Here is a 57,671-nt window from a genome sequence, read left to right as displayed (position 1 = left end):
CCACCTTTCGGACGCTATTCTCGTCGGCATCAATACAGTACTGATGGATAATCCAAAGCTGACAACAAGAATGGAAGGGCAGGGTTCCCATCCCGTTCGGATTGTCATGGATACACATTTGAGGATTCCTCCATCGTCGCAGTTAATTCAAAACGGCGAGGCGCCTACATGGATCTTTACTCTGGAGAACGATCAAAAGAAGAAAGACTTGCTCGAAGAACAGGATCATGTGGAAGTCATTCGAATGGAAGGCTCGACTATTGCCGTCGATGATGTGCTTCGCTATCTTGGAAAGAAGCGGATTACTTCCCTTCTGGTAGAAGGCGGGGCGACTATAGCGGATGCTTTCGTCCGTGCCGGGAAAGTAGATGAAACAGTAACCTATATCGCACCGAAGCTGATCGGCGGCAGAGAGGCGCTGACCCCTGTCGGAGGCAAAGGGATCCAGCAATTGAAGAACGTCCAGTCGTTTGAAGTGATCTTGACGGAAATACTGGGAGACGATGTCAAAGTCGTATCTGTGAAAAAAGGAGAGTAGAAACAATGTTTACAGGAATCGTTGAAGAAATAGGAACGATGAAATCCGTAAAGAATAAGACGGAAGCGTTGGAAGTGACGGTCGAAGCAGATGTGGTAGTAAAAGATGTCCAGCTTGGAGACAGTATCTCGGTAAACGGCGTCTGCCTTACTGTGGCAGGCTTTACGGATAAAACGGTAACCTTCGATGTCATGCCGGAAACCTACCGAGCGACGAATATTCACGAATTAAAACAGGGGAGTCCGGTGAATCTCGAGCGGGCCATGGCTGCCGGCGGGCGATTCGGCGGCCATCTAGTTTCCGGACACATTGATGGAACGGGCACCATCGTTTCCAAGAAGCCGGAGTCGAATGCTGTTTATTATGAGATTGAACTTCCGGACGAACTCATTCATTATTTCGTATATAAAGGATCGATTGCAGTCGATGGTACATCTTTGACGGTCTTCGGTGTCTCAGAGAACAAGGTGACGATATCCTTGATTCCTCATACGGTCGAGCATACAGTTCTCGGCGGGAAGGACCGCGGGGACCGAGTGAATATAGAATGTGACATGATCGGTAAGTACGTAGCCCATTTTCTAGGGGCAGAAAAGAAGCATGAACAAGCGGCTGGTATGTCGCAACAATTTCTTAAAGATAACGGATTTGCATAAGGGGTGAAAACTATGTTTGATTCCATAGAAAAAGCATTGGAAGATTTGAAAGCGGGGAAAGTCGTCATCGTTTGTGACGACGAGGACCGTGAAAATGAAGGAGACTTTATCGGAATTGCAGAACATGCGACTCCTGAGATGATCAATTTCATGATCAAATACGGTCGGGGTCTCGTCTGTGCTCCGGTGACGGAAGCGTTGGCTTCTGATCTCGAGTTGATGCCGATGGTCGATAGTAATTCCGACCCGAACCAGACGGCGTTCACGGTAAGCATCGACCATACCTCCACAACGACCGGGATTTCTGCAGAAGAGCGGGCCCGGACTGTCAGGGAGATGTTGAATCCGGAGGCAACAGCAGCTGACTTTCAACGTCCAGGCCACATTTTTCCTTTGATTGCTAAAGAAGGCGGTGTCCTGAGAAGGGCAGGCCATACGGAAGCAGCGGTGGATTTGGCTCGGCTGGCCGGAGCAAAGCCTGCCGGCGTTATTTGTGAAATCATTAAAGATGATGGAACGATGGCGCGTGTCCCCGATCTGCGGGAGATGGCCGACGAATTTAATATCCCGATGATTACGATTGCAGATTTGATCCAGTACCGCCATAAGAAAGAAAACCACGTCAAGCGTGAGGTGGAGGTGAAGATGCCTACGGAATACGGAGATTTCCGGGCTGTTGCCTTCACGAACGATATTGATAATAAAGACCACATCGCACTTGTCAAAGGAGATATCGATCCAAACGAACCGACGCTTGTCCGTGTGCACTCTGAGTGTCTGACTGGAGATGTCTTCGGATCCTATCGCTGTGACTGTGGTCCACAGCTCCACAATGCATTGAGACAGATTTCTGAAAACGGAAGCGGTGTCCTGCTTTATATGAGGCAGGAAGGGCGCGGAATCGGACTTTTGAATAAGCTGCATGCTTATAAGCTTCAGGAAGAAGGCTTGGATACGGTCGAAGCGAATGAGAAACTCGGTTTCGGACCGGATCTTCGTGACTATGGCGTGGGTGCTCAAATATTAAAGGATCTTGGCATCACTAAATTGAGATTGCTGACGAATAATCCTAAGAAGATCTCCGGCCTCGGCGGCTTCGGACTTGAAGTTGTAGAAAGAGTCCCGATTCAGATGCCGTCCCGCAAAGAGAACGAGCGGTACTTGAAGACGAAACAATCCAAGATGGGTCATTTATTTCACTATTAGAAAGGGAGATGGAACATGGTTAAAACAATAGAAGGAAACTTAGTAGGAACTGGTTTGAAAGTGGGAATCGTCGTAGGGCGGTTTAACGATTTCATTACAGGTAAACTGTACGAAGGAGCAGTCGATGCGTTCAAACGTCACGGTGTAGAACTGAATGATGTGGAAGTCGCCTACGTACCGGGTGCTTTTGAAATTCCTCTTGTAGCCTCCAAGATGGCGAATTCAGGGAAATATGATGCAGTCGTCACCCTTGGTGCTGTCATCCGCGGATCTACTCCGCACTTCGATTATGTATGTAACGAAGCAGCAAAAGGAGTTTCCCAGGCATCGAACCAGAGCGGTATCCCGGTGATCTTCGGTGTCATTACAACAGACACAATTGAGCAGGCAATCGAGCGTGCGGGTACGAAAGCTGGTAACAAAGGTTGGGAAGCAGCCACTGCGGCGATCGAGATGGCTACATTGATGAAGCATTTCGAGTGATTTAATACACCAAGAGCTGTTCAGTTCCATCTGAGCGGCTCTTTTTTTATACGTCCGGTTTATGGCTTTTATTAAAAAGGAAAGGATAATAGAGAAGGAGTGGAAGAGAACAATGACAAAGAGAGCGGTCTGGTTCCGCAGAGACTTACGATTACAGGACAATACAGCATTAGCGAAGGCTTTGGAGCATACAAAGGACGGGGATGAACTTCTCCTGTTCTTTCATATACACCCGGCTTTAAATGAATCATTTACAGCAAGGCATGATTATTTCTTCCAAACCCTTGCATCTTTCGTTGAAAAAGCAGAAGATGCCGGGGCGCCGGTTCATTTTATTACAGGGGATACAGAAGATGCATTTGAAAATTTAATCGAAACTGCCGGGATCGATATGGTTTATTTTAACCGAGACGAAACAGGGTTCGGCTATGAGAGAGATAAGCAGGTCGAGAAATACGTAACGTCTCTGGATGTCGACGTCTATCATTACTTGGACCACCATATTCATGGTGCCGATGAAGTGAAGAAGCAGGATGGCGGTTTTTACAAAGTTTTCACTCCTTATCTGAAGAAGTGGAAGCAGCTTCCGAAACCGGCGGTGCAGAAAGTCGATGATGAGTTACTGAAGAAAGCTGCCGTCGATGAGCGTGCCTCGTTCAAGGAAGGGGAATCCGCGTATGCTGATTTGCTCGAAAAAATCAAAGCAGATTTCGGCGGTGTCGGGGAAGCAGATGCGTGGGCACGTCTGGAACAATTCCTTGATGCGGATATTTACGATTATGACGAGCGCCGTGATTTCCCTGCGGTCGATGGGACAAGTCTGATGTCCAGGTATTTGAGGACCGGTGCCATTTCTGTACGCAGTGTCTATCATCAGATCCATGACCAGGTCGACTTCCGTAAGAAAACGGAAGGAGTGGAAACGTATATATCCGAGCTTGCCTGGCGTGATTTTTATAATATGATTTATCACTTCTATCCGAATGCACATGATGAAGAAGTAGTAGAAAAGTATCAAGGGATTCCCTGGAATAATGACGAAGACGTATTGGAGCGTTGGAAAGAAGGAAGGACCGGATTTCCTATCATTGATGCGGCGATGAGGCAGTTGAACGAGAGCGGCTGGATGCACAACCGGCTCCGTATGGCGGTTGCGTCATTTTTGACGAAGGATTTGCTGATGGATTGGCGGAAAGGCGAACGTTATTTCCAGGAAAAACTCGTCGATTATGATCCCGCCTCCAACATCGGGGGATGGCAGTGGGCGGCTTCAACCGGAACGGATCCGGTCCCATATTTCCGCGTATTCAACCCGACCCGGCAGTCCGAAAGGTTCGATCCACATGGGCGGTTTATTAAAGAATGGCTGCCGGAGCTGCGGGACGTCCCGAAGAAGTATATCCACGAACCAGCGAAGATGCCGGAGAACGAACAAGAGAAAGCGAAGTGTATGATCGGGGAGGATTATCCGGAACCGATGGTTGATCATAAACGAATGCGTGAGAGAGCGATTCAATTATTCAAAGATAAATCATAACAGTCTTAGAGGAGGTATATAGATGAGTTTTCAGAGGAAACTGGAAAAATACGCAGATATTGCTTTAAAGAAAGGTGTTCATTTACAGCAGGGACAGGGGCTGATCATCAACGCCCCCATCGAAGCAGCTGATTTCGTGCGCACCATCGGGGCGAAAGCATACGGTAGAGGAGCTAAGGACGTCCACATGGAGTGGAGCGACGAAATGTTGAATTACATGAAGCTTAAGAATGCCCCGATGGAAGTGCTGGAACATTTTCCGGAATGGAAAGCAGAAGGGCTGAGGCAGATGGTGGCAGACGGCTACGCTCTTCTCAGCATTTATGGGCCGGACCCCGACCTTCTTAAGGATGTGGACTCGGAACGCGTGGCGAAAGCGAATAAAGCGAGTGCAGAAGCGTTGACCGAGTATCGGGACTACGTTATGAATGACAAAACCACCTGGTCTGTCATCGCTTATCCACAGAAAGCGTGGGCAAAGAAAGTGTTCCCTGACGATTCAGCCGACAAAGCGCAGGAAAAGCTGTGGGAGCAGATCTTCCATATTACGAGAATCGATCAGGAAGACGCTGTACAGGCATGGGAAGACCATAATGACAGGCTTCGAAAAATCCGTGAATTCCTGAATGGAAAGCAGTACAAGAAACTCCACTACAAGGGACCCGGCACGGACCTGTCCATCGAACTTGTGCAGGATCATATTTGGCACGGGGGATCAGCTGTTTCTGAAGGAGGGGTTGAATTCAACCCGAATATCCCGACAGAAGAAGTGTTTACCATGCCTCATAAAAACGGAGTGCAGGGGACGGTGACAAGCACCAAGCCTCTTAATTACGGTGGGAATCTGATTGATAATTTCACACTGACTTTCCAGAATGGTATGGTGGTCGACTTCTCTGCAGAGTCGGGAGAAGAGACGCTGAAGCATTTATTGGAAATGGATAATGGGGCGAAACGGTTAGGGGAAGTTGCTCTCGTACCTCATGAGTCTCCGATCTCCCAGTCCGGACATATATTCTTTAACACACTTTATGATGAGAATGCCTCCTGCCACTTAGCACTTGGAAAGGCTTATCCGACGAACGTAGCAGGCGGATCCGGCTTTACGAAAGAGCAGATGGATCATCATGGTGTTAATGACAGTCTCATTCACGAGGACTTCATGATGGGTTCCGGGGCGCTGGATATTGATGGAGAAACCCATGATGGAAGTTATGAACCTATCTTCCGCAAAGGAGCATGGGCCATTCCCCTGGAAGATTAATCAAGGAAAGACACCCCGTCGGACGGGGTGTCCTCTTTCTTTTTTGACGGATCATTTACAAACACTTTCCATCCTTGACATTCGTATTACAGTTCATTTAAATTGCGATGAATACCGCTTGGATTGTTCATAAATGTGGTAACAATAGGGTAGAGATAAATTACTGAGACAACTTTTTCTATTCATAAAGAAGGGTGAGACCACATGAAGCGTGATGCTTTTTTTGACAATGCAAAGTTGGTGTTGATTTTCCTTGTCGTTTTCGGACATTTGATACAGCCGTTCACCGGCGATTCCAGACCTATGTACACCCTTTATACATGGATCTATACGTTCCATATGCCTGCATTCATTTTCCTTGCTGGATTCTTTGCGAAAGGCTCCGGCGAGAAGGACTATATTATGAACTTAGCGAAGAAGCTGATTCTTCCTTACTTGATATTCCAACTCGTTTATACCGGGTATTACTTCTTCATCGGTAAAGAGTCTGAATTGACCGGTATTTTCTACCCGCACTGGTCCCTGTGGTTCTTGTTCAGCTTGTTCTGCTGGCATATTCTCCTTTACTGGTTCAAGAAGGTACCGCCGATTCTCGGGGTGGCGATTGCCGTCCAAATCGGAGTGGTGGTTGGATACTTTACGGATATCGGTCACCATTTCAGCTTGTCACGAACATTCGTATTCTTCCCGTTCTTCCTTGCTGGTTACTGGTTGACGAAAGATCATGTGAAGCAGTGGAGAACGCGAAGGGTAAGAGAAATCAGCCTTGTGATTATGGCCTCTGTCGCTGTATTGATTGCGATGTTTCCGGAGATCAGTTCCGGATGGCTGCTAGGTTCTAAGTCATATGAGGTACTCGGCAGTCCGGAAATGGGCGGTATCGTCCGTTTGGGAATCTATGTTCTAGCCGGAATTATGATGGTCAGTGTTCTTTCCTGGATACCGGGAAAAGAATTCCGTCTCACTTATTTGGGCGGAAAGACCCTGTATGTCTACTTGCTCCATGGCTTCTTCATCCAGTTTTTCCGTCAGGCCGGCTGGTTTAAGGTCGATAACGTATTCGACGTGCTCGGCCTCGCGATTATTGCGGCAGCTATCGTATATCTACTGTCCAGCAGCATAATCAGGACGTTGACCCAGCCGCTGATCGAAGGACGCTTCCAACTGATTAAGAAATGGTGGAGCCGTATGGTAAATAAAGATTCCACCTTCCAATCTTAATGATTGAAATGCCTGGACTTGCGAATAATAGGAAAGATATTTGCAAGGAGGGGTACAGATATGACGAAAAAAATCCTGATGATTGTAACGAATGCCGATCGTATGGATGGGAACGAAACGGGACTCTGGTTATCTGAATTCGTCGAGCCCGCCACCGCATTCATGGAGGAAGGCTGGGAAGTAACCGCAGCCAGCCCTCAGGGTGGACGGCCTCCCATTGATCCGAACAGCTATAGTAACGAACTTCCCCGGTTCTGGGACGGTGTGATGGAACCCATCCATGATACGGTTCCGCTGGGCGCTGTGGATCCTACGAAATACAGTGCTATCTTCTTATGCGGTGGACACGGGACGATGATTGATTTTCCTGCTAATGAGCATTTAGAGGAACTGCTTCGGCATTTTCTAACCGAAGGGAAAGTTATCGCCTCTGTCTGCCACGGGCCGGCCGGATTTATCGGAGTGAAAGACCACAACGATCAGTTGCTCCTGGAAGGTCGGAAAGTGACCGGATTCACAAATGAAGAAGAAGAGAAGACGGGGCTTGCTTCTGTCGTGCCGTTTTCTCTGGAAGACCGCATGAATGAATCCGGTGCCGTGTTTGATAAGGGGGAGGACTACAGCGATCATGTCGTTGTCGATCTTCCGTTTATCACCGGGCAGAATCCTCAATCCAGCTTAAGTACAGCCCAAAAGATTATAGAGGAATTGAAAACCCGCTGAGTGTGATCTCAGCGGGTTTTTTAAGTACATGCATGTATGAAAAAAACCGCCGAGAGAGAATTCTCGGCGGGAGTTAGGATTTTAGAACAGGAAATGTGCAATTAGTGTAATGATCGGAAGTGTAATGATGGTACGTTCAAGGAAGATAATGAACAAGTCCTTCATATTGACCGGCACCTTCGATCCGAGCAGCAGCCCACCGACCTCAGACATGTAGATCAACTGAGTTACGGAAAGTGCAGCAATGATGAATCGTGTCATTTCACTTTCGATGGAAGAACCGATAATGGCAGGCAGGAACATATCGGCAAATCCGACGAGAATGGTTTCTGATGCTTCTTTCGCATAAGGAACCTGCATGAGCTCAAGTAATGGGATAAACGGTGTTCCAATCCATGCAAAGAATGGAGTGAATTCGGCTACCACTAGAGCCAGCGTCCCTAGAGCCATGACAATCGGGGCGACACCCATCCACATGTCCAGGATGTTCTGCGCTCCCTGTTTGAAGAAGTTGGCGAGGCTTGTAGACTTGCTTCCTCTTTCTACGGCTTTGGCATAGCCGTAAGTGAACAGATTGTGGTGTTCGGGTACTTCTTCGTTCTGGTCTGCTGGTTCCTCTGTAACATAGGTGTCCGCTTTGCGTGAGAGCGGAGGAATACGCGGCATGATTAAAGCAGCGATAAATCCAGCAGCGACGACGGTCAAATAGAATGGTATGAACATATCTCCCAGCCCTACTTCTTTAATGACCACAAGGCTGAAGGTGATGGATACGACAGAGAAGGTCGTCCCGATGACGGCAGCTTCCCGTTTAGTATAATAGCCTTCTTCGTATTGTTTACTTGTCAAAAGGACACCGATGGTTCCATCTCCGAGCCAGGATGCGAGGGAGTCAATCGAAGATCTTCCCGGCAAACGGAACAACGGCCGCATAATCTTCTGCAGCACGACGCCGAACATTTCGAGCAGGCCGTAGTTCAATAAAAGCGGCAGGAACAAGCCTGCGAACAGAAACACGGCAAATAAGACGTGGAGCAGGGAATCGAGCAGCATGCCTCCGGTATTCTCAGAGGTGATGGCCTCCGGACCGATTTGGAAGTACACCATAATGGCGAAAATCATTCCTAAAACACGAGTAAATGCCCAAACGGGTGACACATTAAATAATGATTGGAAGAACGGTTTATCCTCCAATGCATTTGGTCCTGCCAGCTTCGTCAAAATCGTGCCGATGGCAGTTATCGTAATAATGATCGTCATGATCAAGGATAAGTAATCAGCTAAACCTGTCTCGACCCATCCAGCCAGTATGGCGATAGGAATCGTAATCGCGCCGTCTTCGCCGGAGATCGGGAACATAAAAAGAAAAATACCGATCAGGGACGGAATGATGAAGCGCAGGTGTGAAGTAAGCTTAAAGTCTCTAGCTTTCATCCGGAATCTCTCCTGTCGTTCAGTGTTGTTTTATTTATAAGCATTTGAGAATAATTATACAGCATTATCTATTCTATTACGTTTTGGGGCAAAAACCAATAGGAAATTTGTAGAGGATCGTCCTTGTATGTTTATCTATTGGGGAAATGAGGAATTTCTGCTAATACTACAGACTTTAATTAGAAAAAGGGGGATTATTGTGAAAGAATTCGTTGTTCCCAAAGTTGTCGTGAGCCGCTGTTTGGAATTTGATGAAGTGAGGTACAACGGAGCGGTCATTCCGGATAAAGCAGTCCAGCGGATGGCTCCGTATGTAGAGTTCGTGCCGGTTTGTCCGGAAGTGGAAATCGGGCTTGGAGTGCCCAGGGAGACGATCCGTATTGTCGGAGGAGAGAAGGAAAGACTCGTTCAGCCGAAAACAGGAGAAGATTTGACGACAGGAATGAATGCTTTTACGGAATCTTTTCTGAATAGTATCGGCAGTGAGGTGGACGGGTTTTTATTGAAGAATCGTTCTCCGACATGCGGTATGCAGGATGTGAAAGTCTACTACGATATAGACCATCCGCAAGTGTCTGGGAAGTCGTCCGGTTTCTTTGCGAGGGGAGTCCTAAAGAGGTATCCTGGTCTTGCCCTGGAGGAAGAAGGACGCTTGAAGAATTTCACATTAAGGCATCATTACTTTACGAAATTGTTCACGCTGGCCTCTTTCCGGAAGATGAAAGCACACGGGCAGATGAAGGACCTTCAGAAATTTCATTCTTCCAATAAGTACTTGTTCATGGCTTATCATCCCGGGACGTTGAAAAAGATGGGGAGAGTGGTTGCCAATCATGATCATCTGTCTATACAAGGTGTGTTCCATGAATATGAACCGCTGCTTTATGAATTGATGGCAGAGCCGGCAAAAGCTGCGTCACATATTAATGTTTGTCAGCATATCGCCGGGTATTTCAAGAAGGAGCTTTCGGCAGAAGAGAAAGAGGACTTCCAGACGCTGCTCAAACGATACAAAGAAGAGAAGGTGCCGTTGAGTGCGGTGCTGAGCGTATTGAATACATGGACGGTCCGCTTCCGCAGCGGGTATTTAAAAGACCAGACGTATTTTGAGCCGTATCCATCTGATCTCTTGGAAATATCGGATTCAGGAAAGGGCAGGGCCTATTCCTGAATCACCCCGCATAGTGTTTTAATATTCTGTCGACCTGTCCACCGTAGCTCTCCCCGAATATATTCAAATGTACGAGCAGGTAGAAGAGTTGATAGATCGGTTTGGTATCATGGTAGTGTGGCGGAAGGTCAGCAACCTCCCTGTAATGGTGGAGGAATTCAGAAGGGAATCCACCGAACAATTCCGTCATGGCAAGATCAAAGCACGGGTCTCCATACAGGACGGAAGGATCGATCAGGCAGGGAGAGCCGTTTTCATCCGCCATCCAGTTTCCTCCCCAGAGATCACCGTGCAGAAGCGAAGCCTACGGATGTGCTGGAACCCAGCGGTCAAGGTAGGCAATCAGCTGCTCGAGCCGGCTGCGGCGCTGCCCTGTGATTCTTCCGTTTGATATGCCATATTGCAATTGGCTCTTTAACCGGAAATCCGCATAGTAATCCGTCCAGGCAGAGCACCAATCGTTGGGCTGGTCGAGCTGGCCGACAAAGGTCGGTTCACCGAATCCGTAAGCTTCTCCTGTCTGCTTATGCATTTGGGCAATCTGTCTTCCGAGCTCGGAGGCCGGCTTCAGCTTTCCGGAATGAATCCATTCCATAGCAAGAGCTCCTGGTTCTCCGTTCTCCGGTTCATCAAAATAATACACTTCGGGCACCCGTATCGAACGACTTTCCCGGATCCGCTTTAATCCTTCCGCTTCTACTCGGAAGAAGTGAGAGGGGACCTGTTGATTAAGCTTAAAGAAGTAGTCCTGCTTCTCCGTTTCTACAAAGAGGGCTTCGTTAATATCGCCGCCGCTTACTGTATCAATCGTCATGATGGGAGCGTCATCATCCAATTTCCTTAAGATGTCACCCACGAGTTCCTTCATTCGTTCCCCTCCTGAAACATCATTTTTTAGTGAATGGTTTGCGTTACTGGTTTTGTCGCTTTTTGATAAGCCCGTATCGTATGGATATCCCGGAACCCAAACTGTTCATAAAGCCTGGCTGCTTGTCTGTTATTCGTCCGTACAGAGATAGTGACTACGTCGAGTTCCAGTGCGTAGAAAGCATATTGGAGCGCGTGTTCCATCAAAGCAGTCCCGATTCCGTTCTCACGGTATTCGCGCCCGACGTTGACGAAGCATATTTCCCCTTCCTGTTCTTCGGCAATGGTTTCAAAGTATGTGTACCCTGCAATGGTTCCATCGGCTGCATACCCCCATAAATGATTGCCGTCCTTTTCTGATAAGCGCAGCATCTCTTCTGTCGTATAGTAGGAGGCCGAAGGGTGAAGTTTATCCAGTGCGGTGTAGTCATCGCGAAGAATTTCAACGATCGCTCCGTCCTGTTTGTCGGAAGGGTAATAACTGGATTTGTGCAAAGCCAGAGTGCGTTCTACGTTATAGAGATCGAAGGCGTGTTTCTCCGCAAAATCGACAAGTGCTTCGTTCGCCTCAAAACAAGCTAGTTTTACAATGTCAAAGTGAAGCTGAACAGTAAGAGAAGCTTTGTCCCACAATTTCTCAATGACCAGCTCCTGCTGATGAAGAGCGAACGGACCGAGAAGTCGGCACAGCTTCTGTTCGAAAAAAGGCAGAATCCCAAGGAATCCTATGATTTCATCCCCGTCCCAAGCCACATAAGCGAGCGGTTCCTGAAATTGTGTCAATGTCCATATTTGTTCGAAAATTTCGTTCGCATCGGATGCCATCCAAGCAACATAGTGATGGTCCTGTTCATTCATCCGATGGAGCCAACCGGCGACTTTATGTAGTTCTCTTACTTCCAGTTCCCGAATCTGCATGCTTGCTCCTCCTCCTGTATATAAACAAATTCTTACACATCACCCGTCTTTTTTGCAACTGTGACACTGGTCTTGTCTTTCATCTTTCTTCCATATATGGATGATTGATTCAACAGAGATGGGGGAATGATAAAGTACATAAGAACGGGGGGATGGAACTTGTGGAGCGTATGAAGTACATATCCATATACAGGATTACCGTCATCGTTTGGATGTCCATGAAATTCCTGATTCGCATCTACTGGTTCGAGAAGCGTCACAGGATATGGGATCAGGATACGAAGCGTAAATGGGAAGAAATGCTATCAGATCAGGCAGAAGAATATAGAAGAAAAGCGGTGCATCTTGGTGGGCTTCTGATAAAATTCGGGCAGTTTTTGAGTTCCAGAGGAGATTTGCTTCCTTCTTCTTTCATTAAGGAGCTGGAAGGACTTGTGGACAGGGTGGAGCCCGTTCCATTCTACCGATCCAAAGAAACGATAGAAGAAGACTGGAACGCATCGGTCGATACACATCTGTCTACAATAGAAGAAACACCGGTCGCATCTGCTTCCATAGGGGAAGTGTATAAGGCGTACTTAAAAGACGGCACTCCTGTGGCGGTCAAGGTACAGCGCTATAGAGTGAAAGATACGTTCCGGATGGATTTCCGTGCCTTGAAGATCGTTTTCTGGATGTTGAATAAGTTTACGGTCTATGGGAAGAAAGCCGATTTACCAGCCCTGTACAGGGAGGTCGTCCGAGTCATCAGCAATGAGCTTGATTTTACAATGGAGTTGGAGAATGGCCGTCATTTCAAGAAAAGGTTTGGAGACTTTCCATCTGTCTATATTCCGGAATATTACAGCGATCTTTCGACTAAACGCGTACTTGTGATGGAATGGGTGGAAGGAACGAAGATCACGGACCTTTCGTTCATAAAGAAAAATGGAATAGACCGGGAACAGATTGCTCATACGCTCTTTGATTTAAGTATCGCCCAGTTTCTTGATGCAGGCATGTTTCATTCCGATCCTCATCCAGGGAATCTGATGCTGAAAGCAGATGGAACGGTCGTTGTCATCGACTTCGGTATGGTTGGTGAAATCAAACAGGAAGATGCTGATGCGCTGAGGACGATGGTGCAGGGATTTATTTTGGATGATTACGACAGAGTAATTGAGGCGTTGCAGGAGATGGACTTTCTTCTCCCTAATGCAGATACCGAGCGGGTGAAGAAGCTGCTTAAGCAGACGACAGAGATGTATTTAGACGGGAACTTTGACAAGTTGGATGCGCATATGATGAATGATATGCTTTCTGATTTACAGCAATTTGTCAAAGATCAGCCGATTCAGCTTCCAGCTGACTATGCATTTTTAGGTCGGGCGACTTCTATTATCATTGGTGTCCTCAGTGCCGTTTATCCGAACATCGACTTGATTCAATGGGGGAGACCTGTCATCAAACAGTGGGTGTCGGGCGACGGATCGAATGCCTCTTTGTACACAGAAGTCATTAAGGAAACCGTTCGTCCTCTGTTATCGTTCCCACGTGCGCTGATCGAGTACTTGGAGGATGGCGACAAAGAAAGAGAATGGAAGAGCTATCATCAAAGAAATCGCCTGTTCCATCAGCTTTATTTGGTTTACACGGCTTTTTCGTTTCTTATATTCGTGTCAGGGGTAGCTGCCCTGTATTACACACTTGTTGTCCCTGTTCTTCCGAGCGTGTGGATCAGCGGCGTCTTTATGGGAGTCGGGTTGCTTGGATTTTTCATTTGTTCCATTAAACATGTCCGGATGTTGAAGGGCATTCATCATAATAGGAGGGATGAACAATGAGCGATTTATTGAAGAAAGGATTCCATTTCGGAATCGGTGCAGCAATCAGTGGGAAAGAGATGTTCGAAAAGATGGTGAACGAAATGGTGAAGCGGGGAGAAATCAGTCCGACTCAGGCGAAATCCATGGTTAATAATTGGATTGCCAAGGGAGAAACGAAAGATAAAGAATGGAATGATCAAGCGAAAGCAAGAATGCAGGATCAATTCAAAGAACTAGGATTTGTTTCGCGGGAAGAATATGAAAAGCTCGAAGCCCGCATTCAAAGGCTGGAAAACCTCCATTTGGATAATAAATGAAACGAGATGCCTGCTCCGGGGAAAGGAGCGGGCATCTCGTTATTTCTGGGAAAGGGAAGCTGTGCTATGATGCAGTCACAAGTAGAAAAGGAGGATGATCGGGATGGACAAGATCAATTGTTTTAAGTGCAGGCATTTCCGAACGACATGGAATCCGGCCTTTCCCAGATCTTGCAGCGCCTATGAGTTTAAAACGAAGGAATTGCCTTCCGCGTATATACTCCGTACAACCGGGAGCAGCTGCATGCAGTTCCAAGAGAAAAAGACGCCTAAGAAAGAGAACAAAGCGCGGCAGGCTTCCAGAATTGATCTGCGCCTGTAAATAATGAGAAATTTCAGAAATCTAGAGGAATTGCCGATGTTTTGTGGTATGCTGATGAATATTTCGACATGCAGAAAAGAAAGATAATAAGGTTCATCCGTTGCAAAAACAGAAGGGGTTGGTTGGAAAATGGTGAGAGAGAAATGGGGCTCAAAGCTCGGGTTTATGCTCGCGGCAATGGGCTCGGCTGTCGGGTTAGGTAATATATGGAGATTTTCTTATGTAGCAGGTAATAACGGTGGGGGAGCTTTCCTGATCCTCTACTTAGCTTGTGTACTGTTGATTGGTGTTCCGTTGCTGTTAACAGAAGTGAGTATCGGCAGAAAGGCGCAAAGTGATGTTGTCGGCTCCTTCCGGAAGCTCGCTCCAGGTACGCCGTGGTTCGTTACGGGCTTTTTCGGAATCGCCAGTGCATTTTTAATTCTTGGATTTTATGCGGTTGTTGCCGGATGGGCGATTTTTTACTTCTGGATGTACGTGAACGGATCGTACTTTACCCAGCCGGATATTGGGTATGATGGTGCGTTTGGTCAATTTATCAGCAATCCTTGGCAGCCAATTTTATGGACGGCCTTATTCATGATGATTACGATCGTGATCGTTCTTGGAGGAGTAAAGAAAGGCATTGAAGGAGCGAACAAAATTTTTATGCCGCTTCTGGCAATCATTCTGATTATTCTTGCTTTCTTCAGTCTTTCTCTGGACGGAGCCATGGAAGGAGTGAAGTTTCTCTTCCAGCCGGACTGGTCGGCATTCAGGGATCCTTCCATTTATTTCGCTGCTCTCGGACAGGCTTTCTTCTCCCTGAGCCTGGGAATGGGCGGGATGCTGACATACGGAAGCTACTTGTCTAAAGAAAATAAACTGCCGGGAGCTATTGTCGGCATTGGTTTGATGGATACCTTCTTTGCGGTCATTGCAGGGTTGGTGATCTTTCCGGCCGTATTCGCCTTTGCCATTGATCCGAGCTCCGGACCGCCTCTGGTCTTCATTACGCTTCCTAGTATTTTCGAACAAATGCCGTTTGGCGGGATGATCGGAATCATATTCTTCCTGGCTCTCATCCTTGCTTCCTTATCTTCTTCCGTGTCTATCCTGGAAGTACCGACTGCCTACTTCATGCGTGCATTCGGCTGGAGTCGCTTTGCGACGAGTATCGTGATGGGATCCATCATGTTCATCCTTGGAATTGCGGTATCCTTAGGATTTGGAATCTGGTCAGGCATCACGCCGATCGGAGATTTGAATATTCTTGACTCCATGGATTACGTAGCCTCTAATATTCTTCTTCCGCTGGGCGGCCTTTCCATGGCGCTCCTTGTCGGTTGGTATTATAGGAAAGCGGACGCTCTGGAATCAACGGATTTGACTGGATCATCCATCGGAGGTTTGTGGTATATCATTGTGAAATTCATAGCGCCGATCATCATCATCCTGATCTTCTTGTATCAGATCGGCATTATACAGTTTTGAAACAACCCCCGATGCATAATCGGGGGTTGCTCTATGTTCTTCTGCTTTAGGCGGGAAGCTATTCTTACAAATTATTGAAACCTTTCATAGATGGAAAGACAGGGATGTTACAGGCGTGTTAAACTACGACAGAGGATCTTTTTTAGAAAAAGGAGTTTGAATATATGGCCATCACGAATCAAACAGTGCTTAAGAAAATGTCGAATGAAATACAGGAAGCAATGCTTCAGTATGGGGACGAGCAAAAAGTACGCGAGCATGTCCGCTCGATCCGCCTGCTGGCCGATTTGTTATTGGAAGAGGAGCCGGTAAGAACGGAAGCACCTGTCCAGGAGCCGACGGCAGAAGAAGTCCGTCGTATGATGGGGGTCGATGCACCAAGCCGTCCGGATCAACAAAAGAAAGTCGATCACGGGGAGGCGAACGGGCCCTCGATTTTTGATTTCTAAGAAGGGATGAATGGAATGAAAATCTTTTTGGTATTAGCGATTATTAATGGTTTTTTATCCGTGGCACTTGGAGCATTCGGAGCCCACGGATTGGAAGGGAAAGTTTCGGAGAAGGGCTTGGAACAGTGGGGGAAAGCAGTCGATTATCAAATGTTCCATACGATGGCATTGTTTGTTACCGCTCTGTTAATGAGCAAAATCCAGACGGGTGCGATGACAGGGGCCGGTTGGTTTTTCTTCATTGGAATTATCCTGTTCTCCGGAAGCCTCTATATTTATGCGCCGACCGGGATTAAGACATTTGCAATGATTACACCGCTCGGCGGGCTGTCATTCCTGATCGGCTGGATTCTGCTCGGGTATGCAGTCATCAAACATGTTTAAAAATAGAGAAGAGTCGTAAACAGAAAAATTATTACAGCACAGGTAAAGTGGATGATCATATTCACTTTCTGCTCGCGTGCTTTGTCAATGAGTGCTTCAAATGCGATGCTGGCGGCAAGAACATAGAACATCAAGAGGAGGATCCAGCGGTGCTCCAGCTGAAACAGTCCGACTACAATGAGTACGACGACAAGTGCCAGCGCACCAAGCTGAGCTCTCTGGTAGCTTTCATATGGGGACTTCATAGCCTCACCCTTTTCGCTTAATAGTTAAAAACTCGCTACGAATAGCGAGTTTTTTTTGATTGGTTCTGTCATCGGGGGTTGTATTGAGCGAATCCGGCGGAAGAGCCTCCGAATGGAAGGTTATAGTTTATTTCTTCATCAAAGGTGATGTAATCCAGATAAATCGTCAATAGTAAGTATCTCTTGCCTGTTTGTGGATCGCTGAGAATAATGTGATCCCGTCCAGCAGCTTCTATGATTCCTTTGAATACCTTAGCATTCCATTGATCGTTGTTCTCGAATGTCATGTAAACAGTCGCCTCTTTGCCGGCGTTCAAACGGAGAATATTCTCGATATAGGATTCTTCCGACGGCAGCATGTTCGGTGGGTTGATACTGCCTGAATATGTCCCGGGCTGGACCTGCGGAGGCTGCATTCCTCCCTGCCCCTGTTGAGGGTAATAATACATGTACGGATTCTGCCCGTAGAACGGGGCTTGACCCTGACCGTACATCGGTGCACCTTGCCCTGATTGAGGTTTATTCTGTGCCATTTAAACCACTCCTTCATGGATTTAATATACGCTTGGACAGTCAGCCCTTGTCGGTGAATAGAAGCAATGGGACTTATATCTTCCAGTGTTCCATTGACCGTACCACTGAGCAGGGCAGTCTCCTTGAGGTCGGAAGAACCATAAGGAGTTGGTTGCAGGATGGAACCGCTCCCCGCGGATGGTTCGGCGGGCCAGTCGGATATCCTTCTCCCTGGCTCTTTGGTAGAAATAACCCTTTTGGGTGGCTTCAAAGCCGCCCGGGCTCTGGTACACCATGTCCCGGATTGAATCGATATTTGTGAAGTCGATGCAGTCGCCGCGGACACGGTTGACCCCTGTATTTCCCACCATCAGCATGCCTAATTGTCCGTCCCCCTCGGCTTCAGCCCTCATTAATCTCGCCAGTAACTTAACGTCCGCTTCTGTAAAGGGAATGACGGCCATGCTGTCACCTCACTTCAAATAAGGCATGTTTGCATGTTCTTTAACACTATATGACCAGCCCTGAAAAATAATGATGACTTTTCCATGTGGGCCTGGAGAGGGGTTAGAGGTTAGTGGAGAAGGGCATAAAAAATCCGAACCCACCCTTACAAAAGGGAAGGTTCGGATATATCGTTCATTTTTCAATCAAACTTCCAAAAACTGATCAAGCGCTTCAGGCTTGAGGATGTTACCGATATAGAAGGAACCGAAATCGCCGTAACGGGAAGTCACTTCATCAAACCGCATCTGATAGACGAGTTTTTTGAATTGAAGCACGTCGTGTGCGAAGAGGGTGACGCCCCACTCCCAGTCATCAAAGCCGATGGAGCCCGTGATGATCTGACGGATTTTCCCTGCATATTGACGGCCTGTCATCCCGTGTGCGTACATGAGCTTGGCGCGCTCGTCTTTTTCGAGTACGTACCAATTATCGTTGCCCTGACGGCGCTTGTCCATCGGGTAGAAGCAAATGTGGTTCCACTTAGGGAGGGTCGGTTTCAAGCGTGCTTGAATTTCAGGATCTTCTTCGTTGGTATTCCCCATATAATTGGAAAGCTCAACGACCGAAACGTAGGAATAGGCTGGTTTTGTGAATTCAGCCAGCTTCGATTTATTAAAGGCTGTTTCTATCTCATTCAATTCTTCCATTGTCGGTCGCAGGATCATCATCATAAAGTCCGCTTTTTGGCCGACGATCGTATATAAGGCATGGCTGCCTTCTTTGTTCTGCTCGGTGTTTTCCCATTTGGTGATCAATTCCTGGAATTCGCGGGCAGCCTGTTCCCGTTCTTCGGTGGATGCGTACTTCCACGCTGTCCAGTCGATGGAACGGAAATCATGCAAGCAATACCAGCCATCCATTGTAACTACTGCTTCAGGCATGGGATCAATCGCTCCTTTATAGTAGGGTGTGTGGTGTTTACTTCCTTTCTCAATATAACATAGATGAAAGGTGCGAGATAACGAAACGGTGGATGCTCACGGAATTGTCAAGGTTGCGTATCAATAAGTGACAAATAGGGTAAAGTTATAAAATGAAATCGCTTCAAAAGGAAATTTTCTCTCGTACCACTTTCATTTAAACACAAAAGGTCTTATCATATATAACAGAATGAAAATTGGAGGGACAAACATGAGTAACCTATTTGATACTCTGAAAGCTAAAATTGACGGTAAAGGCATGAAAATCGTATTCCCTGAAGCAATGGACGAACGTATTCTTACAGCAGTAAGCCAGCTTGGTGCAGACGGCCTAGTGAAACCTGTACTAGTCGGAAATAAGGATAAAGTAGAACAGAAGGCTTCTGAAATCAATGTAAATATTGACGGAGCAGAAATTCTTGATCCTTCTGACTACCCGGAATATGATGAAATGGTTGCTAGCTTCGTCGAGCGCCGTAAAGGAAAAGCGACAGAAGAGAAAGCTCGTGAAATCCTGCAGGACGAGAATTACTTCGGAACTATGCTCGTGTACATGGGCAAAGCTCACGGCCTGGTCAGCGGTGCGGCTCATTCTACGGCAGACACAGTACGACCTGCCCTGCAGATCATCAAGACAAAACCAGGAATTAAGAAGACTTCCGGTGTGTTCGTAATGGTAAGGGAAGAAGAGAAGTATGTGTTCGCTGATTGCGCGATCAACATTACGCCGGACAGTCAGGACCTTGCAGAGATCGCCCTTGCGAGTGCTGAAACAGCGAAACTCTTCGATATCGACCCTAAGGTAGCGATGTTGAGCTTCTCTACGAAAGGATCTGCAAAATCTCCGGAAACGGAAAAAGTATCCGAAGCGCTTCAAATTGCTAAAGAGCAGAACAGTGAGTTGGTTATTGATGGGGAATTCCAATTCGACGCAGCCTTCGTTCCATCTGTAGCCGAGAAGAAAGCTCCGGATTCTCCACTGAAAGGCGAAGCGAATACGTTCGTATTCCCAAGCCTTGAAGCGGGTAACATTGGATACAAGATTGCTCAGCGTCTTGGTAACTTTGATGCAGTAGGTCCAATTCTACAAGGATTGAATCAACCAGTTAACGACCTTTCCCGTGGTTGTAATTCAGATGATGTCTACAAACTGGCAATCATTACTGCCGCTCAATCTGTATAATAGAAACAAACAACGACAAAGCCGGCCATCGTGCCGGCTTTTTTTGTTGGAGTATTTAGCGAGGTGGCACTTTCCACTAGGAAGGAGATGTCCTCTTTGCAATGTCATCGGGGAAGTCGATGGAAACGATCCATGTGCACCTTGGCTTTGGCAATTTCGCTCTCTTGTGCTTATATGTAATTAGAAAGGAAGAGGAAGGCGGAAGGTATTCATGGACTCGAATAACGAATTAACTTATAAACAATCAGTAAGTAAAAGACACAAGGCCATGGGAATTGGACTTGGAATACTCTCTTGTTTAGGGGGTGCTTTTTTTCTTTACATAACCTTGGGGGTATCCAGAGCGAGTCACTGGTCCATCGGGCTGATTCCGCTTTACCCGGCCCTTCTGTTCCTGCTGCTAGGAGTGGGGATGTTCCGTAACAAGCAGGTAAGCTATACATCTGTCAAAAGAATTACAAAGGAAGGGTTTTATCACTATTTTCTTGTTCCGGAGCAAGAGAAGGAGACGGAACAGCTGATTCCCTATAAGAAAATGACCGCCTTATATTTGGGAAGAGTAGTGGAAATGGTGATGCGGCAGGATCGTCTGACCAAATTTTTTGCTCATCCGCTTCTGGTGTTCCGCTGGGAGGAGGACGGAGTCAGTCATTACCGTGGTGTGGTACTTAAACAGAAGGAGTGGCCGACTGCTCTTCGTCACCTTCCGGCAGGGCTTCCGGTTTACAGCACACCTTATGACCTCACCCAGTATCCCGATGATACTTTGGGTGATCCCTTGGCAGATGCCGAACACTACAGGGACAGCGGAGAACGGTTTCCATATCCGTTTGAACTAGGGTATGTGAAGCAGAAAGAGTTGCCCAAGTACATTCCGGACGAGGTTGCAGAAAAGAAAAAGCGCTGTACGCGTCTGCGGGAGATGATGGCGGGGCGTCTCCTGGGGGGATGGCTGGTGTTGAACTTCCTGCTCGCCGTATTATGGATGCCCTCGTGGAAAGTGGTTGATGAACTGTTCGTCGGCCCGTGGCCTGTGGTGCTTATCATCTTGACGATGATACTTGTCGGTGCTGTCTATGCCCGCTTACCTCTTGAATGGAGGAACATGCTGCTTGTCGGTCGGCATATGCTGTTTGTCATCGCCGTGTACGGGGGAGGCGGGTACCTTGGCTATTTACTGTTTTCAGAAACGCCCCGTCATCTGGACGCTGTCGTCAATCATTCCCTGCTTTCATTCTGGTCGATCCCTGCCGCGTTCCTCCTAAGTAAGTTCTTATATCTTCTTGGTATATTGATGTATGCGGCTCTCCTTCATTCGGGTTTCTTCAAAGGAAAAACGAAACCGCGCCGTAATATCGATATGGAATGAAACCAATCTATCTATTCCATCGTAGGACAAGAAACAAGGAAAGATTTGAGGGAAGGTGGAAGACATGCAGGAAGAACTGACGTTTAAAAGCGAGATAAATCGCGCATCCAAAGCACTTATGTACATCATGGGTGGGATTTTCGCTCTGTTGGGAACGGCATTATTGAGTATATCTATTTGGGTGTCGAGGCACAGTCACTGGGTTGCCGGGCTGCTCAGCATCTTCGCCGGCAGTATCTGCTTGTTGGTCGGCATAGGAATGCTTCGGGACAAACAGAAAAGGTACACATCGATAAAAAAGGTGACAAAGGAAGGCTTCTATGAGTATTTCCATCTCCCGGAACGAGAAGAAACGATCGAGAAGACCATTCCTTTTGCAGAGATTACAGCTCTATACGCAGGGAGGGCAATCAGGAATATATACAGGCAGGAAGCCCCGTCCCGCAGTATAGCTTATCCCGTACTTGTATTGAGCTGGGAAGAGGAGGGGCAGCAGCAATTCAGGGGAATGGGACTTACACCGGAAGAGTGGAAGGTTGCATGTAAGATCCTTCCTGAGGGTATTCCTGTTTATGAAACAGAATACGAGCTGACTCATTATCCGGATTATGCGCTGGGGGTTGTGTTGGACTCCACCCGTCCCTATGGTGAAACCGAAAGAGGGCTCGCTTTTCCCCATAAACTCGGGGTAGTGAAGCATGGAGACGTTCCTGTTTTCATTCCAGAAGAAAAGAGGCAGGAGCAGCGTAAAAAAGAGGAAGCTTGGAAAAAGATCGGGGAGCGCGTATTCAACAGCTGGCTGCTGATCAGTTTCCTGCTCTCCTTGTTCTGGATGCCGTTCTGGGAGGTATCCGGCGCCGTCTTTGCAGGGCCGTGGTCGTATGGGTTCACCGTTGTCACGATGCTCATCCTGGGTGTTTTCCGATATGCCAAGACTCCGTTCGCCTTTCGCAATTTCCTCATGGTTGGACGGGACATGCTCCTTGTCCTTGCGTCATTCATGGCGGGAGGGCTTCTCGGTTATCTTCTATTTTCAGAAACACCAAGATATTTGGATGCAGCGGTTAATCACGCCTTCGTAGGTTTTCTCTCTGTGCCTGTGGCTTTCCTCCTGAGCAAGTTTCTTTATTTCATCGGTATTGTCTTTTCTATGATGTTCGACTTTGCGGGTATGACCAGAAAGAAGAAATGAAAAAAAGCGTTCGAAACCTATCAAGTAAGGTTTTCGAGCGCTTTTTCATTCCGTTTGACCATTTGATCGAAGCGTTTATTGAACCATTCGATTTCCACGCCTTCGAGGGGATTGGTCGTCATGGAACCGGATAGTTCGTACAGTTTGTAGAGAATTCGGTCTCTTACATCGGATACGGTAAGTTCGGTGCCGAGCAATTCGTTCAAGGATGCCATGACGGAGGGATCGATGTCTGGATAAGTGAATCTTGTTTGTTCTCCGCGTTTCCCGATGTTGTAGAATTCCTTCAGCAGGGAGGCTCTTTCCCGACCGCTTCCACTGACGTCCAAGTAAATTTGGACGGCAGAACCGTTCTTAACCCTTCGCTGGGAAATACCGGCAAACTTCTTGCCGTCAATACTCAAGTCGTACGTACCCGGGCAGTAGGACCGGGTAATTTCATAGGCTTCAATGCGGTCGGTTAAATCCGCAAACAAGAATTGAATGAAGGAAACCATTGCTTCATATCCTTCGTGAATGTTGACCTCTTTGGAATCAGGGAAGATGAGGGAAAGGTTCAAAACCCCGTCATCCAGGACCACAGCCAGACCGCCGGAATTACGGACGATCACTTTATAGCCGTTCTCTTTCAAATAGGCGATTCCTTCCTCGATGTAAGGAAGCCGGGCATCAGGGATTCCCAGTACGACCGTGTCGTGATGGACCCACAGCCGTGCGGCAGTCGGACTCCTCCGTTCACCGACAGAAATGGACAGTGCGTCATCGGTTGCGAAAGACTGAAGGGCCGAAAAGGTGGGGCCGAGATTGCTTTGGTCAATAAAGCGATATGCTTTTGTTTTTAATAATGGATGGATGTTAGTCATTGTAGTTCCGTACTCCTTTTTTGCATTCTATTCTATTATAGCAAAAGATGAGTGTTGCATGAATCAGCTGGGAAAGGTAAAATCTGCGGAGGATGAAAAAATAATATTGGAATTTAATGTATGTATTCAGGTTTTTTTGTCGGATTTTAAGGTATATAATAGAGGAAAATGTCGTTTAGAAAGGACAAGCAGATGGCCTATCGTGATGAGAAACTAAGCGAAGAAAAAGTGTTCAAAGATCCTGTCCACCGTTATGTTCACGTACGGGACAGGGTGGTTTGGGATTTGATCGGAACCGCCGAATTTCAAAGACTGCGGCGTATCAAGCAGCTTGGGACGTCATATTTAACGTTCCACGGAGCAGAGCACAGCCGCTTCAATCATTCGCTCGGAGTCTATGAAATTGTAAGGAGAATTATAGATAACTTCAAAGATCGGCCGAACTGGGACGACCAGGAACGGCTTCTCTGTCTTTGTGCTGCGCTGCTTCATGACCTCGGACACGGTCCCTTCTCCCATTCGTTCGAGAAAGTCTTCAAGCTCGATCATGAGGCATTCACCCAGGCAATTCTTCTTGGCGATACAGAAGTAAACGAGGTCCTCAGCCGTGTAGAGAAAGGGTTCCCGAAAAAAGTTGCGGATGTCATTAACAAAACATATAAGAATAAGCTGGTCGTCAGCTTGATTTCGAGTCAGATCGATGCCGATCGTATGGATTATCTGCAGCGTGACGCTTACTTCACAGGCGTCAGCTACGGCCACTTCGACATGGAACGGATCTTAAGGGTCATGCGTCCGATGGAAGATCAGGTCGTTGTGAAGGAAAGCGGTATGCATGCTGTCGAAGACTATATTATGAGCAGATACCAAATGTACTGGCAGGTATATTTCCATCCGGTGACGAGGAGTGCGGAAGTCATCTTATCGAAAATCCTTCACAGAGCGAAAGAGCTTTACGAGAGTGACTATACCTTCCGGCTGTCCCCAGTCCATTTCCTTTCTTTTTTTGCAGGGAAACCGACATTAGCAGAGTACTTGGCTCTGGATGAACCTGTGACACTTTTCTATTTTCAGACGTGGATGGAAGAGGAGGACCCGGTCCTTCGTGATCTATGCCAGCGGTTCGTCAACCGCAGACTCTTCAAGTATGTCGAGTTCAACCCTAATTCCCAGATGAACGAATGGATGGAGCTGTATAAGCTGTTCCAGAAGGCAGGACTGAATCCTGACTATTATTTGGTTGTAGATTCAAGCTCGGACCTTCCTTATGACTTCTATCGTCCAGGAGAAGAAGGGGAACGTCTGCCTATTCATCTCCTGCAGCCGAACGATGAATTGAAGGAGCTTTCCCGTCTGTCGGATATTGTGGAGTCTATTTCAGGGAAGAAGCGGACCGACCATAAGCTTTATTTCCCGATGGATCTACTGCGTGATATGTCGAATCGAAGTAAGACGAAGAAGCGGATTATGGAAATTTTGTATGGATAAGGAGTGAGCTTCCATGTTGGAAAACCATGCGAAGTTGATGCAGTTCTTTTCTAGTACCGATGAAATCGTCGGAAGGAAGAAGCTGCAGAAGATGATCTATATTTTGAAGAAATGTGACATTCCTTTCGAAGAGCGGTACCAGTTCCATTTTTACGGACCGTATTCGGAAGAGTTGACGCTGCGTGTAGAAGAGATGTGCAATCTGGGATTTATCAGGGAAACGAGGGAAGAGAAAAAGAATTACTATCAATACCGCTATCAATTGACGGACAGCGGCAGGCAATTCCTCACCCACTATGAAATGAACCTGCCGCCGCTTCACGCACAGATTGCAGAAATGAACGGACGGAGCTCCCGGTTTTTAGAGCTGGTTTCGACGATGCTTTTCTTTGAAGATCTACCGAAGGATGAAATAGCGGAGAAGGTGTTCACAGTAAAAAGCGCTCAAAAGTATACGGAAGAAGATATAGCTGACGCTTGGAAATTTATTGAAAAATTACGCGCTATTCATTAAACTGGGACTATAGGATCCGGTTGATTATCCTGATTTTTTTCCGACAGCGGAAAGGTGTACCACGTGAGTATGCCTTTTCTTTTTTTATCTATATGTCTGATTATTTAGAAAAAAGGTGGGATTGAGTTGTGAAATTAGTGAAGTTCATTGGTTATTATGTGCTGGGGCTGATCGGGATTGTATTGATCAGCGCTTCGCCGGCGCTGTTTTATGAGGGGGCTTTCTTTGATTTGCGCAGCTACGGTCTGCAGTTGCGGGATCTTATTATGAGTCTTGGTCATCCAACTGAATGGACATATTGGTTCAAAGGTCAGCAGGTGCCGATGCTTGATTATATATGGGAGCCGTATCGTTATTCCATGCTTCTCTTCTTTGGAGGCATTCTGCTTGGTGTCGCCCTTGCTTTTTTCGGTGCGTTCTTTACCTTATTCCTGCCGAAATGGATCCGGACCGTAGTCGATCGTATCGTCGGCCTTCTGGAGGCTGTCCCGGATCTTCTGCTCGCTTTTTCTTTACAGCTCTTCATCGTTTGGTTCTTCAAACAGACCGGATGGCTGATAGCCCCGTTCACTTCGCTTGGAGAGGATAAGATTTATCTGCTTCCGATCATCGCCATTGCGGTGCTTCCGATGGTCATGATGTACAGGATTCTTCTGCTGTTAATGGAGGAAGAGATGGCAAAGCCTTATGTGCAGCTGGCGCTGGGGAAGGGATTGACGAAATGGAACATCCTTTCCGTTCATGTGGTGCGCAACATCGTTTCCAGTGCCTTTTCCCATTCAAAAATCATCGTCTGGGGAGCGCTTTCCAGTCTATTGATCATTGAATACATATTTAACATCAACGGAATCACAACGGTGTTCATAGACGATTTCCGGCCCATTGTTTCTGCTTTTGTCCTTTTTCTTTTGTTCACTCCATTTTATTTACTGTATCAGGGAACGGAGTCTTTCCTGATCAAGGATGGACGGCGCTTGGAAGAAGAGAATTTGCACATGAATTCCTTTATGGGCACAGGAAAACGTACGGGAGGAGTGCGGTTCTCCTTCATCTGGAGAGAAATACTCGCCCACTTTAGGAATGTCAAATTCCTGACCGGCTTCCTGATCATCGTCTCGACGGTTATCGTAAGCATCGTCTATACAATGACTGCCGATCCCCTCGTCGATCAGTACTTTCAAATATACGATGAGAATGATCGACTGGTGAGCGGTGCGCCCCATACACCGGAGTACGTTTTTCTTGGGACGGACGTCCTTGGATTCAGCGTATTTGATCAATTGCTTGTCGGGGCGAAATACACGATCCTTTTTGCATTGGCTATCGCTTTCCTGCGCATCTTTATCGGCTTTATTCTGGCAGTCCCGTATACGTTCTTTCTGCCGTCGAAATGGCAGCAGGGTATCGAGAAGCTGGTGGACGGCATGCACTTCCTGCCGATGACGGTCATCGCCTACCTGCTTCTCCGGCCGGTGTTATGGATGCCGGAGGGAGGGTTTGTGACGACGGAAACCGAGCGGATCCTGTACCAGGCTCTGATCCTTACTCTGCTGGCTGCTCCGCTTGTCGTAACGCTGTTCGGAAAGGAAATGAAAGGGATCATGAAAGAAGAGTTTGTTGTCAGTACCAAAGTACTTGGAGGCAGTTCCGTCCATCTTCTATGGAAGCATCTGCTTCCACATATGAGTGCAAGGATAGGGGTTGTTTTCGGGCAGCAATTCATTCAAACGCTGCTGATTTTCATTCACCTCGGCGTATTTGATATTTACTTCGGCGGCACAAAAGTTACGTACGAACCATATCAGAACGATCCACCGCTGAGTACGACCTACGAATGGTCAGGGTTAATCGGTTCTGCGAAGAATTCTCTCATGACCGGCCGGTGGTGGCTGATCATTCCCGCTCTTCTTTGTTTTGTCGTTATTATCGCCTCTATGCAGCTTATCATCCAGGGAATCAAAGATGTCCAGCAGCGGAGGGTAGGGGTGCCGGTGGAAGGACTGCACCTGCTCCGTGCCCGACGATCTAAGAAAGAGAAAAGACAACCCCGATATAAAGATCCTGCTACGGAGGACTTCACTTTTATGAAGCGGGCGTCCGGCGAGGGCTGGAGGCGAGATGAATCATAGGAGACTTAAACAAGCGTTTGATTAATGGAGTGTTCGACGCTTCCTTGACAATAATCCTGCTGTTGTATGTTAAAATGGGACAAAATAGCTGGTGTACACAATGAGGAGGAGCGTTTAAAGCATGAGAGAATTCGATCAGTTCAAAAACAACAAAGACTCGGAAGATAAGAAAAAGAATCAGTTTACCATCATTAAGGACGACTCCACGGACGGCCACGGCGGTTACGGTGTCGGTTCCATAAGCCTGGAGAACATGACGCCTGTCATCGTCGATCCGAATGAAGAAGAGGCCTACGTCGATATGGGAGCTCTTCATGCGAGAAGTAAAGTCGAGAAGCGGATCAAGTTCATTACGGACAGAGAAGTCGTGAAGAACGGTCTGCTGTATTGGATTGCCTGGGTCACGGTGGAGTTTAAAGAAGGCAAACCTTGTTATTATGGAGTGGCAGCGAGCGAAATCGTCGTCGACCGTTCCATCAAGCGCGGCTACAAACTGATGCCTGAGCACGTGAATCATATGGATAAGTCATTGAAAGGGAAGTATGTCGTTGATCACATGGATGAAAAGTCCAAGAAAATTCTCGGTGACTACTTACGGGATTTCAAGCCGGAATTGTGGGAAAATACGACGTCTTCTTTAAAGGAATCGCTAGGAGTAGAATGAAATGTTCCGCTCCCGCATCTGCGGGGGTGGATTTTTTATGTGTCATTCCCTAGAAAACCCAGTATACCTTTTGCTTTTTTGTGTTAAAATGAGAACAAACGTTCGTTTTGGAGGAGAGAGCGAAATGGATAATCGAAATCGTGACCGTGGGACGATCAAGTGGACGTCCTTAATGCTGCCGGAGCATGTAGAAATGATTAAAAACCTGTGGAAAGAGGATGAACGGGTGGAGAAAGGAATCATCGATGAGCAGAAGGCGGCGGAAGTCGATTTTCTGCTGCAGCGGGCATGGAAAGATGATCTTACTGTAAAAGCCAGAGTGCATAACGGTTTTGATTACGAGGATGTCATACTGAAGCTGAAGCAGTTGAACAAAACGGAGCGGCGGGTGAACGCAATAAACTGGAAAACGAAAGAGCCCTACAGCTTCCGTTTAGATGATCTTGCGGATCTGGCTATTTTATAGCAGATAAAGAAAACCCGGACGTCCGTTTATCGGATCGCCCGGGTTTATTTTTGGGAGAATATTGAAATTAGAAGAACCAGTCGACCACATCTTTGAACCAAGGGTCATTCTTGAATTCCTCCTCTACATCCTTGCTGTCATCTCCGCCGCAGACTTCATCAGGAATTGCGGCTTTCTCCATATACACAAGCCGCTCCTTAGGACAGTTCGGTCCGGAGAGGGCCCCGGTGTCAGGGTCGATATAGACGCCTTTCAAGCCCGGCGGTGGAATGAAAGAAGCTTCAGGAAGCGGCTCGTGGACAGCCTCCATCGTATCTGCCCAGATGTTCTTGGCATAGCGATGGTCGTTAAAGTCTTCGAGTACTTTGCCGCCTTCATCATACCCGATCCACACGGCGGACAAATACTGAGGACTGAAGCCGATCATCCAGCTGTCGGTATCCGTTGTTCCTGATTTGCCGCCATACATACGTGTCAGTTTGCCGTTGATTGGTGAACCGGTGACGTCTGCGTAGTTGGCGTTAAGCCCCGAGTCAAACATGCCTGTCATCATATGCGTCACGGCGAATGCCGTTTTCTTATCAATGGCTTTATCCTTATCGTAAACCGGTTCATATTCATACAAGACGCTCCCGTGCTGATCGGTGATTTTGCTCACCGTATGCCCGGAGATCGATTCTGTTCCCTGCACGAGCTTGCCGTAGGCGGTTACCATATCCAAAAGGGATACAGAGGAGTAGCCGAGGGCAAGGGAAGGGTTCGGTTTGAATTGCTTATCGATACCGAAATCCTGCAACGTCCGGACAAGCTTCTCCGGTCCGATGTCCATATGGGTAGAGACGGCATAGATGTTATCGGATATGGCGAGAGCCTGAGCCATCGTAATCGGTTTATCGGCAAACTTTCCGTTGAAGTTCGTTGGAGCATACGGTTCACTTTTTCCGGACACTTCAAACTCTGTCGGTTTGCTTTCTATCATGGTGACTGGAGAGTAGCCTTCCTGCAGCGCTGCGTAATAGAGGAATGGTTTGATCGTGGATCCAACCGGTCGTTCCGCCTGGGTGGCACGATTATAAGGGCTCTCTTCGTAATCTTTCCCGCCGATCATGGCTGTGATGGCTCCGGTCTGATCATCCATGACCGCAGCAGCGACCTGTATCTCTTCCTCCGCGGGTATATTTTTCTTCACCTTTTCTTCGAGGATATTCTGGTGGTCTTCCTTCAACGTCGTATGGATATGGAAGCCTCCGCTTTCAATTTCTTCCCTGCTTACGTCAAGGATGCCGGCTGCTTCTGTCACGACCTGGTCCTGAAAATAAGGAGCAATTTCCTTCTCCTCGGATTTGTCGGGATCTGCATACGTAATGCTTGCGGTTACGGCCGCCTCTTTCTCAGATGGCGTGATGTAGCCGTTATTCTCCATTTCCGTCAATATAAGCTCCTGACGTTCTTCCGCATTTTCTTCATTATCTAATGGAGAATAATAGCTCGGTCCCTTAGGTATTCCGGCAAGCATACTGGCTTCTTTCAAAGAGAGCTCTTCCGCATTTTTATCGAAGTAATACCTGCTTGCTGCTTCTACTCCATAGGCACCGTGTCCGTAGTAAATCGTATTTAGGTAGCCTTCCAGAATTTCATCTTTATTGTAGAAGATTTCGAGACGTAGGGCATACATTGCTTCATGGAGCTTCCTCGTCCATGTCTTGTCATGGGAAAGGTAAAGGTTCCTCGCGTATTGCTGTGTGATCGTACTGGCTCCTTCCGCCATCCTCATCTGCTTCAAATCTGTGAGAGCCGCGCCTGCGATTCGCTTGAAATCGAAGCCGAAATGGTTATAAAAGCGTCTGTCCTCAATGGCAAGGGTGGCATCTTTCAAGGACTCCGGCATGTCATCGATGTCGATCCAGTAGCGTTCTTCGGCTCCTTGATCCTCGCCGATAATTTCTCCGTCCGATCCATAGAAGACCGTATTTTGTTCAGTCGTCAAGGAAGGAGGCCCTTGGATGACGGCTGCAATCAATACACCGATTGTGAGGACAACTCCGGCAATCAAACCGAACAAAGCCAGCTTGAACCCTCGCTTCCCCCATTTATACGTACGTTTAAATAATGAGCGCATCTTTTTATACTCCCAACTGTTAAGAATGCATAAAGACTGCTATTATTATGTGAGAATACGTAGTAAAATAAACTTCTTGTGAAAGTTTATATACAATGGAACTACTTATAGATGAAAAAGGAGAATGAAACATGGGTACATGGTTTACCGAGAAACAAACCGAGAATTTCGGTATTACAGCGAAAGTCAATCGTTCGCTTCATAAGGAAAAGACAGATTTTCAAGAGTTGGAAATGCTGGAAACGGAAGAATGGGGGAACATGCTCGTTCTTGATGACATGGTCATGACGACAGAGAAAGATGAATTCGTCTATCACGAAATGGTTGCCCATGTACCGTTGTTTACTCATCCAAATCCGAAGAACGTCCTTGTTGTCGGCGGCGGAGACGGCGGTGTGATTCGTGAGGTCTTAAAGCATGAAGGGGTGGAGAAGGCGACGCTTGTTGAAATTGACGGCAAAGTCATCGAATACTCCAAGAAATATCTTCCATCCATTGCCGGAGCGCTGGATGATCCGCGTGTGGAAGTCAAAGTGGATGACGGCTTCATGCATATTGCGACAAGTGAGCAGGAGTATGATGTGATCATGGTCGACTCCACCGAGCCGGTGGGCCCTGCCGTGAACTTGTTCTCTAAAGGGTTCTATGAAGGGATTGCCAAAGCGTTGAAAGAAGATGGAATCTTTGTTGCGCAGACGGATAATCCATGGTTCAAAGCAGATTTAATCCGTCAGGTGTACGGCGATGTGAAAGAGACGTTCCCGATCACGAAAGTGTACACGGCGAATATTCCGACGTATCCGAGCGGTCTTTGGACATTCACGATGGGAAGTAAAGTGTACGATCCACTTCAAGTGAAAGAGGAGCGGTTCACGTCTATTGATACGAAGTACTATACAGAAGAGATTCATAAAGCGAGTTTCGCTCTTCCGAAATTCGTAAAAGATTTGACGGAGGAGTGACAGGCCATGATTTTTGATGAGTCGTATTCCGGCAAAGTGTTCATTATGAGCAGAGCGACAGAAGAAGAGGCGGATGCTGTCATCTACGGCATGCCGATGGATTGGACGGTGAGCTTCCGTCCCGGATCCCGTTTCGGTCCCAACCGGATTCGTGAAGCTTCGATCGGGTTGGAAGAGTACAGTCCTTATCTAGACAAGCATTTGGAAGAAGTACGTTACCATGATAAAGGGGATATGCTGCTTCCATTCGGGAACCCGGCCCGGAGTCTTGATATTATCGAAGGTTTTATGGATGACTTATTGGAGAAAGGGAAGTATCCACTTGGACTTGGTGGAGAACACTTGGTTACATGGCCTGTGATTAAGGCAATGTATAAGAAGTACCCCGATCTTGCCGTCATTCACATCGATGCCCATGCGGATCTGCGGGAAGAGTACGAAGGAGAGACGCTTTCCCACTCCACACCGATCAGGAAGACGTGCGGGCTTATCGGTCCTGAGAACGTGTACTCGTTCGGAATCCGTTCCGGCATGAGGGAAGAATTTCAGTATGCCGAAGAGTCCGGGATGCATATGTCGAAATTCGAAGTGCTTGAGCCGTTGAAGGAAGTGCTTCCAACCTTGGCAGGACGTCCGGTCTATGTAACGATCGACATCGACGTGCTTGACCCCGCTTTTGCACCGGGCACAGGTACGGCGGAAGCCGGCGGTATTTCCTCGAAAGAGCTGCTTGCCAGCATCCATGCGATGGCAGCGAGTGACATGAATATCGTCGGTTCGGATCTCGTTGAAGTAGCTCCTGTCTATGACCCGACAGAGATGACACCGATCGTCGCGAGTAAATTCGTCCGTGAAATGCTTTTAGGGTTCGTGAAATAAATGATAGAATAGAACAAGCCACTGTGAGCGGATCATAGTGGTTTTTCTATTTGATTTTTATACAAAGGAGCGGCTTTGTTTTGAATAAAAAAAGAAGAATTATCATGATCATCTATGCGGTCGTGATGGTCGGGCTTTTACTCGTCACGTTTGTCGGCCAATGGAATCCGTCCAACTACAGCTATACCTGGAATGAAGGGACGTTGACAATAGAGCAAGGTCTTACGAAGGATAAGGTAGCGGGACTGGACGTGGAAGAGCAGATCGATGATGTGCTGAAGTTCACACTGGCTGTTTCGGAAGAGCAGTCCCAATGGAATGTGGATTTGCTTGCTGTCGGTATTCTGCTTCCTTTTCTGCTGCTTGTTTTCGTTCCTGATCAGCGCCCATTCCAAAAATATCTCTCCAAAGGATGGTATCGCACCCTCGTTTTGGCTATCCTTATCTTATATGGGGCTTATACGATACCAGGACATATCGTGCAGATCGGCGAGATAAAGGAAATGGTGCGGCTGCTTGCGGGCTGAGGGGCGGCTTGCGTTTTTTTATATGAATTCTTATAATAAATAAGTTATATCTTGTACGTAAATCAGAGGAACGAAGGTGGAGGGGAATATGCCAAGTAACGCTAGGGACGTCCAGGTGCAGCTCGTCACGGAAATAAGGGATGGAGATCGTGTGGAGAAGATGGAAATCCAAGAGTCCGGACAATTTCTCACGCGCGGCGATACTCAAGTGCTCACCTTTATCGAGCATCAGGAGGAAGGCGATCCGGTCCGCACGATGGTGACGGTCAAGCCGGGTCATGTCAGCATTAAGCGGAGCGGAGGCGTGGAGATGCGCCAGGTATTCATAGAATCCGCGGAAACAGAAAACCTGTATCATCACACCTATGGTGATTTCCATATGAAGACATATACAAAGGAATTGGATTTTCGTTCCCCGGCGGAAACCGTTCCAGGACGACTGTTTTTGAATTATACGATGACGTTAAATCACGAAGTGACTCAAGCCCACCGCTTGACGTTGACGTTTGAGGAGGAGAGCGAAACATGAATATCGTTGAACAAATGGAACTGAAATTGAAAGAAGAAATCAGCCGCGCCGTCGTGGCTGCCGGGTTGGCTGCAGAGGAAGAGCTCCCGGAAGTTGTTCTGGAGCAGCCAAAGGACAAAGCCCACGGAGACTATGCGACGAACATGGCGATGCAGCTGGCACGGATCGCCAAAAAGAACCCCCGCGCCATCGCTGCAGAGCTGGTTGAAGCATTTGATCATTCGAAATCTTCTATCGAAAAGATTGAAATTGCCGGCCCCGGGTTCATCAATTTCTATATGAACAATCAGTATCTGACGGAGCTTGTCCCGACCATTCTTGAGGCAGGCGATGCCTATGGCCGTACAGACAGCGGCAATGGCCATAAGATACAAGTCGAGTTCGTATCTGCCAACCCGACGGGTACGCTTCACCTCGGCCACGCTCGCGGAGCAGCTGTCGGCGATTCGCTCTGTAACGTCCTGGATGCAGCAGGATATGACGTTTCCCGTGAATATTATATCAACGATGCAGGAAATCAGATGGCTAATCTGGCGTATTCCGTTGAAGCGCGTTATATGCAGGCCCTTGGTAAAGAGTGGGCAATGCCGGAAGATGGTTATCACGGTCAGGATATTATCGGTCTTGGTAATAAGCTTGTAGAAGAAGACGGAGAGAAATGGGTGGACGTCGAGGATGCAGAACGTCTTCAATATTTCCGAGAGTACGGATTGAAGTTCCTTCTGAACAATATCAAGACAGACCTGGAAGAATTCCGCGTTCCGTTCGACGAGTGGTTCTCGGAAACATCCTTGTACCAGGGAGATCAGATCACAGATGCTCTTCAGGTGTTGAAAGACCAGGGGTATGTCTACGAGAAAGAAGATGCTACATGGTTTGAGACGACACGCTTTGATGACGACAAAGACCGCGTACTCATTAAAAATGACGGCTCCTACACGTATCTGACACCGGATATCGCTTATCATAAAAATAAACTGGACCGAGGCTTTGATACGCTGATCAACATTTGGGGAGCGGATCACCACGGCTATATTCCACGTATGAAAGCGGCTATTCAAGCGCTTGGTTACGATAAAGACACACTGGAAGTGGAAATCATTCAAATGGTCAACCTGTTCCAGGACGGAGAGAAAGTGAAAATGAGTAAGCGGACTGGAAAAGCTGTCACGCTTCGTGAGCTGATGGAAGAAGTGGGAATCGACGCTATGCGCTATTTCTTCTCCATGCGTTCCAGCGATTCTCACTTGGACTTCGATATGGACCTTGCACGTTCAGAATCCAACGAGAACCCTGTCTATTATGTGCAGTATGCGCATGCCCGCATTTGTACGATGTTGAAACAAGCAGAAGAGAAAGGGATGAAGGCAGACTCCTTCGATGGAAGTCATCTGGCTTCCGAGAAAGAAGAGGACCTGCTGAAACGACTTGGTGAATTCCCACAGGTGGTTGCTGACGCCGCTGACAAACGGATACCTCACCGTATTACCCAGTACACGTTTGATCTCGCTTCCAATCTCCACAGCTTCTACAACGCTGTCAAAGTTCTGGATGAAGACAATAAAGAAGCGACTGCTGCACGTATTGCCTTGATGCAGGCAGTACGTACGACCCTGCGTAATGCTCTGAACTTGATCGGTGTGTCTGCACCGGAGCAGATGTAAACCCATCAAATGAATGAAAAAACCGGACGATCCCTCTCATTCTGTAAACAGAATGAGGCGGGAGCGTCCGGTTTTTTTGACATCTTTTTATATCCTTACTGATAGGATGTAAGAGAATGCATGAGCTCGCAGGCGGACGTGAAAGCTAAAGGCAGAAACGTCTCTTGTGGAGAAAGGCTGTGGAAATGTGAAAGAAATCATCTTCGCTTTAGTGACAGGGCTGGTGGTCGGTATCGTCTTCGCTCTTTGCAAGCTGCCGATTCCGGCACCTCCGGCATTTGCCGGGGTATCTGGAATCATCGGCATTTATTTGGGGTTTAAAATAGTCGGATGGGTTGGTCCTTTCTTTTCTTCCTTAATGAAATAATTCTACAGAAGAGGTCGCAGGAGAACTGCGATCTTTTCATTTATTCTGGTCTTCCAAGAACGATGCTTTAACCAGTGGTCGTCAAAAGGAATCGAATCTTCCATATCCTTAAAAAAGGAATCGCGGACCGTTTGGATAAACACTGGATCGTACAAGATCGTGTTCACCTCTTTATTCAGGAACAAGCTTCTTCGGTCAAAATTAGCCGTCCCGATGTCGACGATCTTTTTGTCAATGATCATCATTTTGGGATGATAGAATCCGGCGTCGTAGAAATGAACATGTGCGCCCAGTCGGTACAGCCTTTCCAGATAGGGTATGCCTCCTTCTTTGACGAAGGGGTGATCCGCTTTCAGCGGTACCATGACGTGGAGAGTGATGCCAAGCTTTAAGCTCTTCTCCAGCTCGGCCATCAACCGCTCGGTAGGAATGAAATAAGGGGAACCGATCAGAATTTCTTCTTCGGCAGAACGGAAGAGTTCCATGAATGCGTCTTCCAGTTCCACCCCGTCTGTAGGAAAGAGAGTGATCCCACGTTCTTTCTTCCTGCCGGGTGCATTAGGAAGTGGAACCTTGTTTCCTTTCGATATCTGCCAATCGTCTTCAAATATATCGTGGAGTCCTTGGACGATTTCACCGGTTAACCGAAGATGGTAATCCCGCCAGTTTCCGAATTTTGGATTCTCACCAATATAATTCCTGCCAATGTTAAAACCGCCGACATAGCCGATTTTTCCATCAATAACGGTGATTTTTCTGTGGTTCCTTCGGTTCATTTTGTAGAATAAGAAAGGAAAACCGGGAGTTTCGGCGAATTGAAAAATGACTCCATTATTTGTAAGTTCCTTCTGGATGTGTTTATTCATTTTGAAACCGGCGAGGCGGTCGACAAGCAGACGGACGGGAACACCTTGTTCCGCTTTCTCCTTGAGGACAGTAAGAAAGTTATCACTGATGTAGTCGGTTTCTATGGAAAAGAACTGGACATCCACTTGTTTATCAGCATCTCGAATCGATTGAAAAAGGTCCTCGTAGAGGGAAGATCCGTTCGTGTATAATCGGGCATCTCCTGTTCCTTCAAAGAACGGCAGTCTACGGGCGTGTTTAAGGTGAGAGGCACGTCCGAATTTGAAATCGAGAATCAGTAATAAGGCGAAGATGGAAAGGCATAAAATGATATAGAAGACGACCACGAACATTCCTCCTGCAGATCGATTTTCCTAATAGTTTCCCCAGTTCCTTACATTTCAACAGGAAATAGCGAAAATATATTGACTGAATGCTCATTCATAATTTATAGTTGATGTATAAGAGTCAGAAAATTCAACATTCCGGGTGCTGCGGGAATTGCCCGGTGATAAAGAAAAAGGGGGAGAGTTCATGAATCCGTTATTAGTGGCAAACTGGGTCTTGTTCCTTGCTGTCACGGTGTATGGTCTCTACTTGTTCACACGCGTTATCAGGACAAGGGTTGCATACATCCGTTTAGGGAAGAAATTTGAGTATGATAACAAACTGAAAGAACGTTTAAAAAAGATTTGGATTTATGTGTTCGGCCAGAAAAAGCTGTTGAAAGATAAGAAATCAGGAATCATTCATGTCATGATGTTTTATGGTTTCCTTCTTGTCCAATTCGGGGCCATCGATTTTATTTGGAAAGGGTTGGCACCGGACAGTCACCTGCCGTTAGGACCGTTCTATCCAGGGTTCACCTTCTTCCAGGAAATTGTAACATTGACCATTCTGGTAGCCGTTATTTGGGCTTTCTATCGTCGATATATCGAGAAACTTGTCCGCTTAAAGCGCGGATTTAAAGCGGGACTAGTATTGATTTTTATCGGAACTCTGATGGTCACCGTACTTGTAGGGAATGGAATGGGACTTATATGGCACGGTCATGAAGGAGTGTGGACAGAACCTGTTGCGTCCGCTGTTGCAAGCGCTTTCTCTTGGATGCCGCCAGCAGCCGCTGCGACTGTATTTTTTGTCATGTGGTGGATCCACCTGCTTATCCTGCTCACATTTATGGTTTATGTTCCACAATCCAAACATGCACACTTAATCGCCGCACCGGTCAACGTTTATTTAAGCAGAGAAGAACCGCCTGGGAAGCTGAAGACGATCAATTTTGAAATCGATGAAGATGCCGCGGAGGAAGATGTTTCATTCGGTGTCGGTAAAATTGAGGATTTCAATCAGCTGCAGATGATCGATTTCTATGCTTGTGTCGAATGTGGCCGCTGTACGAATGTCTGCCCGGCTGCCGGCTCAGGAAAAATGCTCTCTCCGATGGATCTTATCATCAAGTTGAGAGACCACCTGACTGAAAAAGGTGCTGCCGTTACAGGAAAGTCACCATGGGTCCCAGCCTACGCGTTCTCCGGCACAGAAGGGAATACACTTGCCCAGATGTCGAGGTCGAGTGGGTCCGATGAAGCAGCGGCAACACTGGATGCTGTCCAAAGCAAAAGCTTGATCGGTGATGTCATCACCGAAGAAGAACTTTGGGCATGCACTACCTGCCGTAACTGTGAAGATGCGTGCCCGGTAATGAACGAGCACGTGGATAAGATTATCGACCTTCGCAGATACCTCGTTTTAACGGAAGGGAAGATGGATGCAGACGGACAAAGAGCGATGATGAACATCGAGCGTCAAGGTAATCCATGGGGGCTTTCTAAGAAGGAACGGGAAGACTGGCGCAGCCTTGATGAAGACGCCGCTATCCCAACAGTTAAAGAGTTGAAGAAAGCGGGAGAAACCTTCGAGTATCTTTTCTGGGTAAGCTCGATGGGATCCTATGACAGCCGCAGCCAGAAGATCGCTATCGCTTTTGCGAAACTGATGAACGCAGCGGGCGTCAAATTCGCTATTCTTGGTAACAAAGAGCAGAATTCCGGTGATACAGCGCGACGGATGGGAAATGAATTCCTCTTCCAGGAGCTCGCGGAGAAGAACATGAAAGAATTTGAAAAGCACGAAGTAAAGAAAATCATTACTATTGATCCACACGCATACAACATCTTTAAGAATGAGTATCCGGATTTCGGGTTGGAAGCGGAAGTCTACCACCATACAGAAATGCTGGCGGAATGGCTGAAGGATGGCAAGTTAAAACCGGAGGGTGTCGTTAACGAACGGATCACCTATCATGACAGCTGTTATCTTGGACGTTACAACGAAGTGTACGAACCACCGCGCGAAGTGCTCGAAATGATTCCCGGTGTTGAAGTGGTGGAAATGAAACGCAATCGCTCCAATGGAATGTGCTGTGGTGCCGGTGGCGGAATGATGTGGATGGAAGAGAAATCAGGAAATCGTGTCAACGTGGCAAGAACGGAACAGGCTCTTGCTGTTGAACCGACGATGATTTCAAGCGGGTGCCCATTCTGTCTGACGATGCTGTCTGATGGGACGAAAGCGAAAGAAGTAGAAGAACAGGTAAGTACGATGGATATTGCGGAAATACTTGCAAAATCCATGTTTGAAAGTAAGGAAGAACAGTCCGCTTGATTAAACGTTTGACCAACAGGAAAAAGATCTAAATAATTCGAAAATTGTGGAAAGTGTACAGAATTTTTTGTACACTTTCCTTATGGAGATACATCGAGCGAGCGTTCAATCACTAATTTTGAAAGCGTTATCAAAAATGAGGAGGAACGATCTATGACAAAAACAGTAATCGTAGCAGGTGCCCGTACCCCTTTCGCTAAACTTGGTGGAGGTCTTTCATCTCTTACTGCATCGGAGCTTGGAGGGACGGCGATCAAAGCGGCTTTGAGCAGAGCGGAGATAGATGCAGAGGATGTTCAGGAAGTCATCATGGGGTCCGTCCTTCAAGGTGGGCAGGGCCAGCTGCCATCCCGACAGGCGGCTCGAAATGCCGGCATTCCATGGGATGTAAAGACGGAAACGATAAACAAAGTGTGCGCCTCTGGTATGAGAAGTGTTACGATGGCGGATCAATTCATCCGGTTGGGAGAAGAAGAAATCATCGTTGCCGGGGGAATGGAAAGCATGAGCAACGCTCCGTATATTATGTCCAAAGCCAGGTGGGGGCTTCGGATGGGAGACAGTACAGTGAAAGATATGATGATCCATGACGGACTTACTTGTTCGTTTGAAAACGTCCATATGGGCACTTACGGGAACAGGACGGCGGAACAATTCGATCTCTCCAGAGAGGCGCAGGATGAATGGGCTTATCGCAGCCACCAACGAGCAGTGAAAGCGATCGAATCCGGAGTGCTTGGAGAAGAGATTGCGGCTGTCGAAGTTCCACAGCGCAAAGGAAATCCTGTTATTGTCGACCGTGATGAGGCTCCCCGAAAAGATACTTCTGTCACGGCTCTTGCCAAGCTGCGTCCTGTATTCGATCAGACGGGTTCCATAACAGCCGGGAATGCACCAGGCGTCAATGATGGAGCCTGTGCAATGGTCCTGATGTCAGAAGGGAAAGCGTCTGAACTAGGGAAGACGCCGCTTGCTGCAATCATTGCACATGATGAAATAGCCGTTGAGGCGCAGGACTTCCCACAGACGCCGGGGCTTGTCATCAATAAATTGTTGAAGAAAGCAGGGAAGTCGATGGATCAAATTGATCTATTCGAAGTGAACGAAGCGTTCGCGGCTGTAGCGCTCGCGAGTGGAGAAATCGCTGGGCTTGATCCTGAGAAAGTCAACGTTAATGGGGGAGCGATTGCACTAGGGCATCCGATTGGGGCAAGCGGAGCACGGATTATTCTTACCTTGGCTCTTGAACTGAAACGCCGCGGAGGCGGACTTGGTATTGCTGCTATCTGTTCCGGCGGCGGTCAAGGGGATGCGGTTTTGATTGAAGTACCAAAAGCGTAAGGGGGAGAGCGCGATGACGATGAAACGAATGATGGTGATCGGGGCCGGCCAAATGGGGTCTGGAATAGCCCAGGTATTTGCACAGGCTGGACTTGAGGTGAAGTTCAACGACATCAGTGAAGATGCATTGATTCAAGGGAGAAAAGGAATAGAAAACCGTTTAAGGCGGGCGGTCGATAAAGGCCGTATCACGGAAGCGGATATGCGGGATGTGCTTGGGAGGATAACGACAACCACAGATTTGAAAGAGGCTTCTGACTGTGACTTGATCATTGAAGCGGTAGTAGAGAAGATGGATGTCAAAACGAATGTATTCCGTCAGCTGGATGAAATTGCACCGGAACACGCGATTCTTGCGACTAATACGTCATCCCTGCCGATTACGGATATTGCAGCGGCAACCAACCGCCCATCACAAGTGATCGGCATGCACTTTATGAATCCGGTTCCTGTCATGAAGCTTGTCGAAATCATTCGTGCGATCCAAACGAGTGATGCTACCTATGAAGCAGTGGAAGCGATGACGGTGAAGCTTGAGAAAACACCTGTGGAGGTAGAAGATTTCCCGGGCTTTGTATCCAACCGTATTCTGATGCCGATGATTAATGAAGCGATTTATACCGTCTATGAAGGTGTGGCTACCCCGGAGGATGTCGATGCTGTGATGAAGCTGGGTATGAATCATCCGATGGGACCGCTGACCCTTGCTGATTTCATCGGACTCGACACGTGCCTTTCTATTATGGAAGTACTGCATGAAGGATTCGGTGACAGTAAGTACCGTCCGTGTCCACTGCTTCGGAAATACGTCAGCGCTGGCTGGCTTGGAAAGAAATCTGGACGTGGTTTCTACATCTACGATTAACCGGTAAAGGGGAGAACGGCGATGGATTTGCGATTCACGGATGAACAGCAGATGATGAGGAAAATGGTTCGGGACTTCGCGGAGAAGGAAGTGGCTCCTGCAGTAGAACGGATGGAGAAGGAAGACCGTTTTCCGGAAGAACTGGTAGCAAGGATGGGAGAGCTCGGCTTAATGGGCATTCCAATCCCTGAGCAATACGGCGGAGCCGCAATGGATTACATCTCCTATATAACCGCCATTCATGAGATTTCAAGAGTCAGTGCGACGCTCGGAGTGATCCTCTCTGTCCACACGTCTGTCGGCACGAATCCGATTCTATATTTTGGAACAGAGGAGCAGAAGGAGCGGTACATTCCTAAACTTGCTTCCGGTGAATACCTGGGTGCTTTCGCGCTCACGGAACCGAGTGCTGGATCGGATGCCGGCAGCCTGAAGACACGCGCGGTCAAGCAGGAAGACCATTACGTATTGAATGGATCCAAAGTATTCATAACAAACGGAGGAAAAGCGGATACGTTTATCGTTTTCGCCCGGACGAATCCGGATGTGCCGGCAGGGAAGGGGCTGAGTGCATTCATTGTGGAACGAGATACCCCTGGATTTACGATCGGGAAAGCGGAGAAGAAAATGGGACTGCATGGATCCAGTACCGTTTCCTTGAATTTCGATCAGTGTAAGGTGTCGGAAAGCCAGCTTCTTGGGCAGGAAGGAGAAGGGTATAAAATTGCTCTTTCCAATTTGAACGTCGGAAGAATTGGTATTGCTGCTCAGTCATTGGGGATTGCGGAAGCAGCACTGGATCACAGCATCGCTTATGCGAAGGAAAGGGAGCAGTTCGGCCGCCCGATTGCCCATCTTCAGGGGGTGTCATTCAAGCTCGCAGATATGGCGACAAAGGTGGAAGCGTCCAAGCTGCTCGTCTACCATGCTGCCTTCCTTCAGGCGGAAGGCAAGAAATGCGGGAAGGAAGTATCGATTGCTAAACTGATGGCATCCAAGACTGCGGTGGAAGCGGCGATTGAAGCCGTTCAGGTTCATGGAGGATACGGATACACAGAGGACTACCCGGTAGAAAGGCTGTTCCGGGATGCCAAAGTCTGTGAAATATATGAAGGAACAAGTGAAATTCAAAGGATTGTAATCGGCAATCACTTGCTCAGAGATTAGGGAGGCTGTAAGGATGAACTTTACGTTGACAGAAGAACAGGAAATGCTGAGAAAAATGGTGGGCGATTTTGCAAAAAAAGAGGTAGAACCGACAGCAGCGGAAAGGGATGAGGAGGAACGCTTCGACAGGACTATTTTTAATAAGATGGCCGAACTCGGTCTGACGGGCATTCCGTGGCCGGAAGAGTACGGCGGTATCGGCTCGGATTTCGTCAGCTATGTTATTGCTGTGGAGGAATTGTCTCGGGTGTGTGCCTCTACCGGCGTTACATTATCCGCTCATATCTCACTCGCCAGCTGGCCGATTTATAAATTTGGCTCCGAGGAGCAGAAGAAAACGTTCCTTCAAGCCCTTGCATCCGGTGAAAAGCTGGGTGCCTATGCACTCTCCGAGCCGGGGGCCGGGAGTGACGTATCCTCCATGCGCACGAATGCTAAGCTTGAAGGGGATCATTACGTGTTGAACGGCAGTAAAGTATGGATTACAAACGGTGGAGTGGCGGATATCTATGTCGTTTTCGCCAAAACAGATATGGACAAAGGGAACAAAGGAATCAGCGCTTTTATTGTCGAAAAGGATACCCCGGGATTCACGACAGGCAAGAAAGAGAAGAAATTGGGGATCCGTTCATCTCCAACGACCGAATTGATCTTTGAAAACTGCCGGATACCGAAGGGGAATCTGCTTGGTGAGGAAGGTCAGGGATTCAAAATTGCTATGATGACGCTGGACGGCGGCCGTAATGGTATAGCCGCTCAGGCGGTGGGAATAGCACAGGGTGCACTTGACGAAGCCGTTGCTTATGCGAAAGAAAGAGAGCAGTTCGGTAAGCCTATTGCGGCACTGCAAGGCATTTCCTTTAAATTGGCCGATATGGCTACGGAAATCGAGGCATCCAGGTTATTAACGTACCAGGCTGCCTATTTAGAATCAGAGGGTCTTCCATATTCGAAAGCATCGGCGATGGCGAAACTTTTCGCAGGAGATACAGCAATGAAGGTGACAACGGAAGCGGTACAGGTGCATGGAGGATACGGGTATACGAAGGATTATCCTGTCGAGCGTTACATGAGAGATGCCAAAATTACTCAGATTTATGAAGGGACACAAGAGATACAAAGACTTGTCATCGGTCGGATGGTGACGAAATAACCAGGCTGGAAAGGTGAAGAATCATGCACCCACTCGCAGAACGGATACGTAATCAGGATATTCGCGCACTCGCTAAAGCCATCACACGGATTGAAAATGATGATGAAGAGAAGCTGGAATGGATGAGTGACATTTTCTCCATACAGAAAAAGGCGCACTATATTGGGATCACCGGTTCCCCTGGAGCGGGAAAAAGCTCTTTGATCAACCGGCTTCTGTCCTATATCCGCAAACAGGGGCTGACCGTCGCTGTTCTTGCGGTCGATCCTACAAGTCCGTTCAGCGGCGGGGCTCTGCTCGGAGATCGTACGCGGATGAATCAACATTTCCTCGACCCGGGAATATTCATCCGCAGTATGGCGACGAGAGGACATCTCGGCGGAGTGGCAAGAGCGACAAAGGATAGTATCCGCGTATGTGATGCTTGTGGATTCGATGTCGTTCTTGTCGAGACGGTCGGTGTCGGACAGTCGGAGCTTGATATCATGAAGGTAGTGGATACGACCGGGCTGGTTTTGACGCCGAACAGCGGGGACGTTCTCCAGATTTTCAAAGCGGGGATCATGGAGATCGCAGACCTTTTTATCATTAATAAGGCCGATCTTCCTGGTGTGAGGAAGCTTGCCTCTACGCTTGATGAATACAAGATGATTGTCCAGACAAAAGGGTGGGATCCGCCGGTTGTAAAGACGATTGCCACAGAGTCCACAGGATTTGATGACCTATGGGGTGGGATCGAAGCACACCGGACGTATTTACACGAAACCGATGAAGGGCAGCGGCGGCGGAAGCAGCAATTACAGCTCGAAGTATATGATCTGATCAGGGAAGAGCTGTGGCGGGATGTTCGAACGGAAGTCGAGTCCGATTCTCATAAACGCGAATGCTTGAACCGACCTGACGCCGATCCGTATAAGCTTGCCCGTGCATGGGTGGACGAATGGAAAGAGAGGGGTGGAAAGAATGGCCGATAAACAAGTCCCCTCGACGATCAAAGACGAAGCTTTAGTGATGAAGCGAAGAAACCAGATGGTCAAAGGAGCGGTCACCTTGTTCATCGAGAAAGGTTTCCACAAGACGACGACACGGGAGATCGCCAAGGCGTCCGGCTTCAGTATTGGTACGTTATATGAATACATACGTAAGAAGGAGGATGTCCTTTTTCTCGTATGTGACTCTATCTACCAGCGCGTAAAGGCGCGGATGGAAGATGATATCGATCCGGCACAGGTAAGCAGCCTGATCCAGGCGGTCCATTCGTACTTTTATTTAATGGATGAAATGCAGGATGAAGTGGTAGTCATGTACCAGGAGGTCAAATCCCTTCCGAAGGATGCGCAGGATTACGTTCTGCAGAAAGAAAGAGAAATGGTTGCGATGCTGGAAGAGGTGATCCGTAAGCATATCTCAGGCCCCTGTTCCGAAGAGAAGGTTCAATTGATCGCCAATAATATATTCGTGCAGGGTCAGATGTGGGGATTCCGGCGTTGGATATTGCAGAGGACGTTCACGATTGAAGCGTATGCGGATCTGCAGGTTCGGCTTTTATTGGAGGGACTTCCCCTCAAGGAGAAAAGACCATCTGGTAATAGAGAATGAAATGGATAGAAAGGGGAGGAGAAGATGGAACAACCGGCTGTATATCGTCCGAAAAATCCGGTTTGTTTTGTAACCGCTTCCAGTTTGTTTGACGGGCACGACGCGTCCATCAATATTATGAGGCGGATTCTGCAATCAACAGGGGCGGAAGTCATCCACTTGGGACATAACCGCTCCGTAGAAGAAGTAGTGAATGCAGCTATTCAGGAAGATGTTCAGGGAATAGCTATCTCGTCCTATCAGGGCGGACATGTGGAGTATTTCAAATATATGGTGGACCTCCTTCAGCAGAAGGGAGCGGGACATATCCGCGTTTACGGCGGTGGCGGAGGTGTCATCATCCCGAGGGAAATCAAAGAACTGCACGCTTACGGGGTTGCCCGTGTCTTCTCGCCGGAGGATGGAAGAACGCTCGGGCTTCAGGGCATGATCAATAAAATGATCGAAGAGTGCGATTTCCTGCCGCCGCTTGATGTGGAGGAAGAAGTCAAAGGGCTGTCTGCAGGGAACCCACAATCGATTGCGCGGTTCATCACGTATGTAGAGAATAAACCGAAGGAAGAACGGGAGCTTGTGGCTGCTTTTGATACAGCAGTCAAACAGAAAACAGACAGGGAAGTTCCCGTCCTTGGTATTACAGGCACAGGAGGGGCAGGGAAAAGCTCGCTCACAGACGAATTGATTCGTCGTTTCCTGAATGAAATTCCAGATAAGAAAATTGCTATTCTATCGATTGATCCGACGAAAAAGAAAACGGGAGGAGCCCTGCTTGGTGACAGGATCCGGATGAACGCCATCTTCCATCCGAGAGTGTACATGCGCTCCCTTGCAACGAGGGAAGCACGGTCCGAGCTTTCGACGGCCGTTAGCGACGCTATCCGTGTGCTGAAAGCTTCCGGTGTTGACTTCATCATCGTCGAAACGAGTGGGATCGGCCAGGGGGATGCGGCCATAACAGATGTCACGGATCTATCGATGTATGTAATGACTGCAGAATTCGGGGCACCGTCGCAGCTTGAAAAAATTGATATGATTGACTTCGCTGATTTTATCGTCATTAACAAGTTCGAGCAGAAAGGCTCGGAGGATGCCATGGCCCAAGTGAAGAAACAGTACCAGCGGAGCCGGATGCTGTTCCATGAGAGTGATGCCGAATTCCCGGTCTTCGGAACGATTGCCAGTCAGTTTAATGATCCGGGGACGAACACGTTATTCGCCGCCCTTGTAGATAAATTGAAAGAAACTTATGAGTGGCAGGAAGAAACGTCCTTTTCGAAAACCGGAAAAGTAGAGAAACAGAACGTCATCATCCCGAATGAGAGACAACAGTATCTACGGGACATCTCGATGACCGTACGCCGCTATCACGAAGAATCGGAGAAGCAGGCAGCTCAAGCGCGCAGGCTCTACCAATTGAAAGGATCTTTCCATTTGCTTGAAGAAGGAGCAGGAAAAGAACAGCTGAAACAAAGGATAGACGATCTGGAAGCTTCCATCGATCCGGCAGCGAAGCGGCTGGTCGACGGCTGGGATGATCTCCATGACAAATACAGCGGAGATACGTACACGTTCCAAGTTCGCGGTAAAGAAATTACAATGGATCTGACGACCGAAAGTTTGAGTGGTACGAAAATACCGAAAGTCGCCTTACCGACCTATTCGGACTGGGGGGACCGCCTTCTGTGGCTGCTTCGTGAAAATGTGCCCGGGGCATTCCCGTTTACAGCAGGTGTCTTCCCTTTTAAGCGGAAAGGAGAGGACCCGAAACGACAGTTTGCTGGAGAAGGGACCCCCGAGCGGACGAACCGCAGATTCCACTATTTATCAGAAGGGGAAGATGCCAAACGTCTGAGTACGGCCTTCGATTCTGTAACCTTGTACGGAGAAGATCCGGATGAACGACCGGACATATACGGGAAAGTCGGGGAGAGCGGAGTCAATATCTGTACATTGGAGGACATGAAAAAGCTGTACGCGGGCTTCGATCTGGTTGCTCCTTCCACTTCTGTTTCCATGACAATTAACGGCCCCGCTCCGATTATCCTGGCGATGTTCTTTAATACCGCTGTCGATCAGCAGATCGAGAAGTTCAAAGCAGAGAAGGGAAGAGCGCCGGATCAGTCGGAAGCGGAACGGATTAAAGCGGAGACGATCCACGTTGTAAGGGGTACGGTGCAGGCGGATATTCTTAAAGAGGATCAGGGGCAGAACACGTGCATATTTTCTACAGAGTTCGCTCTACGTATGATGGGGGATATCCAGCAGTACTTCATCGACCAGGATGTGCGTAATTATTATTCCGTATCCATCTCCGGTTATCATATCGCTGAGGCAGGCGCCAATCCAATTACTCAGCTCGCTTTCACACTGGCGAACGGCTTCACGTATGTAGAATATTATTTGAGCAGAGGGATGGATATCAACAAGTTCGCCCCGAACCTTTCCTTCTTCTTCTCGAACGGTCTTGATCCGGAGTACAGTGTGCTCGGGCGGGTCGCAAGAAGGATTTGGGCTGTCGTCATGCGTGATAAATATGGAGCGAACGAACGCAGCCAAAAGTTAAAGTATCACATTCAAACATCCGGACGTTCGCTTCATGCCCAGGAAATTGACTTTAACGACATCCGTACAACGTTACAGGCGCTGCTGGCCATCCAGGATAACTGTAATTCCCTGCATACGAATTCCTATGATGAAGCAATCACGACACCGACCGAAGAGTCCGTGCGGAGGGCGATGGCGATTCAAATGATCATTAATAAAGAATTCGGTCTGACGAAGAATGAAAATTCTCTGCAAGGATCTTACATCATTAAAGAGTTGACGGACCTTGTGGAAGAGGCTGTACTTCAGGAATTTGAACGCATCAATGATCGAGGCGGAGTACTCGGTGCAATGGAGAGACAGTATCAGCGCGGGAAAATTCAGGAAGAATCACTTTATTATGAAGGCAAGAAGCATTCGGGGGAACTGCCGATCATCGGAGTCAATACGTATTTGAATCCGCATCCGCCGTCCGAGGAGGAAATTGATGCCATGGAACTTGCGCGTGCTTCTCAAGAAGAGAAGGAGCATCAGATAAGAGAACTGCGCCATTTCCAGAGTCGCCATGAAGATGTAGTGGATGCTTCGCTTCGCCGCCTGAAAGAAACGGCAGCGAATGACGGGAACATTTTTGCTGAATTAATGGAAACCGTCCGAGTGGCAAGTCTCGGACAGATCACCAACGCCCTCTATGAGGTCGGGGGGCAGTACCGTCGTAATATGTAAAGTCGTAAAAATACGCCCTTGCGATGTGCAAGGGCGATATTTATTAGTGGCCTCCGACTTGATCGTCGTCGTGAGGCTGATTGACTTCTTTCACGTAAGGTTTCTTTATTCCATACCATTCATACGTCAGATTATACGTTTCGCCTTCTTCCAGCAGCATCCATGTGCTCGTATCTTTGACGTGGAGCTTCTTATCATCGACGATGACGAAATATCCGTCATCTGTATGGGATTTCCCTGTGATCACCGCTTCCTCCAAATGCTTGGAATGGACGAGGCCGTAGTTCGTGAACAACCAGATGCCTGCAGCGATGACGAAGATGATGGTTGCAATCCAGTTAAATGGGTGTGTTTTCATACTGCGTCTCTCCTTTACATAAATGATGGGGATAGAACGTAACCCGGGGAATGATACGATAGAGAGGTTCCGGTCGCTCAGGGCGCTTCTCAAAGAGGCAGCCCCCATTTCGGTTTAATTATAATGGAAATAAAGCGCGAATACCAAGTGTAACTAAGCTTTATCCTGCTTCCAGGGTTTATATTTATGTGAAGTTGGCTACAAAAGGTAATAGATAAAGAGTCATAAAAGCAATTTGATTTTTATACGGGCAAATCATATAATGGATGGTATGATTAAATGTGATTCGTATGCCTAAGAGGTCATTTATTCTATTCTGTCTATTTAAAGGAGTGCTGGACCGTGAGCTTAAAAGACTTTAGCCAAGAGCAAATTGATGAAATATCCATGATTGAACTGGCTACTATTATATTGGAAGAAGAAAGAGAAGCGATCGATTTCAACGAGATGTTCAATCGTATCGCCAAAATTAAAGGATTTACAGAAGCGCAGAAAGAGCAGTACATCGCGCAGTTCTACACAGACATCAACGTCGATGGTCAATTCATGACGATCGGAACGAACCGTTGGGGGCTGAAGCGCTGGTATCCTGTAGAACAAATGGAAGAAGAAATTGCCAGTCTTCCACAGAAGCGTAAAAAGAAGAAGAAAAAGAAACCATCCAAGCTGCTGGAAGATGAGCTTGGCATTTCTGAATTCGATGATAATGAAGAAGATGAAGATTTAGAAGAAGATCTGGAACTGACAGACGAAGATCTAGATTTGGATGAGGACGATGACGATTTCGAAGGCGACTATGAAGAAGATGACCTCGATGAAGAAGAAGAAGAGATTGTAGAGGATGACATCAGCTTCATTGGCGATGAGGATGAAGAAGACGACAGATAAGTGGTTGACTTTTAAAAGTCATATCAGTACAATCTTATTTGGGCTCTTTAATTTCCGAAACGAAATTCCAAACGCTCCCCGGACCGGGGAGCGTTTTTTATTTTTTGCATGGAAAACAACAGAACAGCGGAAGATACCGGGACATGGCATGCTCCCGTATTTTCTTTTTTATACCCCTTATCAAAATCGTTTATTAGTCAATAACTAAAAAGACAAATAGAGAAAGAGGGATTCAACGTGGCAACAAAGTACATTTTTGTAACCGGCGGTGTCGTTTCATCATTAGGGAAAGGGATTACGGCTGCATCACTAGGGCGTCTGCTTAAAAACAGAGGCTTGAAAGTGACGATTCAGAAGTTTGACCCTTATATCAACGTCGATCCGGGAACGATGAGCCCGTATCAGCACGGAGAAGTTTTCGTAACCGATGACGGTGCAGAGACAGACCTTGACCTTGGTCACTACGAGCGCTTCATCGATATCAATTTGAATAAATTCAGCAATGTGACGACTGGTAAAGTTTATTCCAACGTCATTAAGAAAGAACGTCGTGGAGACTACCTCGGTGGAACCGTCCAGGTCATTCCACATATCACCAACGAAATTAAGGACAAGGTCTTCCGTGCAGGGCACGAAACGAATGCAGACGTCGTCATCACGGAAATCGGCGGTACAGTAGGGGATATCGAATCTCTTCCATTCCTTGAAGCGATCCGTCAGATTAAGAGCGATATCGGCCGTGATAACGTTATGTACCTTCACTGTACGCTTGTACCATATTTGAAAGCGGCAGGAGAAATGAAGACGAAACCGACACAGCACAGTGTAAAAGAGCTCCGTTCTCTTGGAATTCAGCCGGATGTCATTGTTTTGCGTACGGAAATGCCTATTTCTGAAGATATGAAGGAGAAAATCGCGCTCTTCTGTGACATTAATAAGAATGCAGTCATTGAAGCAGGCGACGCAGAGACGCTTTACCAAATACCGATTACGCTTCAAGAACAGAACCTTGATCAGCTGACATTGGATCATTTCGGCTTGTCTTGTCCTCCGGCGGATATGAAAGAATGGAATGAGTTGATCGACCGCGTGAAGAATCTGCAGCATAAGACGACGATTGCTTTGGTAGGGAAGTACGTCGAGCTTCCTGACGCTTATATCTCTGTCGTCGAAGCATTGAAGCACGCAGGCTACGGCTATGATTCCGACATTGATGTGAAATGGGTCAATTCCGAAGACTTGAATGAATCAAACGTTGCGGAATACTTGTCGGCAGTCGACGGTATCCTCGTTCCCGGTGGATTCGGAGATCGTGGTATTGAAGGAAAAATTGATGCCATCCGCTATGCTCGTGAAGAGCGTATTCCTTTCCTCGGTATCTGTCTGGGTATGCAGTTGGCTACCGTTGAATTTGCCCGTAACGTGCTTGGTCTTAAGGGAGCGCATTCTGCAGAAATTGATCCTGCTACGGAACACCCGATCATCGACCTGCTTCCAGAGCAGAAAGATATCTCCGACCTTGGCGGCACACTCCGTCTTGGTATTTACCCATCCCGTCTGCAGCCGGGTACAAGAGCAATGGAAGCATACGGAGAGGAAGTCGTCTACGAGCGTCACCGTCACCGCTTTGAGTTCAATAACCATTACAGAGAGCAGATGGAGGCCAAAGGCTTCAAGTTCTCCGGTACAAGCCCGGACGGCCGCCTTGTTGAAATTATTGAGGTCGAAGATCATCCTTGGTTCGTGGCGAGTCAGTTCCACCCGGAATTTAAATCTCGCCCTACACGCCCGCAAGAGCTTTTCCACGGCTTTATCGGGGCTGCAATGAAGACAAATCAGTAAGAGAAAGCTTCCATAAGTCCGAACCCATCCAGGCAAGGGCTCTGGGAATCTTGAAAAACATCCGAACGACCCTCCAATCTTGGCAAAAGAATGGAGGGTCGTTCGTTTTCTTCTGCACAGAAGTATATTTTCTTCTATTACCCCTTGCATGCAGGAAAATGAGCGGGACTTCTCGAATGTACATATCTAGAGAAAATAAAGGAATTAGGGTTAGGCAGAGACTTAAACAGGGAAGGCAGGGAAAAGAATGACAAACAGCATCCTGATCGTGGACGACCAACCAGGAATACGGCTTCTGCTGGAAGAAATATTAAAAGCGGAAGGGTATGCCGTCACTTCCGCCAAAACAGGTAAAGAAGCCTGTGACTGTACGAAGAAGAAAAACTTCGATCTAATCATCATGGACTATAACCTGCCGGTCATGCATGGCAGGGATGTTCTGTCTTATCTGAACGAACGTGAGTACGATTCATCCGTCATGATCATTACAGGTTCTTCCAAAGACAGCGTCGAAAAAGAAATAAATTTCCCATTCGTTACCCATATCATAGAGAAGCCTTTTGACATCCATAATTTGAAAGAATTGGTTAATGGGACCTTGGTTCAGGCGTGATTATGACTTTTTTCTCGATGTAAGCGCTATATAAACCTCCTCCTGTTGCACCATAAGAAGGGTATTGGTATTCTAATACTGTAACCAAACTTACATGGTGTGTTTTCGTATGGAAACAGACTTGTAAATAGGAATGCACGTTATTTAAAGGAGGATATCTTTCATGCCATTAGTATCAATGAAAGAAATGCTAGAAAAAGCTAAGGAAGAACGCTACGGTGTAGGACAGTTCAACCTTAATAACCTAGAATATGCGCAGGCGATTCTTCAAGCAGCAGAAGAAGAAAAGTCTCCGGTAATCCTTGGTGTATCTGAAGGAGCAGCCCGTTACATGGGTGGTTTCAACGTAGTCGTAGACATGGTGAAAGCACTTATGAAAGCTTACGGTACGACTGTACCTGTAGCGATTCACCTTGACCACGGTTCCAGCTTTGAAAAATGTGCAGAAGCAATCCATGCTGGATTCACTTCTGTAATGATCGATGCTTCCCACGATCCGTTGGAAGAAAACATTGCTGTAACGAAAAAAGTAGTTGAACTTGCACACATCCACGGCGTTTCTGTTGAAGCAGAGCTTGGCCGCGTAGGTGGACAAGAAGACGATCTTATCGTAGATGACGCGGAAGCAGCGTACGCGATTCCATCTGAATGTAAGCAATTGGTAGACGAAACAAACGTTGACGTATTCGCACCTGCACTTGGTTCTGTACACGGACCATACAAGGGTGAGCCTAACCTTGGCTTCGAGCGCATGGAAGAAATCATGGGTCTTGTAGACAAGCCTCTAGTTCTTCACGGTGGTACAGGTATCCCGACTGCTGATATCAAGAAAGCTATCTCTTTCGGTACAGCTAAGATCAACGTGAACACAGAGAACCAAATTTCTCAAGCGAAGGCTGTCCGCGAAGTACTTGCGGAGCAACCGGAACAATACGATCCTCGTAAATACCTAGGACCTGGCCGTGATGCAATCAAGGCTACTGTCATCGGTAAAATGCGTGAGTTCGGTTCTTCTCAAAAAGCGTAACAACTATCAGCAAGGAAGCCGCTACGATGTAGCGGTTTCCTTTTCATCATGGATGAAAACGCCATCATTCGACATTGTTTCCTTATGCCCGATCTACTATATAAAGGAAGAGGAGTGGGAATATGAAATTTTTCATCGATACAGCGAATATAGATGATATCCGTAACGCGAACGCTTTAGGAATCCTGGCCGGGGTAACGACTAATCCAAGCCTTGTGGCTAAAGAAGGGGTATCCTTCCATGACCGCCTGCGTGAAATTACGGAAGAAGTAGAAGGATCGGTCAGTGCTGAAGTCATGGCTGAAGATGCGGAAGGTATGATTGCGGAAGGGAAGGAACTAGCCGCCATCGCTCCGAACATCACCATCAAAGTGCCTATGACGCTGGAAGGTCTGAAGGCTGTAAAAGCGTTCAGTGATTTGAGTATAAAAACGAACGTGACGCTGATCTTTTCTGCCAATCAGGCGCTTCTTGCCGCTCGCGCCGGGGCATCTTATGTATCCCCCTTCCTCGGACGTCTGGATGATATCGGTCATAACGGAGTAGAACTGATCGCTCAAATTTCAGAGATATTCGATCTCCATTCCATTGATACAGAAATTATTGCCGCTTCCGTCCGGCACCCTGTCCATGTGACGGAAGCCGCCGAGCACGGGGCTCATATTGCTACAGTACCGTTTCAGGTGTTCCAGCAGATCGTCAAGCATCCGCTTACGGATCAGGGCATCGAGAAGTTCAAGAACGACTGGAATAAATATAATAAATAAGTGTTTTTTGGAAAAACATGCACATACTAAGGTCATAAATCTTTACCTTAAAGCGAGGAGTTTTTCATGCATAAACTACTAGTGGAAGGTGGGACCCGCCTTCGTGGACAGGTGAGGGTAAGCGGAGCGAAGAACAGTGCTGTCGCGCTCTTGCCGGCTGCTATTTTAGCAGAGACGCCTGTGACGATCGAGGGACTGCCTGACATCTCTGATGTTGGGATATTGTCAGATTTATTGGAAGAGATCGGTGGTACCGTCCAACGTCAAGGGCGGACGCTGCATATCGACCCATCAAAAATGGTGGACATGCCGCTGCCGAACGGAAAAGTAAAAAAATTGCGCGCCTCTTATTATTTCATGGGCGCCATGCTCGGCCGTTTCAATAAAGCGGTCATTGGTCTTCCGGGCGGCTGTCATCTTGGCCCGCGTCCGATCGATCAGCATATTAAAGGGTTTGAAGCGCTCGGTGCGGAAGTCACTAATGAACAAGGCGCGATCTATTTGCGTGCCAAAGAGCTGCGGGGTGCCCGTATCTATCTTGACGTCGTCAGCGTCGGTGCTACAATCAACATCATGCTTGCTGCCGTAAAGGCTAAAGGTAAAACGGTTATCGAGAACGCTGCGAAAGAACCAGAGATTATTGATGTAGCTACGCTGCTTACGAGTATGGGTGCGAAAATCAAAGGTGCCGGCACGGATGTCATCCGGATTGAAGGGGTGGATCAGCTGAACGGCTGTCTGCATACCATTATTCCGGATCGTATCGAAGCTGGTACGTACACGATTATGGCAGCTGCTCAAGGAGAGGAAATGATCATTGATAACGTCATTCCTCAACATTTGGAGTCGTTGTTGGCGAAGCTGAGGGAAATGGGTGTGACCATTGAGGAGAATGACGAGCAGTTGTATATCCGACCTGGTAAGAAATTGAAAAGTGTGGATATCAAAACGCTTGTCTACCCGGGTTTCCCGACGGATCTCCAACAACCTTTCACGACGCTGCTTACACAGACGGAAGGGACCGGAGTCGTGACAGATACGATTTATCAGGCCCGTTTCAAGCATGTGGATGAGCTGCGGCGTATGAATGCCTCCATCAAAGTAGAAGGAGGTTCAGCCATCGTGACCGGCCCTTCCACTCTTCAGGGGGCCAAAGTCAAAGCGACGGATCTTCGTGCCGGTGCCGCTCTTGTCATCGCTGGGTTGATGGCAGACGGAATTACGGAAATAACCGGTGTTGATCATATCGAAAGAGGATATGAAAATATCACAAATAAGCTGATCGATTTGGGAGCCAAGGTCTGGTACGAAGAAATGTCCGAAGAAGAAATAGAACAGTTCCAAAGTTCATAAATCGAACGACCATCAGAGGGAGCCGTAGGGGTGCGGCTTCCTCTTATTCTACAATTATTTATCCCTCTTTAATATTTCTTAAATTGCCATTGAATCTGTATAATGACAGGAGTACAATAAAGGATGTTTGATAGCGATTAAGGAACTTGATATCAACCTCTGGAAGCTTCTGTGTATGTACGTCTACTTCCTATCACTTCTCCTGCTTCTTCTTTTCATCTTAATCTATTTGAAAAGTCGTTTTCTAAACTGAATGAATGAGCTGCAGCTCGTGGGGATGATCAAGGCCCTTATTCAACTTTTTCCAAATGTTCCGGATCGTCCGGGAACTCGTTATTGATATTCAGGGATCATCTGAAGGAGGGGACCGTTTCCGTGTGAAACCGACCTTATCTCCAGTGGATTCTTGCGAAAGTAAAAATAAAAAAGTGGTGATTACGTGGCAGATTTAACTATCTCCAGCTTAGAAACTATGACACTCAAAGGACTTTATGAGAAAGCCCGCCAATATAAAGTATCCTATTACGCCAAATTGACAAAGCGGGAGCTGATCTTTGCGATTTTGAAAGCCCAGGCAGAGAAAGACGGCTTTCTGTTCATGGATGGGGTATTGGAGATCATCCCTTCGGAAGGTTTCGGATTCCTGCGTCCAATCAACTATTCTCCTAGTGCGGAGGATATCTATATTTCGGCTTCCCAAATCCGTCGTTTCGATTTGCGAAACGGAGATAAAGTATCAGGAAAAGTCCGTCCTCCGAAAGAAAACGAGCGCTATTATGGACTTCTTCATGTAGACGCCGTCAATGGGGAAGACCCTGATTCTGCGAAAGAGCGTGTCCACTTCCCGGCGTTGACTCCGCTGTATCCGGACCGGCACATGAAGCTGGAGACAGATACGAAGAAGCTCTCAACAAGAATTATGGATCTCGTGTCTCCTGTCGGATATGGGCAGCGTGGTTTGATCGTTGCACCTCCGAAAGCAGGGAAAACCATGCTCCTTAAGCAGATGGCTAACAGCATCTCTACGAATCATCCCGATGCCAAGCTGATCATTCTGCTTGTAGACGAGCGTCCGGAAGAGGTCACGGATATCGAGCGTTCCGTCGCTCCTGATGTCGATGTTGTCAGTTCCACATTCGATGAAGTTCCGGAAAATCATATTAAAGTATCAGAATTAGTATTAGAGCGTGCCATGCGTCTTGTTGAACATAAGCGGGATGTCATCGTGCTTATGGACAGTATCACGCGTCTCGCACGCGCCTATAACCTTGTCATTCCGCCGAGTGGCCGGACGCTTTCCGGCGGTATAGATCCTGCCGCCTTCCACCGTCCGAAGCGATTCTTCGGTGCCGCGCGTAATATAGAAGAGGGTGGAAGTTTGACGATTCTTGCGACGGCTCTTGTAGATACGGGGTCCCGAATGGATGACGTCATTTATGAGGAATTCAAAGGGACAGGAAACATGGAGCTTCATCTCGACCGTTCTCTTGCCGAACGCCGGATCTTTCCTGCAATCGACATCCCGCGTTCCGGCACAAGGAAGGAAGAATTGCTGCTTCCTAAAGCACACCTGGACAAGCTGTGGGCGATCCGGAAGACGATGTCGGATTCCCATGACTTCGCCGACCGCCTCCTCCGCCGTTTGAGAGCATCGAAGAACAATGAAGAGTTCTTCGATATGATGGATAAGGACATGAAAGGGAAAGCGACGACCCGCCGCTGATTCTCTTTCAAGGTACTTTCTGTCAACAACCAGATAATTGTCATTAGCTGTTGCAAAGGGGTAGTCCCCCTGTTATAATCATTCTATGTGAGTTTCAGTACAAGGTGTTATCACGAACCTTCGACGGCTCTTACAATAACTCTGTTTCCTAAGGATTCAGGGCAAAAAGGAGTGGAAGAACATGAAAGCAGGAATTCATCCAGAATACCGTAAAGTCGTATTCCTAGACACAAGTTCTAATTTCAAGTTTCTAACAGGATCTACTAAGACTTCTGAAGAAACAATCGAGTGGGAAGATGGAAACACTTATCCATTGATCCGCGT

General features: G+C 47.5%; 55 protein-coding genes and 1 pseudogene (2 of these 56 only partly in view). 45 read left to right on the top strand and 11 right to left on the bottom strand.

Features of this window, described 5'->3' with window-relative positions; all coding sequences use genetic code 11:
* The 8 genes from ribD to AXG56_RS12795 form a co-directional block, all read left to right on the top strand.
* On the top strand, positions 1 to 538 hold the 3' end of the coding sequence (gene ribD, locus AXG56_RS12830; protein ID WP_026577835.1) for a bifunctional diaminohydroxyphosphoribosylaminopyrimidine deaminase/5-amino-6-(5-phosphoribosylamino)uracil reductase RibD. Its footprint begins 554 nt before the window's first position; only the last 538 of its 1,092 coding nucleotides appear in the window; the start codon falls outside the window, past its left edge; its stop codon occupies positions 536 to 538.
* A 5-nt stretch (positions 539 to 543) separates the two neighbouring features.
* A complete protein-coding gene (gene ribE, locus AXG56_RS12825) occupies positions 544 to 1,194 on the top strand; it encodes a riboflavin synthase (protein WP_062514900.1) in 651 nt (216 codons plus the stop codon).
* Positions 1,195 to 1,206: 12 nt separating this feature from the next.
* Positions 1,207 to 2,400, top strand: coding sequence for a bifunctional 3,4-dihydroxy-2-butanone-4-phosphate synthase/GTP cyclohydrolase II (locus tag AXG56_RS12820; RefSeq protein WP_062514898.1), 1,194 nt, complete (start codon positions 1,207 to 1,209; stop codon positions 2,398 to 2,400).
* A 15-nt stretch (positions 2,401 to 2,415) separates the two neighbouring features.
* Complete coding sequence (gene ribE / locus AXG56_RS12815) at positions 2,416 to 2,883, top strand: 6,7-dimethyl-8-ribityllumazine synthase (RefSeq protein WP_008632226.1); 468 nt, start codon at positions 2,416 to 2,418, stop codon at positions 2,881 to 2,883.
* Between the two features lie 112 nt (positions 2,884 to 2,995).
* Positions 2,996 to 4,420, top strand: a complete 1,425-nt coding sequence (locus AXG56_RS12810; RefSeq protein WP_062514897.1) for a deoxyribodipyrimidine photo-lyase — start codon at positions 2,996 to 2,998, stop codon at positions 4,418 to 4,420.
* Between the two features lie 22 nt (positions 4,421 to 4,442).
* Positions 4,443 to 5,684, top strand: a complete 1,242-nt coding sequence (locus AXG56_RS12805; protein WP_008632228.1) for an aminopeptidase — start codon at positions 4,443 to 4,445, stop codon at positions 5,682 to 5,684.
* Positions 5,685 to 5,888: 204 nt separating this feature from the next.
* Complete coding sequence (locus tag AXG56_RS12800; RefSeq protein WP_008632230.1) at positions 5,889 to 6,905, top strand: acyltransferase family protein; 1,017 nt, start codon at positions 5,889 to 5,891, stop codon at positions 6,903 to 6,905.
* Between the two features lie 60 nt (positions 6,906 to 6,965).
* Positions 6,966 to 7,628 carry a type 1 glutamine amidotransferase domain-containing protein gene (locus AXG56_RS12795; protein ID WP_008632231.1) on the top strand — a complete coding sequence of 221 codons (663 nt, stop codon included), beginning with the start codon at positions 6,966 to 6,968 and terminating at the stop codon, positions 7,626 to 7,628.
* An 81-nt stretch (positions 7,629 to 7,709) separates the two neighbouring features.
* On the opposite strand, the gene AXG56_RS12790 is transcribed toward AXG56_RS12795, so the two are convergent.
* Complete coding sequence (locus AXG56_RS12790; protein ID WP_008632232.1) at positions 7,710 to 9,062, bottom strand: YjiH family protein; 1,353 nt, start codon at positions 9,060 to 9,062, stop codon at positions 7,710 to 7,712.
* A gap of 199 nt (positions 9,063 to 9,261) precedes the next feature.
* On the opposite strand from AXG56_RS12790, the gene AXG56_RS12785 reads away from it, so the two are divergent.
* Positions 9,262 to 10,233 (top strand): DUF523 and DUF1722 domain-containing protein, encoded by a 972-nt coding sequence (locus AXG56_RS12785; protein WP_008632233.1) that lies wholly within the window; start codon positions 9,262 to 9,264, stop codon positions 10,231 to 10,233.
* 1 nt (position 10,234) lies between these two features.
* On the opposite strand, the pseudogene AXG56_RS12780 reads toward AXG56_RS12785, so the two are convergent.
* A pseudogene (locus tag AXG56_RS12780) lies at positions 10,235 to 11,101 on the bottom strand (fructosamine kinase family protein).
* A gap of 26 nt (positions 11,102 to 11,127) precedes the next feature.
* Complete coding sequence (locus AXG56_RS12775) at positions 11,128 to 12,018, bottom strand: N-acetyltransferase (protein ID WP_008632235.1); 891 nt, start codon at positions 12,016 to 12,018, stop codon at positions 11,128 to 11,130.
* Positions 12,019 to 12,170: 152 nt separating this feature from the next.
* On the opposite strand from AXG56_RS12775, the gene AXG56_RS12770 reads away from it, so the two are divergent.
* From AXG56_RS12770 to AXG56_RS12745, 6 genes are all read left to right on the top strand, one after another.
* The gene (locus AXG56_RS12770) at positions 12,171 to 13,841 is read left to right on the top strand and encodes an AarF/ABC1/UbiB kinase family protein (protein WP_062514895.1); all 1,671 of its coding nucleotides are present in this window, start codon (positions 12,171 to 12,173) and stop codon (positions 13,839 to 13,841) included.
* Entirely contained in the window at positions 13,838 to 14,140 is a 303-nt protein-coding gene (locus tag AXG56_RS12765) for a phasin family protein (protein ID WP_062514893.1), read from the top strand. The genes AXG56_RS12770 and AXG56_RS12765 overlap by 4 nt, the downstream gene beginning before the upstream one ends.
* 103 nt (positions 14,141 to 14,243) lie before the next feature.
* Entirely contained in the window at positions 14,244 to 14,462 is a 219-nt protein-coding gene (locus AXG56_RS12760; protein ID WP_062514891.1) for a hypothetical protein, read from the top strand.
* Positions 14,463 to 14,591: 129 nt separating this feature from the next.
* Positions 14,592 to 15,935: a sodium-dependent transporter gene (locus AXG56_RS12755; RefSeq protein WP_008632240.1), complete on the top strand. Its 1,344-nt coding sequence runs from the start codon at positions 14,592 to 14,594 to the stop codon at positions 15,933 to 15,935.
* Positions 15,936 to 16,099: 164 nt separating this feature from the next.
* Positions 16,100 to 16,384 (top strand): YwdI family protein, encoded by a 285-nt coding sequence (locus AXG56_RS12750; protein ID WP_026577843.1) that lies wholly within the window; start codon positions 16,100 to 16,102, stop codon positions 16,382 to 16,384.
* A 15-nt stretch (positions 16,385 to 16,399) separates the two neighbouring features.
* Complete coding sequence (locus AXG56_RS12745) at positions 16,400 to 16,768, top strand: DUF423 domain-containing protein (RefSeq protein ID WP_008632242.1); 369 nt, start codon at positions 16,400 to 16,402, stop codon at positions 16,766 to 16,768.
* On the opposite strand, the gene AXG56_RS12740 is transcribed toward AXG56_RS12745, so the two are convergent.
* From AXG56_RS12740 to hemQ, 4 genes are all read right to left on the bottom strand, one after another.
* The gene (locus tag AXG56_RS12740; RefSeq protein ID WP_008632244.1) at positions 16,765 to 17,013 is read right to left on the bottom strand and encodes a hypothetical protein; all 249 of its coding nucleotides are present in this window, start codon (positions 17,011 to 17,013) and stop codon (positions 16,765 to 16,767) included. The two genes, AXG56_RS12745 and AXG56_RS12740, sit on opposite strands and share 4 nt — an antisense overlap.
* 68 nt (positions 17,014 to 17,081) lie before the next feature.
* Entirely contained in the window at positions 17,082 to 17,546 is a 465-nt protein-coding gene (gerQ, locus tag AXG56_RS12735; protein ID WP_008632246.1) for a spore coat protein GerQ, read from the bottom strand.
* 21 nt (positions 17,547 to 17,567) lie between these two features.
* Entirely contained in the window at positions 17,568 to 17,990 is a 423-nt protein-coding gene (locus AXG56_RS12730; RefSeq protein WP_026577844.1) for a cell wall hydrolase, read from the bottom strand.
* 186 nt (positions 17,991 to 18,176) lie between these two features.
* Positions 18,177 to 18,914, bottom strand: coding sequence for a hydrogen peroxide-dependent heme synthase (gene hemQ, locus AXG56_RS12725; RefSeq protein ID WP_026577845.1), 738 nt, complete (start codon positions 18,912 to 18,914; stop codon positions 18,177 to 18,179).
* A 250-nt stretch (positions 18,915 to 19,164) separates the two neighbouring features.
* Between hemQ and pta the strand changes: the two genes are divergently transcribed.
* The 3 genes from pta to AXG56_RS12710 all read left to right on the top strand — a co-directional run bounded on the left by pta (position 19,165) and on the right by AXG56_RS12710 (position 22,697).
* Positions 19,165 to 20,136 (top strand): phosphate acetyltransferase, encoded by a 972-nt coding sequence (pta, locus tag AXG56_RS12720; protein ID WP_008632260.1) that lies wholly within the window; start codon positions 19,165 to 19,167, stop codon positions 20,134 to 20,136.
* Between the two features lie 211 nt (positions 20,137 to 20,347).
* Positions 20,348 to 21,505 (top strand): hypothetical protein, encoded by a 1,158-nt coding sequence (locus tag AXG56_RS12715; RefSeq protein WP_153017428.1) that lies wholly within the window; start codon positions 20,348 to 20,350, stop codon positions 21,503 to 21,505.
* A gap of 64 nt (positions 21,506 to 21,569) precedes the next feature.
* Positions 21,570 to 22,697 carry a hypothetical protein gene (locus AXG56_RS12710; RefSeq protein WP_062514887.1) on the top strand — a complete coding sequence of 376 codons (1,128 nt, stop codon included), beginning with the start codon at positions 21,570 to 21,572 and terminating at the stop codon, positions 22,695 to 22,697.
* 20 nt (positions 22,698 to 22,717) lie between these two features.
* Here AXG56_RS12710 and AXG56_RS12705 read toward each other — a convergent pair whose 3' ends face one another.
* Positions 22,718 to 23,560 (bottom strand): lipoate--protein ligase family protein, encoded by an 843-nt coding sequence (locus tag AXG56_RS12705; RefSeq protein ID WP_026577848.1) that lies wholly within the window; start codon positions 23,558 to 23,560, stop codon positions 22,718 to 22,720.
* Between the two features lie 192 nt (positions 23,561 to 23,752).
* On the opposite strand from AXG56_RS12705, the gene AXG56_RS12700 reads away from it, so the two are divergent.
* The 5 genes from AXG56_RS12700 to AXG56_RS12680 all read left to right on the top strand — a co-directional run bounded on the left by AXG56_RS12700 (position 23,753) and on the right by AXG56_RS12680 (position 28,821).
* Positions 23,753 to 25,048: an HD domain-containing protein gene (locus AXG56_RS12700; protein WP_008632265.1), complete on the top strand. Its 1,296-nt coding sequence runs from the start codon at positions 23,753 to 23,755 to the stop codon at positions 25,046 to 25,048.
* 13 nt (positions 25,049 to 25,061) lie between these two features.
* A complete protein-coding gene (locus AXG56_RS12695) occupies positions 25,062 to 25,562 on the top strand; it encodes a YwgA family protein (RefSeq protein WP_008632266.1) in 501 nt (166 codons plus the stop codon).
* 128 nt (positions 25,563 to 25,690) lie between these two features.
* Complete coding sequence (locus AXG56_RS12690) at positions 25,691 to 27,691, top strand: ABC transporter permease subunit (protein WP_062514885.1); 2,001 nt, start codon at positions 25,691 to 25,693, stop codon at positions 27,689 to 27,691.
* Between the two features lie 121 nt (positions 27,692 to 27,812).
* Positions 27,813 to 28,355 (top strand): YwhD family protein, encoded by a 543-nt coding sequence (locus tag AXG56_RS12685; RefSeq protein WP_008632268.1) that lies wholly within the window; start codon positions 27,813 to 27,815, stop codon positions 28,353 to 28,355.
* A gap of 124 nt (positions 28,356 to 28,479) precedes the next feature.
* Complete coding sequence (locus tag AXG56_RS12680; protein WP_152413285.1) at positions 28,480 to 28,821, top strand: YolD-like family protein; 342 nt, start codon at positions 28,480 to 28,482, stop codon at positions 28,819 to 28,821.
* A 67-nt stretch (positions 28,822 to 28,888) separates the two neighbouring features.
* Here the strand turns inward: AXG56_RS12680 and AXG56_RS12675 are convergent, their stop codons facing one another.
* Positions 28,889 to 30,940, bottom strand: coding sequence for a transglycosylase domain-containing protein (locus tag AXG56_RS12675; protein WP_062514883.1), 2,052 nt, complete (start codon positions 30,938 to 30,940; stop codon positions 28,889 to 28,891).
* 131 nt (positions 30,941 to 31,071) lie between these two features.
* Here AXG56_RS12675 and speE point away from each other — a divergent pair, with 131 nt between their 5' ends.
* The 6 genes from speE to AXG56_RS12645 all read left to right on the top strand — a co-directional run bounded on the left by speE (position 31,072) and on the right by AXG56_RS12645 (position 35,868).
* Positions 31,072 to 31,902, top strand: a complete 831-nt coding sequence (gene speE / locus AXG56_RS12670) for a spermidine synthase (RefSeq protein WP_008632274.1) — start codon at positions 31,072 to 31,074, stop codon at positions 31,900 to 31,902.
* A gap of 6 nt (positions 31,903 to 31,908) precedes the next feature.
* Positions 31,909 to 32,781, top strand: a complete 873-nt coding sequence (speB, locus tag AXG56_RS12665; RefSeq protein WP_026577853.1) for an agmatinase — start codon at positions 31,909 to 31,911, stop codon at positions 32,779 to 32,781.
* An 80-nt stretch (positions 32,782 to 32,861) separates the two neighbouring features.
* Positions 32,862 to 33,308 carry a hypothetical protein gene (locus AXG56_RS12660; protein ID WP_026577854.1) on the top strand — a complete coding sequence of 149 codons (447 nt, stop codon included), beginning with the start codon at positions 32,862 to 32,864 and terminating at the stop codon, positions 33,306 to 33,308.
* A gap of 88 nt (positions 33,309 to 33,396) precedes the next feature.
* Positions 33,397 to 33,837 carry a DUF1934 domain-containing protein gene (locus AXG56_RS12655; protein ID WP_008632277.1) on the top strand — a complete coding sequence of 147 codons (441 nt, stop codon included), beginning with the start codon at positions 33,397 to 33,399 and terminating at the stop codon, positions 33,835 to 33,837.
* Positions 33,834 to 35,501: an arginine--tRNA ligase gene (gene argS / locus AXG56_RS12650; protein ID WP_062514881.1), complete on the top strand. Its 1,668-nt coding sequence runs from the start codon at positions 33,834 to 33,836 to the stop codon at positions 35,499 to 35,501. The genes AXG56_RS12655 and argS overlap by 4 nt, the downstream gene beginning before the upstream one ends.
* A 187-nt stretch (positions 35,502 to 35,688) precedes the next feature.
* Positions 35,689 to 35,868 carry a XapX domain-containing protein gene (locus tag AXG56_RS12645; RefSeq protein WP_008632279.1) on the top strand — a complete coding sequence of 60 codons (180 nt, stop codon included), beginning with the start codon at positions 35,689 to 35,691 and terminating at the stop codon, positions 35,866 to 35,868.
* Positions 35,869 to 35,870: 2 nt separating this feature from the next.
* Here the strand turns inward: AXG56_RS12645 and AXG56_RS12640 are convergent, their stop codons facing one another.
* Entirely contained in the window at positions 35,871 to 37,067 is a 1,197-nt protein-coding gene (locus tag AXG56_RS12640) for a phosphatidylserine/phosphatidylglycerophosphate/cardiolipin synthase family protein (protein WP_062514879.1), read from the bottom strand.
* Between the two features lie 181 nt (positions 37,068 to 37,248).
* On the opposite strand from AXG56_RS12640, the gene AXG56_RS12635 reads away from it, so the two are divergent.
* From AXG56_RS12635 to icmF, 8 genes are all read left to right on the top strand, one after another.
* Positions 37,249 to 39,381, top strand: coding sequence for a heterodisulfide reductase-related iron-sulfur binding cluster (locus AXG56_RS12635; RefSeq protein WP_062514877.1), 2,133 nt, complete (start codon positions 37,249 to 37,251; stop codon positions 39,379 to 39,381).
* A gap of 153 nt (positions 39,382 to 39,534) precedes the next feature.
* Positions 39,535 to 40,722 (top strand): acetyl-CoA C-acetyltransferase, encoded by a 1,188-nt coding sequence (locus AXG56_RS12630; protein ID WP_008632282.1) that lies wholly within the window; start codon positions 39,535 to 39,537, stop codon positions 40,720 to 40,722.
* Positions 40,723 to 40,735: 13 nt separating this feature from the next.
* Positions 40,736 to 41,587, top strand: coding sequence for a 3-hydroxybutyryl-CoA dehydrogenase (locus AXG56_RS12625; RefSeq protein ID WP_026577858.1), 852 nt, complete (start codon positions 40,736 to 40,738; stop codon positions 41,585 to 41,587).
* A gap of 21 nt (positions 41,588 to 41,608) precedes the next feature.
* Positions 41,609 to 42,754 (top strand): acyl-CoA dehydrogenase, encoded by a 1,146-nt coding sequence (locus AXG56_RS12620; RefSeq protein WP_062514875.1) that lies wholly within the window; start codon positions 41,609 to 41,611, stop codon positions 42,752 to 42,754.
* Positions 42,755 to 42,767: 13 nt separating this feature from the next.
* On the top strand, positions 42,768 to 43,907 hold the full coding sequence (locus AXG56_RS12615) for an acyl-CoA dehydrogenase (RefSeq protein WP_008632286.1): 1,140 nt from the start codon (positions 42,768 to 42,770) through the stop codon (positions 43,905 to 43,907).
* A gap of 23 nt (positions 43,908 to 43,930) precedes the next feature.
* Positions 43,931 to 44,881 (top strand): methylmalonyl Co-A mutase-associated GTPase MeaB, encoded by a 951-nt coding sequence (gene meaB / locus AXG56_RS12610; protein ID WP_008632289.1) that lies wholly within the window; start codon positions 43,931 to 43,933, stop codon positions 44,879 to 44,881.
* A complete protein-coding gene (locus tag AXG56_RS12605) occupies positions 44,871 to 45,506 on the top strand; it encodes a TetR/AcrR family transcriptional regulator (protein WP_062514873.1) in 636 nt (211 codons plus the stop codon). Before meaB ends, AXG56_RS12605 begins: the two co-directional genes overlap by 11 nt.
* 24 nt (positions 45,507 to 45,530) lie before the next feature.
* The gene (gene icmF, locus AXG56_RS12600; protein ID WP_062514871.1) at positions 45,531 to 48,776 is read left to right on the top strand and encodes a fused isobutyryl-CoA mutase/GTPase IcmF; all 3,246 of its coding nucleotides are present in this window, start codon (positions 45,531 to 45,533) and stop codon (positions 48,774 to 48,776) included.
* A 43-nt stretch (positions 48,777 to 48,819) separates the two neighbouring features.
* On the opposite strand, the gene AXG56_RS12595 is transcribed toward icmF, so the two are convergent.
* Complete coding sequence (locus AXG56_RS12595; RefSeq protein ID WP_008632291.1) at positions 48,820 to 49,134, bottom strand: hypothetical protein; 315 nt, start codon at positions 49,132 to 49,134, stop codon at positions 48,820 to 48,822.
* Positions 49,135 to 49,476: 342 nt separating this feature from the next.
* Between AXG56_RS12595 and rpoE the strand changes: the two genes are divergently transcribed.
* From rpoE to AXG56_RS12555, 8 genes are all read left to right on the top strand, one after another.
* On the top strand, positions 49,477 to 50,022 hold the full coding sequence (gene rpoE, locus AXG56_RS12590; protein ID WP_008632292.1) for a DNA-directed RNA polymerase subunit delta: 546 nt from the start codon (positions 49,477 to 49,479) through the stop codon (positions 50,020 to 50,022).
* A gap of 237 nt (positions 50,023 to 50,259) precedes the next feature.
* On the top strand, positions 50,260 to 51,864 hold the full coding sequence (locus AXG56_RS12585; protein ID WP_026577863.1) for a CTP synthase: 1,605 nt from the start codon (positions 50,260 to 50,262) through the stop codon (positions 51,862 to 51,864).
* Between the two features lie 247 nt (positions 51,865 to 52,111).
* The gene (locus tag AXG56_RS12580) at positions 52,112 to 52,477 is read left to right on the top strand and encodes a response regulator (RefSeq protein WP_008632294.1); all 366 of its coding nucleotides are present in this window, start codon (positions 52,112 to 52,114) and stop codon (positions 52,475 to 52,477) included.
* A gap of 163 nt (positions 52,478 to 52,640) precedes the next feature.
* Positions 52,641 to 53,504: a class II fructose-1,6-bisphosphate aldolase gene (gene fba, locus AXG56_RS12575; protein WP_008632295.1), complete on the top strand. Its 864-nt coding sequence runs from the start codon at positions 52,641 to 52,643 to the stop codon at positions 53,502 to 53,504.
* 122 nt (positions 53,505 to 53,626) lie between these two features.
* Positions 53,627 to 54,271, top strand: a complete 645-nt coding sequence (gene fsa / locus AXG56_RS12570) for a fructose-6-phosphate aldolase (RefSeq protein ID WP_026577864.1) — start codon at positions 53,627 to 53,629, stop codon at positions 54,269 to 54,271.
* Between the two features lie 66 nt (positions 54,272 to 54,337).
* The gene (locus AXG56_RS12565) at positions 54,338 to 55,624 is read left to right on the top strand and encodes a UDP-N-acetylglucosamine 1-carboxyvinyltransferase (protein ID WP_008632299.1); all 1,287 of its coding nucleotides are present in this window, start codon (positions 54,338 to 54,340) and stop codon (positions 55,622 to 55,624) included.
* Between the two features lie 439 nt (positions 55,625 to 56,063).
* Entirely contained in the window at positions 56,064 to 57,347 is a 1,284-nt protein-coding gene (rho, locus tag AXG56_RS12560; protein ID WP_008632301.1) for a transcription termination factor Rho, read from the top strand.
* 181 nt (positions 57,348 to 57,528) lie between these two features.
* Positions 57,529 to 57,671 carry the 5' portion of a type B 50S ribosomal protein L31 gene (locus tag AXG56_RS12555; RefSeq protein WP_008632303.1) on the top strand. Its footprint extends 103 nt past the window's final position, so 143 of the gene's 246 nt are visible here — the first part of the coding sequence; it begins with the start codon at positions 57,529 to 57,531; the stop codon falls past the right edge of the window.

It is taken from the genome of Halobacillus sp. KGW1 (assembly GCF_001592845.1).
Taxonomy (GTDB): Bacteria; Bacillota; Bacilli; order Bacillales; family Halobacillaceae; genus Halobacillus.
Note: the sequence above shows the minus strand (reverse complement) of the source record. Positions and strands in the feature narration are given on the sequence as shown.

Coding starts and splice junctions, on each gene's coding strand:
- ribE (WP_062514900.1), top strand. CDS start 544: ATGTTTACAGGAATCGTTGAAGAAATAGGAACGATGAAATCCGTAAAG.
- AXG56_RS12820 (WP_062514898.1), top strand. CDS start 1,207: ATGTTTGATTCCATAGAAAAAGCATTGGAAGATTTGAAAGCGGGGAAA.
- ribE (WP_008632226.1), top strand. CDS start 2,416: ATGGTTAAAACAATAGAAGGAAACTTAGTAGGAACTGGTTTGAAAGTG.
- AXG56_RS12810 (WP_062514897.1), top strand. CDS start 2,996: ATGACAAAGAGAGCGGTCTGGTTCCGCAGAGACTTACGATTACAGGAC.
- AXG56_RS12805 (WP_008632228.1), top strand. CDS start 4,443: ATGAGTTTTCAGAGGAAACTGGAAAAATACGCAGATATTGCTTTAAAG.
- AXG56_RS12800 (WP_008632230.1), top strand. CDS start 5,889: ATGAAGCGTGATGCTTTTTTTGACAATGCAAAGTTGGTGTTGATTTTC.
- AXG56_RS12795 (WP_008632231.1), top strand. CDS start 6,966: ATGACGAAAAAAATCCTGATGATTGTAACGAATGCCGATCGTATGGAT.
- AXG56_RS12790 (WP_008632232.1), bottom strand. CDS start 9,062: ATGAAAGCTAGAGACTTTAAGCTTACTTCACACCTGCGCTTCATCATT.
- AXG56_RS12775 (WP_008632235.1), bottom strand. CDS start 12,018: ATGCAGATTCGGGAACTGGAAGTAAGAGAACTACATAAAGTCGCCGGT.
- AXG56_RS12770 (WP_062514895.1), top strand. CDS start 12,171: ATGGAACTTGTGGAGCGTATGAAGTACATATCCATATACAGGATTACC.
- AXG56_RS12765 (WP_062514893.1), top strand. CDS start 13,838: ATGAGCGATTTATTGAAGAAAGGATTCCATTTCGGAATCGGTGCAGCA.
- AXG56_RS12760 (WP_062514891.1), top strand. CDS start 14,244: ATGGACAAGATCAATTGTTTTAAGTGCAGGCATTTCCGAACGACATGG.
- AXG56_RS12755 (WP_008632240.1), top strand. CDS start 14,592: ATGGTGAGAGAGAAATGGGGCTCAAAGCTCGGGTTTATGCTCGCGGCA.
- AXG56_RS12750 (WP_026577843.1), top strand. CDS start 16,100: ATGGCCATCACGAATCAAACAGTGCTTAAGAAAATGTCGAATGAAATA.
- AXG56_RS12745 (WP_008632242.1), top strand. CDS start 16,400: ATGAAAATCTTTTTGGTATTAGCGATTATTAATGGTTTTTTATCCGTG.
- AXG56_RS12740 (WP_008632244.1), bottom strand. CDS start 17,013: ATGAAGTCCCCATATGAAAGCTACCAGAGAGCTCAGCTTGGTGCGCTG.
- gerQ (WP_008632246.1), bottom strand. CDS start 17,546: ATGGCACAGAATAAACCTCAATCAGGGCAAGGTGCACCGATGTACGGT.
- AXG56_RS12730 (WP_026577844.1), bottom strand. CDS start 17,990: ATGGCCGTCATTCCCTTTACAGAAGCGGACGTTAAGTTACTGGCGAGA.
- hemQ (WP_026577845.1), bottom strand. CDS start 18,914: ATGCCTGAAGCAGTAGTTACAATGGATGGCTGGTATTGCTTGCATGAT.
- pta (WP_008632260.1), top strand. CDS start 19,165: ATGAGTAACCTATTTGATACTCTGAAAGCTAAAATTGACGGTAAAGGC.
- AXG56_RS12715 (WP_153017428.1), top strand. CDS start 20,348: ATGGACTCGAATAACGAATTAACTTATAAACAATCAGTAAGTAAAAGA.
- AXG56_RS12710 (WP_062514887.1), top strand. CDS start 21,570: ATGCAGGAAGAACTGACGTTTAAAAGCGAGATAAATCGCGCATCCAAA.
- AXG56_RS12705 (WP_026577848.1), bottom strand. CDS start 23,560: ATGACTAACATCCATCCATTATTAAAAACAAAAGCATATCGCTTTATT.
- AXG56_RS12700 (WP_008632265.1), top strand. CDS start 23,753: ATGGCCTATCGTGATGAGAAACTAAGCGAAGAAAAAGTGTTCAAAGAT.
- AXG56_RS12695 (WP_008632266.1), top strand. CDS start 25,062: ATGTTGGAAAACCATGCGAAGTTGATGCAGTTCTTTTCTAGTACCGAT.
- AXG56_RS12685 (WP_008632268.1), top strand. CDS start 27,813: ATGAGAGAATTCGATCAGTTCAAAAACAACAAAGACTCGGAAGATAAG.
- AXG56_RS12680 (WP_152413285.1), top strand. CDS start 28,480: ATGGATAATCGAAATCGTGACCGTGGGACGATCAAGTGGACGTCCTTA.
- AXG56_RS12675 (WP_062514883.1), bottom strand. CDS start 30,940: ATGCGCTCATTATTTAAACGTACGTATAAATGGGGGAAGCGAGGGTTC.
- speE (WP_008632274.1), top strand. CDS start 31,072: ATGGGTACATGGTTTACCGAGAAACAAACCGAGAATTTCGGTATTACA.
- speB (WP_026577853.1), top strand. CDS start 31,909: ATGATTTTTGATGAGTCGTATTCCGGCAAAGTGTTCATTATGAGCAGA.
- AXG56_RS12655 (WP_008632277.1), top strand. CDS start 33,397: ATGCCAAGTAACGCTAGGGACGTCCAGGTGCAGCTCGTCACGGAAATA.
- argS (WP_062514881.1), top strand. CDS start 33,834: ATGAATATCGTTGAACAAATGGAACTGAAATTGAAAGAAGAAATCAGC.
- AXG56_RS12640 (WP_062514879.1), bottom strand. CDS start 37,067: ATGTTCGTGGTCGTCTTCTATATCATTTTATGCCTTTCCATCTTCGCC.
- AXG56_RS12635 (WP_062514877.1), top strand. CDS start 37,249: ATGAATCCGTTATTAGTGGCAAACTGGGTCTTGTTCCTTGCTGTCACG.
- AXG56_RS12630 (WP_008632282.1), top strand. CDS start 39,535: ATGACAAAAACAGTAATCGTAGCAGGTGCCCGTACCCCTTTCGCTAAA.
- AXG56_RS12625 (WP_026577858.1), top strand. CDS start 40,736: ATGACGATGAAACGAATGATGGTGATCGGGGCCGGCCAAATGGGGTCT.
- AXG56_RS12620 (WP_062514875.1), top strand. CDS start 41,609: ATGGATTTGCGATTCACGGATGAACAGCAGATGATGAGGAAAATGGTT.
- AXG56_RS12615 (WP_008632286.1), top strand. CDS start 42,768: ATGAACTTTACGTTGACAGAAGAACAGGAAATGCTGAGAAAAATGGTG.
- meaB (WP_008632289.1), top strand. CDS start 43,931: ATGCACCCACTCGCAGAACGGATACGTAATCAGGATATTCGCGCACTC.
- AXG56_RS12605 (WP_062514873.1), top strand. CDS start 44,871: ATGGCCGATAAACAAGTCCCCTCGACGATCAAAGACGAAGCTTTAGTG.
- icmF (WP_062514871.1), top strand. CDS start 45,531: ATGGAACAACCGGCTGTATATCGTCCGAAAAATCCGGTTTGTTTTGTA.
- AXG56_RS12595 (WP_008632291.1), bottom strand. CDS start 49,134: ATGAAAACACACCCATTTAACTGGATTGCAACCATCATCTTCGTCATC.
- AXG56_RS12580 (WP_008632294.1), top strand. CDS start 52,112: ATGACAAACAGCATCCTGATCGTGGACGACCAACCAGGAATACGGCTT.
- fba (WP_008632295.1), top strand. CDS start 52,641: ATGCCATTAGTATCAATGAAAGAAATGCTAGAAAAAGCTAAGGAAGAA.
- fsa (WP_026577864.1), top strand. CDS start 53,627: ATGAAATTTTTCATCGATACAGCGAATATAGATGATATCCGTAACGCG.
- AXG56_RS12565 (WP_008632299.1), top strand. CDS start 54,338: ATGCATAAACTACTAGTGGAAGGTGGGACCCGCCTTCGTGGACAGGTG.